This is a genomic window from Xanthobacter autotrophicus ATCC 700552, assembly GCF_043194565.1.
GTDB lineage: Bacteria > Pseudomonadota > Alphaproteobacteria > Rhizobiales > Xanthobacteraceae > Xanthobacter > Xanthobacter autotrophicus_F.
Genome location: NZ_JBAFVS010000012.1, coordinates 1 through 57,671, shown reverse-complemented (window position 1 = coordinate 57,671; position 57,671 = coordinate 1). Strand labels below are relative to the sequence as shown.

Genomic DNA, 57,671 nt, shown 5'->3' with positions numbered 1-57,671 from the left:
GGCGGCGCTGGCCCCGCTCGGCTACGGCATCGTCATGGAGGCAAACCCGCCCGGCGGGCATAGTTACATCGGTTTCGGCGCCGCCAAGCCGGAATTCTGGATCGGCGACGCGCCGACCGCCACCGGGCATCTGCACGTGGCGTTTTCCGCCACCAGCCGGGCGGCGGTGGACGCTTTCTATGCGGCGGCGCTTGCCGCCGGCGGGCGCGACAATGGCGCGCCGGACCTGCGGCCCCACTATCACCCGCACTATTACGGCGCCTTCGTCTTCGATCCCGACGGCCTAAATGTGGAAGCCGTCTGCCACCTTCCGGAATGACGCAACACCCCATGGACAACCTCGCCCGCCTGCTGCTGCGCTTCCTGCTGGTGCCGCTCGGCTACCTTGCCGCGGTGATGGCGGGGTCGGCCGTCATCCTCATCGGCGAATGGCGCATCGGCTCGCTGTTCGAGATTCCGGAGGGATCCGAGACGGCGGGCCTGGGCGCCCTGGTCGCCATCGTGGTGGCGGCAACCGTCGTGGCGCTTCTGGTGCTGCTCATGTGGCTGGTGGCGGCGGTGGGCATCCTGTTCTCGGAAGCCTTCGCGGTGCGCTCATGGATGTTCCACGCGGCGAACGGGGTCGTCTCCGCCCTCATCGGCGCGCAGCTGTTCGCCGGCGGTCCGGATGCGCCGCCGGTGACCGGCGATCCGTTCTACATCGTGGCGGCGGGCCTTGCCGCCGGCCTCACCTACTGGCTGGTGGCGGGCTCCACTGCGGGATTCTTCAAGCCGATTCTGCAGTCGCCGGCAGAGCGGGCCGCCCGGCTGCCGCCGCCCGCGTCCTCGCCCGCACCCGCGCCCTCGCCCGCGCCCTCACGGACCGATGATCCGCCGCCTGCTGCCCTGCCCCCGCCGCAATGACAAACGGTATTTTAAAACCATACACGGCCCAGATCCCATCGCCGGTGCCGGTGCGCGGGAACGGGCGCGTGCCAACAATCCTTTGATTCCCCGCGCCGTTCCGGCTAAGGCTCCCCCTCCCAGCCGCGCGAACGCCAAGATGCAAACCCAGACCCCGCTTTCGCTCGCCGACCTGCGCGCCGAGATCGACCGCATCGACGAGGCCATGCACCGCCTGCTCATGGAGCGCAGCGCGATCATCGACCGCCTGGTGCAGGTGAAGCGCGCCGCAGGCGCGGAGAGCGGCTCCGCCTTCCGCCCGGCCCGCGAGGCCGACATGATGCGCCGGCTGGTGGAACGCCACGACGGCCTGCTGCCCCTCGACACGGTGGAGAGCATCTGGCGCGTCATCATCGCCACCTTCACCTATGTGCAGGCGCCCTACTGCGTCCACGCCGACCTCGCCGTGGGCGAGCCGGCCATGCGCGACAGCGCGCGCTTCCATTTCGGCTTTACCGTGCCGTTCGTGCCTCACATGGGCGCGCGGGGCGTGATCGACGCGGTCAAGGGGTCCACGGGTGACCTCGGCCTCATCGCCGCTGCCGCCCCCAGCGCCGGTGATCCGTGGTGGACCGCGCTGGAGGCCGAGGGCGCCCCCAAGATCATCGCCCGCCTGCCGTTCGTGGAGCGGGCGGACCATCCCGCCGGGCTGCCGGTGTTCGTGGTCTCCCACCCCATCGACGATGCCGCCGTGCGCGAGGTCCGCGTCTATTCGCTGCGCGTCACGGGATGGAGCGCGGCGGCGGGGCGTGGCATACCCGCCTTCGCCGAGGTGGTGGTGGCCCCCGATGAAGCGCTCGATGGCGCGGCGCTCCTCACCTCCCTGCCCCCCGGCCATGGGGTGGACGAGGTGATCGCGGCCCTCACCGAGGCCGGCGCCGGCATCCGCGCCGTCGTCGAGGTGGGCAGCCATGCCGCCATCCACAAGGTAGGGGCAGAAGCGTAAAAAGAAGGGTCGCCGGCCGCGCGCGGCCCGATCCGTCAGGTTCTGGAGTATGTTGAGATGTCCGCCGTGCTGAAAGACCCGATCCCTGCCCCCGGCCGGCCGCAGCCGCGGCCCGGCGTGCTCGCCATCGAGGCCTATGTGCCTGGCAAGAGCCACGCCCCCGGAGTGGAGAAGGTCTTCAAGCTGTCCTCCAACGAGACCCCGCTCGGCCCGAGCGAGAAGGCGGTCGCCGCCTTCGCCGAAGCCGGCCGCAAGCTGGAGGACTATCCGGACGGTTCGGCGAGCGTGCTGCGGCAGGCCATCGCCACGGCTTACGGGCTCGATCCTGCGCGCATCATCTGCGGCGCCGGCTCCGACGAGATCCTGAACCTCGTGGCCCACACCTATGTGGGGCCGGGCGACGAGGTGATCTTCTCCGAGCACGGCTTCCTCGTCTACAAGATCGCGACGCTGGCCGCCGGCGGCACCCCGGTGGTGGCGAAGGAACGCGACCTGACGGCGGACGTGGACGCCATCCTGGCGCTGGTGACGCCGCGGACGCGGCTCGTCTTCCTCGCCAATCCCAACAATCCCACCGGCACCTACCTGCCGTTCGACGCGGTGCGCCGCCTGCATGCGGGCCTGCCCGCCAACGTGCTGCTGGTGCTGGACGCGGCCTATGCGGAATATGTCCGCCGCAACGACTACGAGACCGGGCTGGAACTGGCGCTCACCGCCGACAACGTGCTGATGAGCCGGACCTTTTCCAAGATCCACGGCCTTGCCGCCTTGCGCATCGGTTGGGCGGTGGGTCCGGCCCATGTGATCGACGCCATGAACCGGGTGCGCGGCCCGTTCAACATGAACACCCCGGCCCTGCTCGCCGGCGCCGCCGCCATCGCCGATGCCGCCCACGTGGAGAAGGCGGTGGCGCACAACGCGCGCTGGCTGCCGTGGCTGACGGAGCAGGTCGAGGCGCTGGGCCTGAAGGTCACGCCCTCCGTCGCCAACTTCCTGCTCATCCATTTCCCCGATATCCCCGGCCGCACGGCGAAGGAGGCGGATGCCTTCCTCATGAAGCGGGGCCTGGTGCTGCGGCAGGTGGCGTCCTACGGCCTGCCGGACGCCCTGCGCATGACGGTGGGGACCGAGGAGGCCAACCATCTGGTGGTGGCCGCCCTCGCCGACTTCATGTCGGGTCAGGAAACAGGGGGCAAGGACAAGTGATCCGCCCCCTCGTCCCCCGCCTCGCCATCATCGGGGCGGGTCTCATCGGCTCGTCCCTGGCCCGCGCGGCGCGGGAGAAGCATCTCGCCGGCACCATCGTGGTGGCCGATAGGGACGCGGCCGTCTGCGCCCGCGTGCGCGAGTTGGGCTTTGCCGACGATGTGACGCAGAGCGCCGCCGACGCCGCCAAGGACGCCGATATCGTGGTCGCCTGCGTGCCCGTGGGCGCCTCCGGCGCGGTGGCGGCCGAGGTGGGGCCGCATCTGAAGCCCGGCGCCATCCTCTCGGACGTGGGCTCGGTGAAGGCCTCGGTGGTGGAGGCCATGGCCCCCTTCGTGCCAGCCCATGCCCATCTGGTGCCGGCCCATCCGGTCGCGGGCACGGAATTTTCCGGACCGGACGCCGGCTTTGCCACCCTGTTCGAGAACCGCTGGTGCATCGTGACCCCTCCGGAGGGGGCCGATCCCGCCGCCGTGGAGCGCATCGTCGCTTTGTGGCGGGCGGCGGGAGCGAACGTGGAGACCATGAGCGCCCAGCACCACGACCTGGTGCTCGCCATCACCAGCCATGTGCCGCACCTCATCGCCTACAACATCGTGGGCACGGCGGCGGAGCTGGAGGAGACGCTGACCTCCGAGGTGATCAAGTTCTCGGCCGGCGGCTTCCGCGACTTCACCCGCATCGCCTCGTCCGACCCCACCATGTGGCGCGACGTGTTCCTCTCCAACCGCGAGGCGGTGCTGGAGATGCTCGGCCGCTTCACCGAGGATCTCACCGCCCTCCAGCGCGCCATCCGCTACGGCGACGGCGACGCCTTGTTCGAGCATTTCACCCGCACAAGGGCCATCCGCCGCTCCATCATCGAGCAGGGCCAGGAGACCGCCGCCCCCGATTTCGGCCGCCGCGCCGCGGAAAAGCCGAAGCACGAGCAGAGCTGACACAGCCGAGACCGGGCAAGGGGATAATTGCGCCGCAGCCGTAGCGGCAGGCTCCCCTGTCACGCCATCGGCAAGAAACTGTGCCACTGGGGCGTGCCACTCTTCCGCCGAAGTCCGGGACGAGGTGATAGCCGGGCCGGATTCGACGATGCGCCTGCAAAGGCGGCATCGACGGACCGGTGAACGAGGACGATTGCCGATGACGCCGCGCACCGTGACGGTCGCCCTGAGCCTTGTGACCGCCTTCCTGTTCGCCGCTCTGGCGCCGCGCCCGGCGCAGGCCCACCCCCATGTGTGGGTCACCATGAAGAGCGAACTGGTCTATGATTCCAGCGGCCAGCTCACCGGGGTCAAGCAGATCTGGACCTTCGACGATGCCTTCTCCGCCTTCGCCCTGCAGGGCATGGAGAAGCAGAAGGACGGCAGCTATGGCGACGACGTGCTCAAGCCCCTCGCCGAGGTGAATGTCACGTCGTTGAAGGAATATAATTATTTCGTCGTGGGCAAGACCGCGACCGCCAAGCTCGCCTTCAAGGACCCCACCGACTATTTCCTCACCTACGAGAACGAGTTGCTCACCCTCCACTTCACCCTGCCGCTGGAGAAGCCGGTGGCGGCGAAGGGGACCACCTCCCTCGAAGTCTACGATCCCACCGTCTTCGTCTCCTTCTCGTTCAACGAGAAGGAACCGGTGAAGCTGGTGTCGGCCCCGGCCGGCTGCACCCAGCAGGTGGTCTCCCCCGAGCCGCCGGCGAGCCAGACGCTGAACGAGTCCTTCTTCTCCAACCTCACCTCGGCCAGCACCTATGGCGCCCAGTTCGCCGACAAGATCACGGTGAAGTGCCCGTGAGCCAGATGGTCGTGAAAGAAGCGGCCGGGCGGCCCATGCGCCGGCTCGCCATGGCGCTGGTGGCGCTGTTCGCAGCCCTCGTCTTCGCCCTGCTGGCGGCGCTGGTGCTCTATCCGGATCTTGCCTTCGCGCAGGGCTTCGGCGGGGCGCCCAAGACATCGCCCTTCGGCCTCGGCGGCGCGGCCCAGCCCACCGGCATTGCCGGCTTCATCCTCGCCAAGCAGGCGGAATTCTACCGCGCCCTGGTGCAGGCGGTGCGCGCGAGCAAGCAGGACGGCAACGCCACCTTCCTCCTCGCCGGCCTGTCCTTCGCCTATGGCGTGTTCCATGCCGCCGGCCCCGGCCACGGCAAGGCGGTCATCTCCTCCTATCTGCTGGCCGATGGCGGCACGCTGAAGCGCGGCGCGGTGCTGGCGCTGGCCTCCGGCATGGTTCAGGCGATCGTCGCCGTCGCCTTCGTGGGCGTGCTGGCGCTGGCGCTGAACGCCACCGCCGTGTCCATGGCGCAGGCCATGAACTGGGTGGAGATCGTGGCCTATGGCGGCATCGGCGTGTTCGGCCTCTATCTCGCGATCGTGAAGGGCCGGGCGCTGCTTGCCGCGGCGCGGGGCGAGAGCGTCCATGCCCACGGCGCCGATTGCGACTGCGGCGATGTCCACGCCCCCGATCCCGCCCTGCTGGAAGGCAAGGGCGGGTGGAAGCGGGCGGCGGTGGCGGTGGTCTCCGCCGGCGCGCGGCCATGCTCGGGCGCCATCCTGGTGCTCACCTTCGCCCTCGCACAGGGGGTATTCATGAGCGGCGTCGCCTCCGCCTTCGCCATGGGCCTCGGCACGGCGCTGATGGTGACGCTCATCGCCGCCATCGCGGTCTATGGCAAGCGCCTCGCCGTGCGGCTCGCCGGACGCGGCGACCGGCGGGCGGTGCTGCTGGGCCTCGGCGTTGAATTGGGGGCCGCATTGCTGGTGATGGCCTTCGGCTTCGCCCTGCTCACCGGCTATCTGGAAAGCGAACGCCTGCTGCCGGGGTGATCTGCCGTTTCCGGCCTTCGCCATGCTGCATCGCCGTTCGGCATATGCCGCGTTGCGCCAAAATTCGCCACGCCCGTCTTTTGAGCAATTTCGTTGCGCTTTGACTTGGAACAACGAAATTGCCGGGTGCGACACTCCGTGCCAGCCTAAGGTCGAACGGCTGCGACGGTTTGACTCCGTCTGAGCCGCGCCCGCTCCGGAGGCGCCCATGGCCCTGACGCCCGTCTCGCTAGACGACAAATACGACCTCGCCCAGAACCGCGTCTTCGTCTCGGGGACGCAGGCGCTGGTGCGCCTCGCATTGATGCAGAAGGAGCGCGACCGCCGCGCCGGCCTCAATACCGCGGGCTATGTCACCGGCTACCGCGGCTCGCCGCTGGGCGGGCTCGACCAGCAGTTCCTGCGCGCCGAGAAGATTCTGAGAGCCAACGACATCAAGTTCCAGTCCGGCCTCAACGAGGATCTGGCCGCCACCGCCCTGTGGGGATCCCAGCAGGCCGAGCTGCGCGGCGAGGGCAAATATGATGGCGTGTTCGGCCTCTGGTACGGCAAGGGGCCGGGGGTAGACCGTTCCGGCGACGTGTTCCGCCATGCCAACAATGCGGGCACCTCCCGCCATGGCGGTGTGCTGGCCCTGATGGGCGACGACCACACCTGCGAAAGTTCCACCACCGCCCACCAGAGCGAGTTCCATTTCGTCGACGTGATGATCCCGGTGCTCAACCCGGCCGGGGTGCAGGAGATCATCGACTACGGCCTCTACGGCTGGGCCCTGTCGCGCTTCTCCGGCGCCTGGGTCGGCCTGAAGGCGGTGAAGGACACCATCGAATCCACCGGCATCGTGGATGGGCGGCTGGACCGGGTGCGCATCGAGCCGGCGCTGGGATTCCAGATGCCGCCCGGCGGGCTGAACATCCGCCTCGGCGACACCCCGCTGGCGCAGGAGGAGCGGCTTCAGGAATACAAGCGCGACGCGGTGCTCCACTTCCTGCGCGCCAATCACCTCAATCGGTTCATCACCTCCGGCGGATCGCGCCCGCGCATCGGTATCGCCACCGTGGGCAAGTCCTATCTGGACGTGCGCCTCGCGCTGGATGAGCTGGGCATCGACGAGGTGCGCGCCAACGATCTGGGCCTGCGCATCTGGAAGGTGGCCTGCCCCTGGCCGCTGGAGACGCAGGGCCTCAAGGAGTTCGCCCGCGGCCTCGACCTCATCATGGTGGTGGAGGAGAAGCGTTCCCTCATCGAGGTGCAAGTCCGCGAGGAGCTGTACGGCACCGCCAACCAGCCCGTCTGCATCGGCAAGAAGGACGAGGAAGGCCGCTGGCTCTTTCCCGTCAAAGGTGCACTCGACCCCAACGACATCGCCATCCAGCTCGGCCGGCGGCTGCTGGCCTATGGCCATATCCCCGACATCGCGGCCCGCGTCGCCGAGCTGGAGGAGGCCCAAAGGGTGCTCGCCGCCACTTCGGACGTGGCCACCCGCATCCCCTATTTCTGCTCCGGCTGCCCGCACAATTCCTCCACCAAGGTGCCGGAGGGCATGCGCGCCTATGCCGGCATCGGCTGCCACTACATGGTGCAGTGGATGGACCGGGAGACCACCGGCTTCACCCAGATGGGCGGCGAGGGCGCCAACTGGATCGGGGAATCCTCCTTCTCCAAACGACCCCACGTGTTCCAGAATTTGGGCGACGGCACCTACAACCATTCGGGCTATCTGGCCCTGCGCGCGTCCTGCGCCGCCAAGGTGAACGTCACCTACAAGATCCTGTTCAACGACGCGGTGGCCATGACCGGCGGCCAGAAGCACGACGGCGACCTCACCGTGCCGGTCATCGCCCGACAGGTGGCCGCGGAGGGCGTGGAACGGGTGGTGGTGGTCACCGACGAGCCGGGCAAGTATGCACCGGGCACCCACTGGCCCACCGGCCTCACCATCCACCACCGGGACGAGCTGGAGGCCGTGCAGCGGGAGCTGGCGGTTATCCCCGGCGTCACCGTGCTGATCTACGACCAGACCTGCGCCTCCGAGAAGCGGCGCCGCAGGAAGCGCGGCCAGTATCCGGACCCGGACAAGCGGGTGCTCATCAACGAGCGGGTCTGCGAGGGCTGCGGCGATTGCGGCGTGAAATCCAACTGCGTCTCGGTGCAGCCGCTGGAAACCGAATGGGGCCGCAAACGGGAGATCGACCAGTCCTCCTGCAACAAGGACTTCTCCTGCGTGAACGGCTTCTGCCCCTCCTTCGTCACCGTGAAGGGGGCCAAGCCCAAAAAGGCGGCGGGCGCGGCCGGCGTGGCGGCGGACTGGCCGGCGCTGCCGGAACCGGCGCACCCTGAGATCCATGGCACCTACGGCATCATCGCCACCGGCGTGGGCGGCACCGGCGTGGTCACCATCGGCGCCATCCTCGGCATGGCGGCGCATCTGGAAGGCAAGGCCTGCGGCATGATCGACATGGCCGGCCTCGCCCAGAAGGGCGGCGCGGTCTACAGCCACATCCGCCTTGCCAACGATCCCGCAGACATCACCGCCATCCGCGTGCCGGCGCGCGGGGCGGACGTGGTGCTGGGCGGCGACCTGGTGGTGGCGGGCACCAAGAAGGTGCTGGCGGCGGTGAAGCCCGGCAAGACCATCGTGGTGGTGAACACCCATGAGGTGCTGCCCGGCGATTTCACCCGCAACGCCGATTATTCGCTGCCCACCGAGCGCATCAAGCGCACCATCAGGGACCTCGCGGGCAGCGAGATGACCCACTTCATCGAGGCCAGCCGCCTGGCCCAGGCCCTGTTCGGCAACGCCCTGGCGCAGAACATCTTCATGGTGGGCTATGCCTACCAGTTCGGCGCCCTGCCCCTGTCGGCCGAGGCCATCGAAAAGGCCATCGAGCTGAATGGCGAGGCGGTGGCCATGAACAAGACCGCCTTCCTGTGGGGCCGCCGCGCCGCCCATGATCCGGCGGCCGTGGAGAAGCTGGCGACGCCCACGGGCGGGACCGCCAGCGACGCCCGCCACCTTTCGGCGAGCCTCGACGAGGTGATCGCGCGCCGCGTCGCGGAGCTGACCGCCTATCAGGACGCCGCCTATGGGCAGCGCTATGCCCGGCTGGTGGAACAGGTGCGGGCCGCCGAGGCGCAGAAGGCCCCGGGCCGGGGCGGGCTAGCCGAGGCGGTGGCGAAAAACCTGTTCAAGCTCATGGCCTACAAGGACGAATACGAGGTCGGACGGCTCTATGCAGACGGCGCCTTCCGCGCCCAGGCGGCGGCCGCCTTCGACGGCGACCTCACATTTGAGTTCCACCTTGCCCCGCCGCTGCTGGCCCGGCCCGATCCCATCACCGGCGAGCCCAGGAAGATCACCCTTGGCCCCTGGATGATGCGGGCTTTCGGACTTCTTTCCAAGCTGAAGGGGCTGCGCGGCACACCGTTCGATGTGTTCGGCTACAGCGCGGAGCGGCGCACCGAGCGGGCGCTCATCGGCGCCTATGAGAAGACGGTGGCGGAACTGGTGGCCGGCCTCGACGGCGCGAACCATGCGCTGGCCGTGGCCATCGCGGCGCTGCCGGAGAAGATCCGCGGCTTCGGCCACGTGAAGGCCCGGCATCTGGCGGCGGTTGAGGCGGAGGAAGCCGCGCTGCTCGCCCGCTTCCGTGCCCCGCCGGAGCGACCGGCCGTGGCGGCGGAATAGGCGGGCGGCAGGCAGAGGACGTATCCCGGCCGACTGCAACGAAGCGTCAGCGCAGTGGAAGGAGCGCCGGGATCCAGCGCAAGGGTTCCTGCGGAGCAGTCAGAATCCAGGGCGGGGCCAAAATCGCGGGCGGGGCCATGAGCCAGCACGCCGCATGGCCAGCACACCGGCATTGGCGGCTTCAGGGGCCGGACGCCGCCGGCCCCTGAAACGCTACGGTCAACGCAACGCGGCTCAGTTGCCGGCGAGCATCGCATTCAGCTCGGCGCGGAACTCGCCCTCGATGTCCGGGCGGGACAGGGCATAGGCCACGTTGGCCATGAGGAAGCCGATCTTCGAGCCGCAATCATAGATGGCGCCGTCGAACCGCACCGCGAAGAAGGGGTCGGTCTCCTTCAGCTTCAGCATGGAATCGGTGAGCTGGATCTCGTTGCCGGCACCGCGCTCCTGCTTGGCCAAAAGGTCGAAGATGGCCGGCTGCAGGATGTAGCGGCCGGAAATGGCCAGGTTGCTCGGCGCGGTGCCGGCCTTGGGCTTCTCCACCATCTGGGTGATGGCCTTGGCGCCCCTGGCCTTCTCCTCGCCCACGCCGACGATGCCGTACTGGTGGGTCTGGTCGTCCGGCACTTCGTAGACCGCGACGAGGTTGCCGCCGGTCTCGTTATAGGCTTCCACCATGGAGGCAAGGCACCCCTGGCCGTTCTTCGGCATGTGCAGCATGTCCGGCAGAAGCAGCGCGAACGGCTCGTCGCCGATAATCTCGCGCGCGCACCACACCGCATGGCCAAGGCCGAGCGGCAGCTGCTGGCGGGTGAAGGAGGTGGTGCCGGGCTTCGGCGTGTCCAGGTCGAGCTGAGCCAGTTCCTTGGTCTTGCCGCGCTCCTCAAGGGTGCGCTCCAGCTCGAACTGGCGGTCGAAATGATCCTCGATCACCGCCTTGTTACGGCCCGTGACGAACACGATGTGCTCGATGCCGGCGGCGCGCGCCTCGTCCACCACGTGCTGGACCACCGGGCGGTCCACGACGGTGAGCATTTCCTTCGGCACCGCCTTGGTGGCGGGCAGGAAGCGGGTGCCGAGACCCGCGACAGGAAGGATCGCCTTGCGAATGGGTTGACGCATCAATTCTGCCCCTTCTTTACCAAACCGTCGGGTCGTGCAGAGCCGGCTCCGATCAGATGAGCCCCACCAACCGGATCGGAGCCGCCCTCTTCCCGGGAAAGAGAACGCGGATGAGCCGGCTTGCGATGCAGGCCGGCCGGCGATTGCTCTAGCACACCGGCACAGAGTGCGCTGCATCGCAACTCATTTGCGCTGCAGCGCACCAAATATAATCGGGCATGGTAACCTGTTAGCAACAATGCCAGCTCCGGTAGCCCCATCCCGACCGGGGCATCCACGGGAAACTTGCCATCCATTAACCGCGACGCAACCATATTGCCGCCCAGTAGAGGCCTATCGGTGAGGTGAGGCGGCGGCAGAAGGACGCGCGCCGGGGAGGAAGGCTTGGCAATGGCTCAAACGACCTGCATGCGTGCCCTCAAGGATGCCCTGAAGGGTGCCGTCAAGGGCGCCTGCGTCGCCGGGCTCGCGCTCGCGGCGGGCGCGCTGATCACGCCGGCACGGGCGCAGGCCCAGACCACGGGCTCCATCTTCGGCTTTCCGCCGCTGGGCCAGTCCCAGGCCGCCTCGGCGAACGGCGGCCATCCGCTGATGACGCCCCAGGCGCTGGCGGAGGCCCAGGCCAACTTCCCCGCCTGCATCGCCAACCTGTGGCCGCTGGCCCAGTCGAAGGGCGTCTCGCGGCAGACTTTCGAGCGCTACACGGCGAACCTCGAACCCCAGATGAAAATCATGGAGTTCATGGACAGCCAGCCGGAATTCTCCAAGCCCATCGGCGCCTATGTGAACATGCTGGTGACCGAGACGCGGGTGAAGAAGGGCCGGGAGATCCTGGAGCGCTACAAGCCCATCTTCGACAGGATGGAAAAGGCCTATGGCGTGGACCGCTATGCGGTGACGGCCATCTGGGGCATCGAATCCACCTATGGCGATCCGGACGGCATCGGCCGGCGCAACGTGCTGGAATCCACCGCCACGCTCGCGTGCATCGGCCGGCGGCAGGATTATTTCCGCGCCGAATTCATCGCCACCCTCCAGATCTTGGACAAGGGCGACGTGCCCTATGACCACATGAAGGGCTCGTGGGCCGGCGCCTTCGGGCCCACCCAGTTCATGCCCACCTCGTTCCAGCGCTTCGCCGTGGACTTCGACGGCGACGGCAAGCGCAACGTGGTGGATTCCATCCCCGACATCATCGCCTCCACCGCCAACAACCTGAAGCTCGACGGCTGGGAGTTCCGCAAGGCCTGGGGTTACGAGGTGGTGGTGCCGCAGGGCTTCGACTATCGCAACGCCAACCGCTCCATCAAGCGCACCTTTGCCGAATGGAACACCATGGGCCTGCGCCGGCCCGGCGCTCTCGCCTTCCCCCGCGCCGGCGAGAGCGCCTACCTGCTGCTGCCGGCGGGCGCCAACGGCCCGGCGTTCCTGATGACGAAGAATTTCGACGCCATCCTGAAATACAACCCCGCGGACGCCTACGCCCTCGCCATCGGGCACCTGGCCGACCGGCTGCGGGGCGGCGGCGCCTTCGCCCAGTCCTGGCCGAAGGAGGAGCGCGGCCTGTCCAAGGTGGAACGGCAGGAGATCCAGTCCCGCCTCGCCCAGATGGGCTACGACATCGGCAATGTGGATGGCATCCTGGGCCAGAAGACCCGCGTCGCCATCCAGGACTATCAGGTTCGCTCGGGGGCGCTGCCCGACGGCTATCCCGACCTGCAACTGCTCCAGCAGATGCGGCGCTGAGGGTCCCTCCCACCCGAAACGAAAAACCCGCCGGGGCATCCCGGCGGGCTTTTCTTTGGCGGTGCCCGCAGGCCGCGCCTCACCCGAGCCCGATGCGATAGCTCTGCGGGAACGGGGTGCCGGCCATGTCCACCGGCGCCAGCGGCCGGGCGGCGGGGCGCCTCAGCACCCGCTTCACGATCTCCGGGATCATCACGGAGCCCACATAGCGGCCGAGGCATTCGTGGTGGCCGTAGCCGAAATGCAGGTAGGTGTGGAGCGGCCGGTCGGGCTTGAACGCCTCCGGGTCCGGCACGAAGTCGGGATCGAACATGGCGGACAGGCTCAGCGGCAGCACCACCGTGCCCTTGCCGATCACCTTCTCCCGGTCGGTGCCTTGGGCGATGGTGATGGTGGAGGCCGCCTCCCGGAACATGAAGGCGACGATGGGCGAAAAGCGCAGCGCCTCCCACACATAGCCGTCGAAGGCGGCATCGTCCCCCGCTTCCGCCGCCGCCCGCGCGCCAGCCAGCGCCTCCGGCCGGGCGAACAGCTCGGCGAGGGCGTTGATGACCGCTTCCGCCGTGGTCTCGATGGCGCCGATGAGCAGGCCGCCCACATTGATCACCACCCGGTCCATGCCGAAATGGTCGGCCGCCGGCAGGTTGAGGCTCAGGATGCGGGTCAGGCTGTCGTCGGGGGCGGTGCCGGCCTTGATTTCGGCGATGCGCGCCGGGATCAGCTGGGCGAACAGGGTGCGCAGCTTCACCCGCGAGTCTTCCGCCGCCTGGTGGACGGCGTCGGCGTCGGGGCGGTCGTCGTAGGGCAGGTTGTTGAACTGGTCCATCTGGTTGGCATAGGACCAGTCGAGCAGGTCCTGGTCCGGCCCGTGGATGCCGAAGCAGCGCTGCACGATGCGCATGGGCACATGGCGGGCGAGCTGCTGCACCGCCTCGATCTCGCAGCCGGCGGCATCCAGCGCCGTGTCCGCCACCTCGGCCACGATGGCGCGGATCTTCGGCAGGTCGTCCAAGGCGAGAATGGCGCGCATCACCGACTTGTCGCGGTAATTCACGATGGTCTCGTCCATGGCCAGCATGAAGTCGCCCATCTTGGGCTTGTAGAGATCCACCGTGAACACCTTGGGGAGCGAGAGCACCTCGATCACGTCGGCGCGCCGGGCGATCAGCGTGACCTCGCTGGTCTCGTAGATGGGGGCGTGGGCGCGCAGCTCGGCGAAGAAGGCGCGCGCCTCGTGGGCGATGAGGTCGCGGGCGAGCGGCCAGCGCTCGGCCGGCCGCAGGGCCGCGAGGCGGTCGAGCAGGGGCGTCGGCGCCGCCGTCCCGTTACAGCCCTTGGCTGGGCTTTCAGTGGCGGCGGACATCCGGCCCCTCCAGGATCTTGAGATATTCGATGATGGCGAGGCGGTCGTCCGGCGAGAGCTTCGTCACCGCGGGGTCGGGGAAGCTATGGCCCCGGTTGGAATTGCCCGCGAGGTTGGTGTCGAACAGGAACAGCCCCTCGCGCTCCTTCTCGGGCAGGGAATCCGGGGAGGAGACGAAGCCGAGCCTCTGGGTATCGAGCTGCCGTGAGCCCACGTAGAAGCGGGCGGGCCGCTCGTCCTCGGGCGAGAGCAGGTCGTAGACGGTGGGCACCGAGCCATTGTGCAGGAACGGCCCCGTCGCCCACACCCCGGCCAGCGGGCCGGCCTTGTAGCTCGCCGGTGTCAGCCAGCCCGATTGGGGCGTGTTGCTGCCCGGGGCGAAACGCCAACCGTACCATTGCTTGCGTGCATCGCCGGTGATGCCCTGCGCGCGCAGGCTGTTCTCGGTGATGACGGTGACCGCCGCCAGCAGCACGGCGCCGGCGGGCACCTGCCCATCGGAAAGATGCGGCGCGTTGGCCACCAGCGGACCCAGCACACCCGGCTTGGCGAAGCGGCTCGTGAAGTTGGTGAGCATCTTGGGGTCGGTCTTCACCTTGGCGATATCCACCATGGAGACCGCCAGCCACTGCCGCCCGCCCTCGGTGTCCGCGGCGGGGGTAAAGCGATACTCGGGACCGCCGTGGCAGCCGGCGCAATTGGCCTTGAACAGTTCGGCGCCGCGCTTCGCCTTGGCCGTATCCACCTTGCCCAGCACCGATTCCGGCCACGGCGGCGGCTTCAGGTCCGCCACCCACGCCTCCAGCGCCACCAGATTGTCGGCAAGCGCGGTGGAGGCGAAGGCGGCGGGGTTGCCGTTGGCGAAGCTGGTGTGGCCGAATACGCCGAGCACCTCGCCCAGATTGCGCCCGAGCGGGTTGCCAGCCACCCCGTTCCACTGCACGTAGCGCTGGGCCGGGGTGGTCCACAGGAAGGGATAGCTCACCGGCGCATCGGGCATGCGGAAATTGGCCGGCTCGCCCAGCGCGTCGGCGACCACGGCATTGAGGATGTGGCCAAAGGCGTCGAGCCGGCCGCGCCCGTAGGGCACCGGGGTCCAGGACGCGGCCTCCAGCCGGCGGATCTCGGCCGCGGTGGCCTCCAGCGCCGGGCGGATCTGCCTGGGATCGGCGGCGACGAGGCGCGCGGCGAAGCGCTGGAACTTGGCAGGGTCCGCCAAAGTGTTGTCGAGGGCGCGGCTCAGGCGCTTCATGAACAGCTGGTAGTCGGCAAGGGCGGCGCCGCCATCGATGCGGATGCGCACGCCATTGGCCTCGACGTCCGAGGTGTGGCAGGCGGCGCAGGTCATGCCCGCCATGGGGCCAAGGGCCCCGCCCGGCCGCGGGTCCTTCACAAAGCCGATGGGAAGCCCGTCCGGATTGAGCTTCGAGGGCCCGTCCGCCGGCAGGAAGCCCATCTCGGTCATGTGCGCCGCATCAAGAAAAAGCGTGTCGGAGAGCGGCTGCTCCAGCGCCCGCAGGAAGACGTAGGGCAGCAGTTGCGAGCCCTGCGAGGTATAATAGAACTGCTCGCGCAGACTATTCGACCAGCCCTGGTCGAGCACCTTCGGCGGCCCGGCCTTCGGCTCGGCCTGCCGCCCGGACATGATCGCGTCGGTGGCCGCCGCAAGGCCCAGAAAGCCCGCGATGCCCGCGATCACGAAGAGACTTTTTCGCCCCAGCATTTTCTCCCCCAAAATCTGATGCGGGTCGCCGCGCGCCCGCACATGCGCCGGTCCGGAACGGGTGCTTCACCCCCCGTGAAGCTTCGGTTCGGCCGGCGCAGAATGTCCGCAATCGCGACCGGCGTCAGCAGCCGATCGCCCTCTCACTTCAAGAAACGGGAACGCGTGCTCCGATCAGCTTGCGGCGCAAGCTGATCGGAGCGTTCCCCAAGGTTCTCCCGCGCGCATGTCAGGCGAGCGACAGTTCGTGTCGTGACTTGGTCTGAAACGGAGCACCATCGCCGCCCCCTCTCCCGCTTGCGGGGGAGGGTTGGGGTGGGGGCAGGCCGGTGCGAAAACACCGGTGGTGCCAGTGAAAACCACCCTTGCCCCCTCCCTGCCCTCCCCCGCAAGCGGGAGAGGGTTCTACGGTGTGCCCCGCTCACACCAGCGACAGGTCGAGGCTTTCGCGCAGGCGGGCCACCAGCTCGCCCTGGCGGTTGGTGTCGGTCTTCTCGTACAGCGCCTTGAGCTGGCTGCGCACCGTGGACATGGCCACGCTGCGCTGCTGGGCGAAGTCGGCCAGCGAGGCCCCCACCGCCAGTGCCGCGCCCAGCGCGGCCTCCGACGGGGTGAGGCGGAAGGTGGTCTGCAGGCGGCGCGCCACGTCGGTGCCGCTGCGGCCCGGCGCCCGCACCACCACCGCGATCTGCGATCGGGTGGCGAGCTTCACGGCGCCCTCGCCCAGCGGCAGGGGATGCAGCGACACGCGATAGGGGCCGCTGTCCGAACTGGGACGCGCCACCTCCATGTGCTCGGCATGGGGCAGGCTCGCCTCGCCCCGGGCGGCAGCCAGCGCCAGCGCCACCGCCGCCGCCACCTGCCGCGAGGCCCGGTCGTCGCGGAAGCCGAGCTTGCCGCCGCGCACGGCAATGTCGCCCTCCTTCACCATGGCCTCGCCGGCCACGTTGAGGTGGGCGACGCGCATGTCGCCATCCACCAGGAAGATGCCGGCATCGACGATATCGAGGGCGGCGGCGATATCGCCCACCTTGGCCTTCGCCTCGTCGAGCAGCGCGTACAGCTCGAAGGCTCGGCGCAGATGCGGCACCACGAGGGAGAGCTTCTGCTTCTCGGGGGCGCCGAACGCCCCCTGCCCGCGGCCGCGCATGGCGCACACGGTGGCCATCACGTCCGCCTCCTGGGCGAAGTAGGAGACCAGCGAGTGCTCGATATCCATGGGCTCCACCACCTCGCGGAACAGGGCGGAGGCGCGGAACTGGTCCGGGTCCACCCCGTCCTCGCCGCAGATGATGCGGCCGGGGTTGGAGAGAATGTACGACAGGCGCGGGTCTTCCGTCGCGTGGCGGTAGAGGAAGGTCTTGTAGGCCTGAGGATCGTGGCCCCACACGCGCCAGGTCGGCCGACGCTGCTGCTTGAGGCTGAATACCGCCAGCTGGCCGACGCGGCCGTCCACGAAGCGTGTCACCCCCTCCAGCAGGATGCCCCATTGCTGGGGGTCGCCGCTGAGCTCGTACACGTCGCCGATGAGGCGGGAATATTGATCGAGATCGCCCATGTTCGTCCCATTTCCGCGCATCGCCGCGTCCGGCCGGGCCGGACGGGCGAAACGCTCAGATCCGATGGACCGCCGTGGCTCATCCCCGCGAGAGCCGTGGCGCGCTGGCACCCTCGCTCCTGCAAACCGGCAAGGAGGAGGACGAACGGTGGCGCGCAAGACGCCACCTGATGCCGCCGTCGCCGGAGCGGTCACGCTCCTTGGATCGCAGCATTGCACAACCGCCTCAAGCTGCAAGACGGCCGATGGGTGGGTCATCCCCCATTCGCGGGATGCTACCCCATGGGGCTCCATGCTGCCCTAAGCGGGAAGGGTAGGGGCAACAAGAACAGCGTGAAGAACCGAATGATATTTGGAAGGTCCATGGAAATGTGTGCGGGGGGAGAGGATCCGCGCCCGTCGCGCCACGAGGCGATCGGGGAGCGCGTGCGCGCCCTGGCGCTGGAATCGGGCGCCCGCCCCGCCGATCACGGCTTCGGCTTCATGTTTCCCGCGCTGTGCGGGCCGGCCCATCGCCTGGCGCCGGAGCCGCGCACCCTGAAGGACCTGGCTCGCCTGGCGGCAGTCATGGCGGAGCCCGGGGACAGCCCGCCGCCGCCACGGGTCCGGTCGGATGGCGATGGCGACCTGCCCGCCGCCTACACCTATCTCGTGGAGTTCCTGCGCAACGATCTGGTCTGGGAGCGGCGCGCGCCGGACGAGGCGCGCCTCGGCCCGGACGCCTTCGCGCCGCTGCCCTCGCTCAGCGGTCTTCTGAACCGGCGCTCGGGCGGGCTCGACCTCGACAGCGTCTATGATTCCCCGCGCGACCCCCAGGCGGTGCGGCGCATGCTGGTCGGCACCGTTTCGCCGAAGCAGAAGGACTGCCCCCATGGGCGCCCGCCGCGCGCGGGGCTCGGCAACGACCTGCCCCGCCATCCCCGCAGTTCCGAGCCCGCCCGCGACCGCGCCGCGCGCATGAGCGATGCCCGCAACGACGAGCACCTGATCCTCGGCCAGTTGCACGTGGCTTTTCTGAAGGCGCACAACGCCCTCATCGGCTCCGGCCTGTCGTTCGAGACCGCCCGGCGCGCGCTGCGCCGCCGCTTCCAGTGGATGGTGCTGTTCGACCTGCTGCCGAAGCTCTGCGCGCCGGATGTTCTCGAAAACGTGATGGCGGAGGGTCCGCGCCGGTGGCGCGTGGAGCGCCCCACCGCCCTGTTCATGCCGGTGGAGCTGTCGGCGGCCGCCCTGGTGCTGGCCCCGTCCATGCGCCGGCCGAGCTATGACTACAACGGCAATTTCCGCCACGTGGAGCGCAGCGCACTGGCGACGCGGAGCGTATTCGCCGCGGGACGGGACGGACCGGAGACCCTGCCGGAGCACCATGTGATCTCCTGGGACGGCTTCCTGCCGCTTGCCGCCGACGCCCCGCAGCGGGCGCGGCGGCTCGACACCCTCATCGCCGGCGCACCTGAAAGCGCCGAGGCCCTCGCCACCCACCACCTGCTGCGCGGCTTCCGCCTCGGCCTGCCGACGGGGCAGGCGCTGGCGCGGCATCTGGGCCTCAGGCCCCTGAAGGACGATACCCTTCTCGCCGCCCTGCCGGACCACCAGCGCGTCGCCGCCCTGCCGTTCTGCGAGGCGACGCCGTTGTGGTTCTACATTCTTGCGGAGGCCGGCGATCCCGAAGGTCCCGCCGGCCGGCATCTCGGGCCGGTGGGCAGCCGGATCGTGGCCGAGGCCCTGTGGACCCTCGCCCTCCATTCGGATGCTTCGATCCTGTCGCCCGGCACCGTGCCGGACGTTGCCCGCTTCTCCCTGAGCGACCTCATCCTGCTCGCCGCGGAAGAAGACGGGCGCAAGCTCTAAAGCGCGGGGATTCGGCCTGCCGGCACAGATGGCTTCCACCTGCCGCAGTCGAATCACGAGAGGCGATTCGCCGATCCGATGGCCTCGATCTGATCGGCCATCGGGCACCCACGCCAACAAAAGAACGCACCCGAGGCCGAGCCTCCGAGCCGTCCGCTTTCCCGTTCCAGATCCCGTTCCCGATCCCTATCCAGATCCCGTTCCGCGGGCACGAATCTGCCGGGGCACGGACCCCGCCCACTCCGAGTTGCAACGCATCATAGGGCAGCCCCGGCCGGGGCTGCGGCCCCTGCCTCGCCCGCAGGAGTTCTGAAAAACGCCAATCAAAGCTCGGTAATATAATGCCTCACATTGAATAAGCCGCAAGTGTCTACTTGCATTTTTCGCAAACTCAGAAGAAATGACGTGACAGCTCCGCGCCGGTACGCATAGGTTGCGTTGCGGCAATTCTGCGGAAGAGGGCGCTTCCCATGGATAGCTTAGATCTTCTGGACGGTCAGGTACGCGCGGCCGGAAACGGCCTTGGTCAAGAACCCGAACCTGTTGCCGTTATCGGTATCGGCTGTCGTTTTCCAGGTGGTATCACAAGCGCGGAAGGTTATTGGTCCTTCCTGCTGGGAAAGCGATGCGGTATTCGCGAAATACCGGCGGATCGCTGGAACGTTCACAACTACTACGATCCGGACCCCGAGAGCGCCGGGCGCTCCTATTCCAAGTGGGGCGGCTTCCTTTCCGGCGACGTTTTCAACTTCGATCCGGCGTTCTTCGACATGGCCCCGCGCGAGGTCATGCTGATGGACCCCCAGCAGCGCCTGCTGCTGCAGGTGGCCTATGAATCCATCGAGGATTCCGGCGTGCCGCTGCGCACCCTGCAACGCCAGCGCACCGGCGTGTTCGTGGGCATATCCACGTCCGATTTCAGCTACAGCCAGCGCTACCGGCGGGTCGCCACCGACATTTTCGCCGGCACCGGCTCGGCCTATTCCATCGCCGCGAACCGCATCTCCCACCGGCTCGACCTGAAGGGGCCGAGCATCGCGCTCGACACCGCCTGCTCGTCGGCCCTGGTGGCGGTGGACCAGGCCATGCGCCACCTCACCATGGGCACCTGCGACGTGGCCATGGCAGGCGGCGTCAACATGATGCTGGACCCCGGCCCGTTCATCGCTTTCTCCAGCGCCAACATGCTGTCGGCGACGGGCAAGATCTATACGTTCGATGCCCGCGCCGACGGCTTCGTGCGCGGCGAGGGCTGCGGCATCGTCGTGCTGAAGCCGCTGGCCCGCGCCGTGGCGGACGGCGACCGCATCTATGCGGTGATCCGCGGCTCCGCAGTGAACCAGGACGGCCGCACCGCCACCCTCACCGCCCCGAGCGACGTGGCCCAGACCGCCATGCTAGAAAGCCTCGTGGCGCGTGCCAACATCGACCCCGAGGACGTGGGCTACGTGGAAGCGCACGGCACCGGCACGCCGGTGGGCGACCCCATCGAGGCGAGCGCCATCGGCCGCGTGTTCGGCGCCGGCCGCGTGGACCGGCCGGTGCTGGTGGGATCTTTCAAGCCCAATCTCGGCCATCTGGAATCCGCCTCCGGCGTCGCCGGGCTGATCAAGATCGTTTTGTCCACCCACCACGGCATCGTGCCGCCCAACCTCAATTTCGAGACGCCCAACCCGACCATCCCGTTCGATGCGCTGGGCCTGTCCGTGCCGGTGGAGCCCACCCCCTATTCGAGCGAGCACGACGTGCGCCTCTCGGTGGTAAATTCCTTCGGCTTCGGCGGCACCAACGCCTCGGTGGCGGTGGAAAGCTTCCATGGCGGCAAGCGGCCGCGCGCCGACGTGCGCGCCCGGCCGGCACCCGCCGAAGGTCCGGTGTTCATCCCGCTCTCGGCCAACGGCAAGGCCGCCCTCGGCCTGTGGGCGGAAGAACTGGCCGACGCGGTGGACGAAGGCGGCACGCTTGGCACGGTCCCCTACGAGACCCTGGCCAGCGCCCTCAAGACCGGCCGCGACCACCTGACCGAGCGGGCGGCGATCCTGGCCGACCCCCAGGCCCAGGATCTGCCGCTCAAGCTGCGCACCCTCGCCCTGGGCGCCGACGCGCCGGCCAACGAGGCCATCGCCCCCTACATCATCACCGGCCGCTCCAAGCCGCGGCGCCTCGCCTTCACCTTCTCGGGCCAGGGCGGCCAGTGGTGGGCCATGGCCCGCAAGCTGCTGACCGAGGACAAGACCTACCGCGCCTCCGTCGAGACCTTCGACGAGGTGCTGAAGCCCCACACCGGCTGGTCCGTGATCGAGGAGATCACCCGCGACGAGGCCACCACCCGCATCAACGACGCGGACGTGACCCAGGCCGCCATCTTCTCCAACCAGGTGGGCCTCTACCGCATGTGGCGGGAGCGCGGGCTCACGCCGGAACTGCTGGTGGGACACAGCTTCGGCGAGGTGGCGGCAACCCATATCGCCGGCTGCATCGACCTCGATACCTGCGCCCGGATCATCTACCACCGCGGCCTCATCCCCCACGGCAGCACCCGGCGCGGCGCCATGGCGACGCTCGGCGTCACCTATGATCAGCTCGCGCCCCTGCTGCCGGCCGACCAGAGCGTGGTGATCGCCGCCTATAACGGCCCCACGGCCCAGACCATTTCCGGCATGGAAGCGCCGGTGGTGGCGCTGCTGGAAGAGGTCAAGCGGCTTTATCCGGACGTCACCGCCCGCCGCCTCACCATGGATTTCGGCTGGCACTCGCCCCACCTGGACGATTGCGAGGCCAGGTTCCGCGAGGGCCTTGGCGAGATTTCCTGGAAGCCGCCATCCTTCCCCATCGTCTCCACGGTCACCGGCATGCTGGAGACCTGCTTTGATACCGAATACTGGTGGCAGAACCTGCGCCAGCCCGTGAGCTACAAGAAGGCCATCGACTTCTGCCTGGACCTGGGCATCGACGCCTTCCTGGAGCTTGGGCCGCACCGTACCGTCACCCCGCTGATCCACGGCATCGGCCAGGAGCGCAACGCCCCCGTGGTGGCCGTGTCCTCGCTGGAACGGCAGGGCGACGACCGCCTCGTGATGGCCCGCTCCATGGCGAACCTCTACGTGAACGGCGTTGCCTTCGACTGGAGCGAGAACGACGCCGTAGCCGAGGAACATCTGCCCCTGCCGCGCCGGCCCTGGGTCAACGAGCGCTTGGTGCAGTTGCCGCTGGAAGCGCGCCAGTTCCTGTTCGACGGCGACCGCCACCCGCTGCTGGGCTGGCGCGAGATCGGGCCGGAGCCGGCCTGGACCAACGAAATCACCCTCAAGAGCGCCAAATATCTCGCCGACCACCGGCCCGGCGGGGACTGCCTGTTCCCCACCGTCGGCTATGTGGAGATGATGACCGGCGCCCTGCGCGAGCTGTTCGGCAACGCGCCGGTGGAGCTGCGCGACTTCCGTATCCACGAGGCCCTGTCCATCGGCGGCGATGACGTGGTGCTGCTGCGCACCTCGTACGATCCCGCCACCAGCCGGCTGCGCATCTCCTCCATGAAGCGCGACACCGAGGAAGACTGGCGGCTGCGTGTGGAGGCCTATGGCTGGCAGCATGCCTTCGCCGTGCCGGCCGCCAGCTTCGACCCGGCCATCCTTGAGACCCGGCCGGCCATCGAGCGCGAGGACTTCTATCGCCTCACCTCCCGCCACGGGCTCGATTACGGCCCGACGTTCCAGGCGGTGGAGGCCCTGTGGCTCGCCGGGCCGCGCCACGCGGTGGCGCGCCTCTCCAGCGCCGATGCGGCCAAACGCGCCGGCTTCATCGCCTTCCCCGGCCTGTTCGACAGCGTGCTCCAGTCCGGCCTCGTCCTGGAGGACGTGGGCCTTGGGCTCTGGATCCCGGGCGAACCGCTCCCCGACGAGGAGAGCGTCGCCGGCAAGTACAAGCTCATGCTGCCGGTGGGTATCCGCAAGGTGATGGTGGCCGGCCCCCTGCCGCCCGAGGTCATCTGCGAATTCTTCACCGATCCCGCCGACGACACGGGCATCTATCGCGTCTACGCACTGGACGGCACGCCGCTGCTCTCGGTGGAGAACCTCAAGGTCAAGACCCTCGGCGCCCTGAAGGCGAACGCCAACGACGGCGGCACCGTGGTGATCGAGGAAACCTTCGAGACGGTGGCGCCGAAGGCCGACACCCCGGCGCGGCTCGGCCGCTGGCTGCTGCTGTCGGGCGATCCGGCGGCAACCGAGCCGCTCGCCTCCGCTCTGGTCGCATCGGGCGCCGCGGTGGAAACCCTGGCGCCGGACATCTTCACCGCCATGAAGGCGGAGGATGCCACCCGATTGATCGAACAGCGGCTCGCCGCGCCTGAAGGCCTCACCGGCATCGTCTATGCGGCGACGGCCGGGGTCGAACTCGGGCCGGAAGCGGAGCTGTCCACCGAACGCCTGGTGGCGGCCGTGGAAGCGGCCTCCTTCGGCCTCGTCACGGTGGGCCAGGTGCTGGACCGCCTGCGTACCGCACCGAGCCGGCCGGCCCTCGTGGTGGTCGCCCGCGCCAGCCGCCTGATCCCCGGCGACGGGCCGATGGCGACGGAAGGCCTCGCCGATTCAGCCCTGCTCGGCCTGTCGCGGACGCTCGCCAACGAGTGCCCGGAATTTGCCGTCCGCCATGTGGACGCGGACGCCGCCGCCTTCGGCGAAGGCATGGCCCTCGCCCAGGCGGTGCTGGAGGAGAGCGACGAAGCGGAAATCATCCTGCGCGGCACCGAACGCACCGTGCCGCGCCTGCGGCAGGGTCCGCTCAACGGCCTCGCGCCGCGCCGGCGCACCATCACCAAGGCCAGCGACGCCGCCAACTTCACCGTGACGATGACCAGCCCCGGCCTCATCGACAATGTGGTGGTGCGCGAGTGCCCCTACCCCACGCCCAAGGCGGGCGAGGTGGTGGTGGAAGTGACCGCCGTCGGCCTCAACTTCCGCGACATCATGGCCGCCACCTCCATCCTGCCCGACGAGGCGGAGGGCGAGGGCGCCTGGTGGCGCAATCTCGGCCTCGAATTCGCCGGCACCGTGCGCTCCACAGGCGAGGCCATCACCGGCTTCAAGCCGGGCGACCGGGTGATGGGCATGGGCAAGGGCTTCCTGCGCCGGTTCGCCGCCGCGGACGCCCGCTTCCTCATGCATGTGCCCGACGACGTGGCGCTGGAAGACGCCGCGACCCTGCCGGCCGCCTTCATGACCGCCCATTATTCGCTGGTGGACATCGGCCGCCTCGAACCCGACGAGAAGGTGCTGGTGCATCTGGCCACCGGCGGCGTGGGCCTTGCCGCCATCCAGGTGGCGCGGGACATCGGCTCGGAAATCCTCGCCTCCGCCGGCTCCGACACCAAGCGCGCCTTCCTGCGCGACCTCGGCATCACCCATGTGATGAACTCGCGCAGCCTCGAATTCTCCGAGGGCGTGCGGGCCGCCACCGGCGGGCGGGGCGTGGACGTGGTGCTGAATGCCCTGTCGGGCGCCGGCATCGACAAGGGCCTCGAATGCCTCGCGCCCTTCGGCCGCTTCGTCGAGATCGGCAAGCGCGACCTCGCCCAGGACAAGCCCATCGGGCTGAAGTCCCTGTATTACAACAACTCCTATTCGGTCATCGACCTCTCTACCATCGCCGACGAGCGCCCCGCGCGCCTGTCGTCCCTGCTGCGGGCGGTGGAGGGCAAGGTGGCGCAGGGCCTCTACCGGCCGCTCGTCGCCACCCGCTTCCCGGTCTCCCGGGTGGCCGAGGCCATGCGCATCTTCTCCAAGGCGCAGCACCTCGGCAAGGTGGTGCTCACCTTCGACGAACCCGCCATCGAGGTGGAAGTCGACCTCAACCAGCCCATGCGCTTCTCAGGCGAGGCGAGCTATCTCGTCACCGGCGGCCTGCGCGGCTTCGGCGTGGCGGTGGCGGACTTCCTCAGCCGGCAGGGCGCCGGGCGGCTGCTGCTGTGCGGCCGCAACGGCACCCCCGACGCGGACTCCGAGCCGGTGCTCGCCGCCATCGCGGCGCGGGGCACGGAAGTGGTTGCCGTCACCCTCGACGTGACGGACGCTGACGCCGTGGACGCGCTGATCGCCGCCCACGCCAAGTCCGACAAGCCGCTCAAGGGCATCGTCCATGGCGCGGCGGTGATCCAGGACGGCTTCGTGAGCCAGCTCGACGAAGGCCAGATTTCCCGCGTCATCCGCCCCAAGGCGGGCGGCGCCTGGAGCCTGCATCGCGCAGTGACCCGGCACGGGGCGGATCTCGACTTCTTCGTCAGCTTCTCGTCGCTGGCGCAGGTCATCGGCAGCCCCGGCCAGGCCAATTACACGGCGGCCAATTCGGTGCTCAACGGCATGGGCTCGTTCCGCAAGAGCCGGGGCCTTGCCGGCTCGGCGGCGGCCTGGGGCTCCATCGCCGGCTCGGGCTTCGTCGCCCGCTCCGAGGCGCTCGGCAATTATCTTGAAAGCATCGGCATGAAGCCGGTGCCGGACACGGAGGCCGCGGCCTCCCTCGGCACGCTGCTGCGCGCCGAGGACGAGAACCTCGGCTTCGCCCGCGCCGACTGGGCGGCCATTTCCCGAGCCCTGGCGCGGACCGCCGGAACCGCCCGCGTCAAGCCGCTCCTGGCCCAGCGCACCGGCGGGCGCTCGCGCATCCAGGCCGAGCTGCTGGCCGCTCCGCGCGAGGCGTGGGACGGTATGCTGGCCGACCTCATCCGCGGCGAGGTGGCGAAGGTGCTGAAGGTGTCGCCCAACGACATCCCGGCCGACCGCCGCCTCTCGGAACTCGGCCTCGACTCCCTGTCCTCGTTCGAGCTGAAGAACCGCATCGAGGCCCATGTGGATGTGAACATCCCGGTGGCCAAATTCCTCCAGACGCCCACCGTTACCGGCCTGTCCGGCGTGGTGGCCGTCACCTTCGAGGCGACGCAGAAGGCCCGGGCGGCCAGCGCCGCGGCCCTTGCCGACGGCGGCAGCGGTGCCGGTGGGGCCGGCGACGGCCCGGTGTTCCGTCCGCTGGTGCGGCAGGAGGCGGTCATCGCCCTCGGCGGCCGGCCCATGACCTCCCCGGTGACCCGGGCGGCGCTGGAGGTCTCGGCCTCCCGTGCCGTCGATGCGGCACTGGATTTCGAGGCGCTTGCCCAGGCGCTCGCCGCCCTCGCTTCGGCCGAGGATGCCCTCAAGCTCACCGGCACCGCCGCGGGCGAGATCGCGCCCGGCGAAGCCCCCGACCTTGAATGGATCACCGACGCCTCCGGCCTTGCCCCGGTGACCCAGCCGGGGCCGCTCTGGCGGTTCGGCATCTCCAAGGCCGCGGACGGCGCCCTCACGCTCCATGCGCGGGCCCACCGCGCGGCGGCGGATGCGCTGTCGCCCCATCTCGCGCTGGCCGCCCTTGCAGCCGCAGCGGGAACGGCGCCCGCGCCCGGCACGCCCTTTGCCGCCTTCGCCGCCCTGGTGCGGCCGGCGGACGGCTCCATGGCCCTGGCCGGGCACATGGCCTTCTGGAAAGAGATGCTGCGGACGCCGCCGGCGGCCCTGCCGAACTTCGGCCGCACCCTGGCTTCAGCGCCCACGGGCTTCGGCCTCAATCGTGGACCGGTGGGCCATTTCGACGCCTCCTTGACCCTCCCGGGGTTCGACGCCCTCGCCGTGCCGGACCAGGAAGCCCTCCTTGTCGCCGCACTGGGCCGCGCTCTGGCCGCGGGTTCCGGCATCGATCGGGCGCTGGTGGAATGCCATGACCCGGCCCGGCGCGAGGGACCTGTCGGCCTGATCGGGCCGGTGGGCACCAGCATCCCGCTGCTGCTGGACCGCCTCGACGCCCCGGCCGACTGGCTGATCCGGCGGGCGCGCCAGCGCCTCGTCGCAGCACGCAGCCACCAGGCGCTGGACACCGCGGCCGTGGAAGCCCTGTTGGCGGACCGCCTCAACGCCGCCGGCGCCGCGCTCCGGCAGGTGGGCTTCTCCTATCTCGACGCGGATGGGGCGGCCCGGGTCAAGGCTCTCGGCATCGCCGAGCCCCTGGCGGCGCTCACCGATCCGTTCAACGAGCTTCGGCTCGATGTGGTGGCGGACGGCACCGTCCTGACGCTGAGGCTCGCCCTCGACACTGCCGCCGTCCCGGCGGAGACCGGGCGTGCCCTCCTTGAAGCCTTCGCCGCCGCCATGTCCGAACTCACCGGAACCCCGGTGACGATCGGCACCACCACCTGGCACGCCGCCACCGGAACGGTGCGCCGCGCGGCGGCCGCGCCACCGCCCCCGGCAGCCGGCATCGCGGCACCTGCGGTGACCGGCCTGGCGCCCTCGGGCGAGCGGCCGGTTCCGCTCTCCGTCAAGCAGAACAACGTGCTGCGCTCGCTGATGAAGCCGGGGACCAACCACGCCTACCGCGTGTTCTGGTCCATCGGCCGCGCCTTCCGCATCGCGCCCCGCGCCGACATCGATCGCCTGCGCCGGGCCCTGCGACTGGTGGAGGAGCGGCAGGAATCCCTGCGCACCCGCTTCGTCGTGGACAACGACGGGCAGCCCCGCGCCCTCATCCTGCCGTGCGGCGAGCCGCCCCTGGTGGTGGAGGACATGCCCGGGGCCGATGCCGCGGCGGTGCAGGCGCGGCTGTCGGCGCTGCTCGATTCCCCGCTCGATCCCTTCACGGAGGCGCCCTACCGCGTCACCGTGCTGCGCGGCGGTGAAGACGGCGACGTGGTGGTGGCACAGGGCCATCACCTCATCTTCGACGGCTGGGCCCTGGGCGTGTTCGTGGAGGAAGTGTTCCAGGCCTTCCTGGGCATCCCGCTGGCGCCTCCCGAGATGACCGTCGAGCAGTATGTGAACGAGTTCGACCGGGCGACGGACCCCGTCTTCATGGCCGAGCGCGAAGCCTATGTGCGCGAGCTGTACGGCGCCAACCCGCCGCCCCTGCCTAATTTCGGCCGCAAGGCGAAGGGCCTCGCGACCAATTTCGACCGCACCCAGGCGGGTCCCGGCGGCGAGATCTTCGCCTTCCTGAACGCCACCGGACAGGAGCGGGTGCAGACCCGCGCCCGTCGGATCGGCATCACCGAGACCTCGCTCCTCAACGCCGCCGTGGCCCAGTCCATCGCCGTGCGTGGCGGGGTGGACGACGTGATCATCAACATCCCGGCGGCCATGCGGACCGACCGCCGGCTCAACAACTTCGTCGGCTGGGTGCACGGCTCGACGCTGCTGCGTGCCTCCGGCGCGGCCATGGCCGACCTCGACGCGCTGGGCACGACGCTGTCGGACCAGCTCAACCGCGCCCTGGTCTACACCCCGTTCGAGTTCTGCTTCCTCGAAGGGGATCTGCACGACGACCTGGTGGCCCGGGGCTCGTACCTCGCGCTCTATGTCAGCGGCATGCAGACGCCGGACCGCTTCGCCCGGGGGGCCACCACCTCATCGCTCCAGCGGCAGGGCAAGACGGAGGAGCTCGACCTCGGCGTCATCAAGGTGGCGCCGCTCTCGGCCAAGCTCATGCGCTACGCCATCAACGAGATCGACCTCAGGTCCTTCCAGAGCGCCGACGGCCTCGCCTATCGCCTCGGCTACGACACCACGGCGCTGACGGCGGCGGAAGGACAGGACCTCATCGCGGACGTGCTAGACCGCCTGGGCGTCGGTCCCGATGGGGTGGTCTCCATCGTGGATACCGACGCGGAGGAGGAGATCGCGTGAGCCCGGCAGCCATCGCCCCCAGGGGTGGACGCCTTCCGTCAGGGGAGGGGATGCGGTGAAGCCGCAGCCCCTCCCCCCCGCCCTGACGGAAACGGACTATTCCGCCGGCTGGCGCCGCCTCGCCATCGCGCTTGCCCTCGCCGTGGTGGCCGGTCTCCTGATCGGCTACTGGTATGTGGTGCCGCGCAGTGCCGCCTGGCACCGGATTGAAGCGCGCCCCATGAGCCTGGAAATCAACGGGCCGGGCCTGCTCGACGCCATCAACCGCGTGGTGGTGACAAGCCGTATCCAGGGCTTCCTGAAGTCCATCGAGGTGGACCGCAACGACTCAGTGACCCGCGGCCAGGTGCTGGCGCGGCTGGAATCCATCGATCTTCAGAACCAGCTCGCTGCCGCCCAGGCACAGGCAAGCGCCGCCGCCCTCGGCATCACCGGGAGCGAGAGCGAACGCGCCCGCGCCAAGGCCGGCTTCGACCGCGCCAAGATCGAGTTCGAGCGGCGCACCACGCTTGCCCGCACCAATGTCATCTCTCCCGCCGAGCTGACCACCGCCGAATCCAACTTCCTCCAGGCGCAGGCGGACATGGCCCGCGCCGAGGCCGCCATCGAGCGCTCGAAGGCGGAGCTGCTCGCCCAACAGGCCAACGTGAAGGTGCTGGAAGCCCGCCTTGCCGATGCCACCATCACCGCCCCCCTCGACGGCGTGGTCATCTCCCGCGAGCGCAATCCCGGCGACCTGCTGTTGCCGGGCGCCAACCTGATGCAGGTGGTGGAACTGTCCACCATCATCATCTCCGCCCGCTTCGACGAATCCGCGCGCTCCGCCATCAAGCCGGGCCATCCGGCGCGCATCCGCTTCGCCTCCGATCCCACGCGGGTGTTGACCGGGCGGGTGCTGCGCCTGTCCCGGCAGGTGGACCAGGAAACCCGCGAATTCACCATCGATATCACCCTCGACGCCCTGCCTGAGAGCTGGGCCATCGGGCAAAGGGCCAATGTGGCGGTGGAGGCGCAGTCCCCCGCGGTGGCCATCGGCGTGCCGGAGACCTTCGTGACCCGCCTCGACGGCCGGGCCGGCGTCTGGCTGGCGCGGTCCGGCCGGGCGACCTGGACCCCGGTGGCGCTTGGCTATACCAGCGGCACCGACATCGAGGTCTTGCGCGGCCTCAAGGCCGGCGACGTGGTGCTGTCGCCGGTGGGACGCTACTCTTTCGAGCCGATCGACCTCGGGGAAGAGGTGCCCTGACGCAGGCGGACGTGGCGGCGGCGGACGTGGCGGCAGAGGCGGAGGCGGAGGCGGAGGCGGAGGCCCATGAACATCGCCCTCAAGGACATGCGGTTTTCGATGCTGCGCTTCGCCCTCACGGCGGTGGGCATCGGCCTCCTTCTGGGGGCGACCATGGGCATGATCGGACTCTATCGCGGCATCGTCCACGAGGCGCTGCTGATCATCAACGACGTGGGCGCCGATCTTTGGGTGGTGGAGGGCGGGCGCTCCGGTCCGTTTGCCGAAACCTCGGCCGTGCCCTCCAGCCTCGACCGCCGGGTGGAAGGCGTGCCAGGGGTGGCCGCCACCCGCCGCTTCATCCAGTACAACCAGCAATATAATATCAACGGCAAGAGCGTGCGCCTTGCCGTCACCGGCGTCGACTACCCCAAGGATACCGGCAGCTGGATCCCGCTCATCGAGGGCCGGCTGTTCCGTTCCACCCGCTACGAGGCCATCGCCGACCAGTCCACCGGCCTGCTGGTGGGCGACGTGATCCGCCTCGGCCATGATGACTACACCGTGGTGGGCCTCACCACGGGACAGGTGGACATGGGCGGCGACGGCATGTTCTTCGTCACCATTCCGGACTCGCAGGCCATCAACCGGGTGCTGCCGTCCGAGGCCATCCTGCTGAACCGCGTCGCCAAGGGCCGCTCGCGCATGGGCCTCGGCGACGGCGGCGCGCTGGCGGCGGTGATGGTGGAGCTGAAGCCCAACGCCGACCCGCAGATGGTGAAGGCCCAGATCAAGGCCTGGGGCGATGTGGAAGTGCTGACCAAGGAAGAAGAGCGGTCCATGCTGCTCGACGGGCGGCTGTGGCGGCTCCGGGTGCAGATCCTCGCCTTCACCGCCATGACACTGCTGGTGGCGGGCTCCATCATCGCGCTCACGATCTACATGCTGACGCTGGAGAAGATCAACCAGATCGCCCTCCTCAAGCTGATCGGCGCGCGCGACCGGGTCATCATCGGCCTGATCGTGCAGCAGGCCCTGTGGATCGCCGTGCTCGGCTTCTCGGTGGCCCTGTTCATCTCCTTCACGCTGTATCCTCATTTTCCGCGCACCGTTCTGCTGGTGCCGGGGGACCTCGCGGGCATCGCAGGGGCGCTGCTCCTGATCAGCCTCGGCGCCAGCTGGTTCGCGATCCGGCGGGCGATGCAGGTCCGGGCGCAGGAGGTGTTGGCGTGACCGCTCAATTCTGGCCCAGCCATGTGGTGATGGAGGTGCGCAACGCCTCGAAGACGTACCTCTCCGGTGCCAACGAGGTGCGCGCCCTCACCGACATGACGCTGGCGCTGAAATCCGGCGAACTGACTGGCATCGTCGGCCCGTCCGGCTCGGGCAAGACCACCTTCCTGATGATTGCCGGCCTGCTGGAGCCGCCCACCACCGGCACCGTCCACTTCCGCGACCAGCCCATCGCCAACGCCGCGACGCGCCTCAACAACCTGCGCGACTTCCGCCGCACCCATGTGGGCTTCATCTTCCAGAAGGCGAACCTGATCCCCTTCCTCACCGCGGTGGAGAATGTGCAGATCGCCCTTGAGATCAACGACGTGCGGCCGAAGCAGGCGAAGGCGCGGGCGCGGGAGCTCCTGGCCCAGTTCGGCCTCGACCACCGGGAAGACAATTATCCCTCCCAATTGTCCGGCGGCGAGCAGCAGCGCGTGTCCATCGCGCGGGCCCTGGCCAACGACCCGGTCATGCTGCTGGCGGACGAGCCCACCGCCGCGCTGGACGGCTCGCGCGGGCGGCAGGTGATGGAGGTGTTCCGCACGCTGGCCGACGTGCACCGGGTGGCGGTGTGCGTGGTCACCCACGATCCGCGCTGGTCCGACATCTTCGACCGCATCGTGGAGATGAGCGACGGCCGCGTGGTGGAGGTCCGCCCCGGCGGCGCCATGAAGGCGCGGCTGCAGATCTGAGGCGGCCTGCGGGCGCCGGTTTTCGGCCGCGCCCGCCTCCCTTACACCGCCGGCGGCAGGTGGTCGGCGACATCGTCCAGCGTGCCGGTGGGCGCGAGATACTCGATCAGCCGCAAGGTGCGCTCCCCGGTGCCGGCGAGCTTGGCGATGACGGCGCGCAACGCCTTGAAGTCGGCCGCCGAGAGCGGTTCGAACAGGGCGTCGTTGGCGGGCACCTGAACCCGCGTCAGATCGGCGAGGCGGCGCTCGGCCTCCGCGGTCACGGCCAGCACCACGCGGCGGCGATCGTCCGGGTTCGGCGCCTTGGTGACGAGGCCGGCCTGGACCAGCTTGTTGACCTCGATGGTCACGAACGCCCCTGACAGATGCAGATGCTCGGCCAGCGCGTTCACGCCCAGTTCCGGCGTGCCCCGGCTGAGCCGGGCGATGGAATTGAGGATGGTGTATTGGGTGCCCGACAGCCCGATGAGCGCGCCGAGCCGGTTGCGCACCTCCTGGATGGCGGCGGCAAACGCCAGCATATTGTGCACCATCTCGCGGAATTCGAGGTCCGATCCGTTCACCAGCAAGGCGGCGCGGGACGCGGTCAGGGGCAGTCGCCTGCGGGCTGTGGACGTGGCTTGAGGCATGCGGGCGCTCCCAGATCGGACCGGCGGCGGGTGCGCTGCTGGCGGGGGCCGGAGCCCGGACCCGCCTTTCCCCGACGCGACCCTTGTCGTGATCGCGCTTCATAGGCGCGGAAGGGCCTTGACGTCTATCACCTGCTCATAATAGCTTTGTTACAAAGCTATCTAAAGCGGACATTGCCCATGTCGGCCTCCACGGCAGAACCCTTCGACACGCGCGCCTTCCGGTCCACCCTCGGCACCTTCGCCACCGGCGTCGCCATCGTCGCCGCCGAAGGCGAGGATGGAGCCCTGGTCGGCATGACCATGAGTTCGTTCAACGCGGTCTCCCTCGACCCGCCCCTGGTGCTGTTCTCGGTGGCGCGCAGCGCCCTGTCCCTGTCCGCGCTCAGGACAGCCCGGGCCTATGGCATTTCCATTCTGGCCCGGCACCAGCAGGGCCTCTCCGGCCGTTTTTCCCGCGCGCAGGGCGAGAAATGGGCCGGCGTGGCGCACCTGCGCGGGGCCGGCGGCGCCCCGCTGATCGCGGAGGCGGCGGCGCATCTGGAATGCGCGCCCCACGCCATCCATGACGGCGGCGACCACGAGATCTTCATCGCCCGCGTCCTCGCCCACCGCTGCGAGCCCACGGCGGACCCCCTCGTCTTCCATGCCGGACGCTATCGCAGCCTCTCGGCCATCGCGTCCTGACCCCCGTTCCGGAGCACCAGCCATGATCAAGACCGGCGCCGCCCACATCGCCAGCCTCAGGGACGGCCGCGAGATCTTCCTCGACGGCCAGAAGATCACCGACGCCACCGCCCATCCCGCCTTTCGCCGCGCGGTGGCCTCGGTGGGGCGCATGTTCGACTTCCACAGCGCGCCGGACAATCGCGCGCTGATGACCTTCGAGACCGACACCGGCACGCTGGCCAACCGCATCTGGCAGCTACCGAAAAGCTATGAGGAGCTGAAGACCCGCCGCCGGGGGCTGGAGGCCTGGACCGAGCTGCACGCCGGCTTCCTCGGCCGCGCGCCGGACCATGTGGCGTCCTGCATCTCCGGCATGTACATGGGCCTCGACCAGTTCGAGCTTTACGATCCGGCCCGCGCCCGGGCACTGGCCGATTACTATCGCCACGCCCGCGACAACGATCTTTATCTCACCTACGTCATCATCAACCCGCAGGCCGACCGCTCGAAGAACGCGGCCGAGCAGGCCGACCCCTTCCTGTCCGCCGCCATCGTGGACGAGGACACCTCGGGCATCACCGTGCGCGGGGCGAAGATGCTGGCCACCGGCGGCATCATGGCCAATGAAGTCTTCGTCACCTGCATCCAGCCCCTGCAAAAGGGCGAGGAGGCCTATGCCCTGTCCTTCGCCATTCCCATGAATACCAGGGGCCTCAAGATCCTGTCGCGCAAGTCGTATGAGGCAGGCGCCCCGTCCGTGTTCGACAATCCCCTGTCGAGCCGCTTCGACGAGAATGACGCGGTGCTGTATTTCGACGACGTGAAGGTGCCGTGGGACCGGGTCTTCGTCGCCCGCGACATCGCCATGACCGGCCGGCAGTTCCATGCCACGCCCGCCCATGTCTACCAGAACTACCAGGCGCAGATCCGCCTGGCAGTGAAGCTGAAATTCCTGCTCGCCATCGCCCGGCGCACCGCCGAGGTGAACGGCACCACCGGCTTCCCGCAGGTGCGCGAGACGCTGGGCCAGCTTGCCGCCGAGGCCGCCATGGTGGACGCCTTCGTCACCGCCATGGAGGCCAAGGGCAGCTTCTACGGCCCCTATTTCGTGCCCGACCGCCACACCCTCTATGCGGCGCAGACCCTGACCCAGCAGCTCTACGGCAAGTTCATCACCGCGCTGCGGGAACTCGCCGGCGGCGGCATGATCATGCTGCCCTCCTCGGTGCATGACTATCAAAACCCCGAGCTTGCCGCCCTCATCGCCAAGACCCAGCAGTCGCCGGCCGCCAGCGCGGAAGAAAAGGTGAAGTTCTACAAGCTCGCCTGGGACGCGGTGGGCTCGGAATTCGCCTCCCGCCACGCCCAGTACGAGATGTTCTATGCGGGCGCCGGCTTCGTGGTGAAGAACCACTCCTTCCGCACCTATGACTGGGCCGGCGCCGAGCGCCTGCTCGACATGATGCTTTCCTCCTATTCCCTCGCCGACGAGGTGGCCCGGCCCGCCGCCCGCGCCGCCGAGTAATCACCCCTTTCACCGCAGGACTGCCCCCATGCCCATCCCCAAGATCCACGACGAGTTCCACACCCTCGACCTCGCCACCGGCTGGGAGGTGCCGCCGGGCTATCCGGAAGGCATCAAGCAGAAGATCCTCTCCGGCGCGCTGGACGAAGAGAACAAGAGCGGCTCCCGCACCCGGCTGCTGAAGTTCGATGCCGGCGTCTTCACCACCAAGCCCTTCGTGCATGAGTATTGGGAAGAAGTGTTCCTGGTCACCGGCGACCTCACCGTGGGCAATGACGACAAGGGTGAGGGCGGCGAGAGATTTTCGCCCTTCACCTATGCGGTGCGCCCGCCGGGCGCGTTCCACGGGCCGTTCAAATCGGATAAGGGCTGCATGCTGCTCGAAATCCACTATTTCGACCCCGCCTGATCCCGCCCGTCCCTTCCGCTGATCCGGACTTCGCCATGCCCCAGCCAACCCTCAAAGCCCTTGCCGAAGACCTCGCCTCAGGGCGCACCACGGCGCGGGCGCTGGCGGAAGCTTGCCTCGATCGCATCGCCGACCCGGCCGGCGAAGGCGTCCGCGCCTTCGTCAGCGTGAACCGGGAGGGTGCGCTGGCGGCGGCGCAGGCGCAGGATGCCCTGCGCAAGGCGGGGGCGGCGCCCTCGCCCTTCGCCGGCATCCCCATTTCGGTGAAGGACCTGTTCGACGTTCAGGGCGAGGTCACCGCGGCGGGCTCGAAAGTGCTGAAGGAGAATGCGCCGGCCAAGGCGGATGCGCCCACCGTGGCGCGCCTGCGCCGGGCGGGGTTCGTCCTCCTCGGCCGCAACACCATGACCGAGTTCGCCTATTCCGGCCTCGGCATGAACCCCCATTATGGCCACCCGCGCGCCCCGTTCGAGCGGCTGGCCGGCGGGCGCGTCTCCGGCGGCTCCAGCTCCGGCGGGGCCGTGGCGGTGGCCGACGGCATGGCCCACGCCGCGCTCGGCACCGACACCGGCGGCTCCTGCCGCATCCCAGCCGCCTTCTGCGGCATCACCGGCTACAAGCCCACCGCCAGCCGGGTGCCGCGCGAGGGCGCCTTCCCGCTCTCCACGACGCTGGATTCCATCGGCCCCCTCGCCCGTTCGGTGGCCTGCTGCGCGGCGCTGGACGCCATCCTCTCAGGCGCCGAGCCGGCGCCGCTCGTGCCGCGCCCGGTCAAGGGGCTGCGCCTGCTGGTGCCCACCACGGTGGCGCTGGATGGGCTGGACGGCGAGGTCGCCAAGGCCTTCGAGGCGGCGGTGGAGGCGCTGGCAAAGGCCGGCGCGCACATCGTCTCGGCGCCTTTCCCGGAGTTCGGGGAGGTGGCCACCATCAACGCCAAGGGCGGCTTCTCGGCGGCGGAGAGCTATGCGGTGCACCGCCGCCTGCTGGCGGAAAAGGCCGACGCCTACGACCCGCGCGTGGCCGGCCGCATCAAGCGCGGGGCGGAGCAGTCGGCCGCAGATTATGTGGAGCTGGTGGCCGCCCGCCGGGCACTGGTTGCGCGGGCGGCGGCGCGGCTTGCCGGCTTCGACGCGCTGGTGATGCCCACCGTGGCCATCCTGCCGCCGAAAATCGCGGATCTTGCCACCGATGATGACGCCTACGGCCGCGCCAACATCCTGGCCCTGCGCAACCCCACCCTCATCAACATGATCGACAGCTGCGCCATCTCCCTGCCCATCCCCGGCGGCGCGCCCGTGGGGCTGATGCTGGCCGGCGCCCCCGGCGCCGATCAGTCCCTCTTCGCCGTCGCGGCGGGGGTGGAGGCGGCGCTGGCGGGCTGATCGGCGCCCGCCTTCGGCAGCAGAACCCGCAGGCGGGCGCCGCCGCCGGGGCGGTCGGCGATGACCACCTCACCGCCGTGCCCCTCCACGATCTGCTGCACGATGGTGAGGCCGAGCCCCGCCCCGCCGCTCTCCCGGTTGCGCGAGGGCTCCACCCGGTAGAAGGGCTCGAACACGCTCGCCCGCTCGGCCGCCGGAATGCCGGGGCCGCGATCGTCCACGCGTAGCTCCACCTGGCCGCCGAGGTCGAGGAGCGTGATGTCGGCGCGCTGCCCATAGGCCAAGGCGTTGCCCACGAGATTGGCCAGCACCCGCGCCAGCGCCCCGCGCGCGCCATCCACCAGCAGCGGCGCGTCGGCACCCGCAAGGCTCACCGCGGCCCCCTCTGCAAGATGGGCTTCATATTCGGCGCGGGCGAGCGCGGAAAGATCCACCCGCTCGCCTGACGCCGGGGCAAAGGTGGCGCGGGCGAAGGCGAGGGCGTCATCCACCAGCGCCTGCATGCCGGTAAGGTCGGCCTGCGCCTTGTCCACCTGCGGGCCCGGCGGCAGCAGTTCCAGCCGCAGCCGCAGCCGGGTGAGATAGGTGCGCAAATCGTGGCTGATGGCGCCGAGCACCAGCGTGCGCATGCGCACCAGCTCGGCGATGCGCGCCTGCATGGCGTTCACCGCGCGGATGACGAGCCGCACGTCCGGCGCGCCGCGCTCGGGCACTTCCAGCGGCTCCAGCCGGGCGCCGAAGCGTTCCACCACGTCGGCGAGATCGGAGAGCGGGCGCGTCTCCCGCCGCACGGCGAACAGGGCGGCGAGCGCCACGAGGAAGCCGAGGATGCCGGCGACCAGCCCCACCGGCACGCCGAGGAGCCGGACGGTCAGGTCGCCGCCCGCCAGCACGTCGAGATAGCCCCCGCCATCCAGCCCCACAACCAGCCGGAGTCGCGCGCCACGCAAATCCCGCAGGCGCTCCACCTTGCCGAGCCCCACCGCCTCGCTGCCGATGAGGGCCAACGCCACGAAACGGTCCGGCGCGCCGCCCATGAGCTGGCGGACCCGTGTCGCGGCGAAGCCGAGATAGGCCGGCGTCTTCACCTGCGGGTGTTCGAGCACATAGGCCGGTACGAATCCGGACGCAGTGGTGGCGCGCAGGGCGAGCTCGCGCTGGCTGGGGCTCACCTCGCCGAGGAGCTGGGCCAGCGCCGCCACCCGCTGCAGCATGGGCACGAAGGGGCCGAGGGGGGCGGAGCTGCGGCGCTCGGTGATATAGGCCACCAGCATCAGCACCTGCACCGCCAGCAGCGCGCCGACCACGATCACCGCGATGCGCGCGGCAATGCCGAAGCGGGGCCAGGACCGGTCTGCGCCGCGCTCCCTGGTGCTATCCCTGCCGCGGTGCTCCGGCCGGGTGCCGGGGGCGGGTTCAGAGGGTGCGGACATCGGCCGAGAAGAGATAGCCGCCATTGCGGACGGTCTTGATGAGAAGGGCCGCATCCGGCGCGGCGGCGACGAGCTTGCGCCGCAGCCGGCTCACCGAGACATCGATGGTGCGGTCGAAGGGATCGGCGCTGCGCCCGCGGGTCCAGTCCAGCAGTTGGTCGCGGGAGAGTACCCGCTTGGGCCGTTCCAGGAAGCAGGCGAGCAGCTCGAATTCGGCGGAGGTGAGGTCCAGCGCCTCGCCCTCGGCGCGTCCCACGCTGCGCGCGTCCAGATCGGCCACGAAACCGGAGAAGGCGACGCGTCGCGACTGGAACGAGGGTTGGGGCATGGCCCCGTCTGCCCGCCGCAGCACGGCGCGGATGCGGGCGAGCAGCTCGCGCGGGTTGAAGGGCTTCGCCAGATAGTCGTCCGCCCCCATTTCGAGGCCGACGATGCGGTCCACGTCGTCGCCCTTGGCCGTGAGCATGAGGATAGGCAGGCCGCCCCGCGCCCGCAGCCGCCGGCAGATGGAGAGCCCGTCCTCTCCCGGCAGCATCAGGTCCAGCACCACCAGGTCCGGCCGCGTGGTGGCGAGCAGGCGGTCCATGGCGGCGCCGTCCTCGGCCGCCAGCACGCCATAGCCCTCCCGCCCGAGGAAATCGGCGAGGAGGGAACGGATTTCACGGTCGTCCTCGACGAGGAGAAGGGTGCGCTGGGCCATGGGGGAGTGTCGCCAAGCCGGGAGCCGCCGGCAATACGCGCAGCGGCGGCGGTTACAAAACGTTACAGCGCCTCACCCCGGTGCAAACCGGGCGCAACGGCCGGGGCCGAAGGTGGCGTCATCGCAACGGGCCGAGCGGCCCATCCCTCGGAGCCAGACATGAACCGCACGGTGCTCGCCCTCTCCCTCACCGCGTTCGTCTCCATCGCCGCCGTTACCGAGGCCGCCGCCTGGACGCGCAGCGGCTCCACCACCACGCCGCGCGGCACCTACAGCAGCTCCGCTTCGGGTGGCTGCTCCGGCGGCACCTGCAGCCGCAGCGCCACCGCCTCCGGCCCCTATGGCGGCACTGCCTCGCGCTCCGGCAGCGTGAGCCAGACCGCGCCCGGCGCCTACGGTTATTCGCGCACCACCACCGGACCCAACGGCAACGGCGTGACCCGCTCCGGCACCGTGTCGCGCTACTGAGCCACCCCTTCCAGGCTTCACCGCCTGGGAGTGCCGGGCCGCGGCGACCCGCCCCAAAGCCGCGGCCCGGCCATCGACCTTCTGCGTCCCGGCGACACTTCGCCGGGACGCAGAAGCGGACCGAAACGCGGGGCGCGGGGGCGTTCGCGACATTCCAGAGGTAAAGTCATGGCCGGTTTCTTTACCAGCGGCGCCATTACGACCCAGTCGGGGGGCTTCGCGCTGATCGCTTTGACCCTGATGGCGGCGGAATACCTGTTCCACACACTGAACCATGTGGAAAGCCACGACGCGGGGGAAAGTGCCGCCTCCCTTGCCATTGCGGTCGGCAACAAGGTCATCGGCGCGCTCACCGCCTCGCTCGCCGCCGTGCCGGTGTTCTTCGTCGCCCAGCACCGCCTGTTCGATATTCCCATGCAGGGGGTCGCGGTCTGGGTCGCGCTCTTCCTCGCGGTGGAGTTCTGCTACTTCCTCCACCACCTCGCCATGCACAAGGTGCGCTGGCTGTGGGCGACCCATGCGGTGCACCACTCGGCAACCCGGCTCAACCTGTCCGCCGCGGTGCGGATCGGCTGGGGCGGGCATCTCACCGGCGGGCTCGTGTTCTACCTGCCGCTGGTGGCGCTGGGCTTTCCGCCGCTCGCGGTGTTCGGCATGCTCGGGGCGGGGCTCGTGTACCAGTTTTTCCTGCACCTGGCCCGGCCGCCCCATCTGGGTCCGCTGGAATGGGTGCTGAACACCCCGCGCCACCACACGGTGCACCATGCCTCCAACGCCAGCATCGTCGACCGGAATTTCGGCGGCGTGCTCATCGTGTTCGATCGCCTGTTCGGCACGTTTGCCGAGGCCCCCCGTGGCGAGACCCTGAGCTTCGGCGTCGCCGGCACTCCGACCAGCCGCAATCCGCTCGCCATCGTGTTCCGCGAGTGGTTCGCCATGCTCCGCGACGCAAGACTCACCCCGGGCCTCGGGAACAAGCTGCGCGTGCTGTTCGGCCCGCCGGGGTAAAATTGGTATTCAGGTAATTCTGCCATGAATGGAATGCATTTCTGTACTGCGGAAAATGTGGATTGTGCATCGCAGCAATCACGATATGTTCAACGGCAGATAAGCGCACCGAAACCTAGGCCGACGGCCGCACGCGTGCGCAGAGGCTGACATGAATAACATCCTCAAGATTGCCGGCGCGGCCGGCCTCCTTGCCACGGCCGCTGTGACCGTGGCCGCCACCACCTTCGCCGGCGAGACCCTTCCCGCGGAACGCCAGGCCATCGTGACCCACCTCGGCGGCAAGGCCTCTGCCGTGACCTATTGGGTCAAGGATGCCAAGGGCTACGAAGTGATCACCACTCTGGACGCCGCCGCCGAGCCGGGTACCAGCCCCGCCGTGGTCCGCGTGTCCACCCTGCTCCAGCCCGGCCAGCAGCAGGTCATATCCATGCCCGGCCCGCTGGGCCGCGAAGGCGCGACGCTGAAGATCAGCCGCATCGCCGACCGTATCGAAGTGCAGAAGGTGACCGCCCTCTCCTTCTGAGGCCCACCCTTCGCACTGCAAACAAGAGGCGTCCGCTCCGGCGGGCGCCTTTTTGTTTCTGCGGGGCGCCGGCGGAGCTCCTGCGGGTTGGCGCCGAGGCGGCACGCGGCGGCGAAGGCCGGCAGCGCCCCCTGGCGGACGACGGATCAGGGTAGGGGGGCTTTCGCCTTTGCCGTCAGAGGCATGGCGCGGCCGGTGTATCTGGCCCTATGATGCCTCCTAACGATGCGGGAGGATCAACCGGCGCCATGTGGCTTGACGATCTGCGCCCCCTTCAATTCGGTGCGCCCGCCGAAAGCGAGCGGCTGAACGAAGCGGCCTACCAGGCCTTCGGCATCGCCGGGAGCGGCGCGAGCGTGGCAGACGTGGTGGGTGCCCGCCTGCCGTTCGGCCAGTTGCGGATCTTCTCGCGCAGCCCGCAGCCGCGCCGCCGGGTGCTGGTGGTGGCGCCCATGGCCGGGGCCTATCCCTTCCTCATGCGCGACCTGGTGGCGGCGCTGCTTGGCGTCGCCGACGCGGTGGCGGTCACCGAATGGCCCAATGCCCGTTACGTGCCGGTGGCGGCCGGACGGTTCGGCTTCGCCGAGAATTGCATGGAGACCGCGCAGATGGCGCGCGCGCTGGCAGGAGACGCGCTGGCCGCAGACGAGGCCGCCATCCACATCATCGGCGTCTGCCAGGGGGCGCTGCCGGCCTTCGCCGCCGCCTCCCTCCTCGCCGAGGCGGGCGCCGCGCCGGCAAGCCTCAGCCTGATCGGCGGCCCCATCGATCCCTCGCGCAACCCCACCCGCCTGTGGCGCGTGCTGCAGGAGCGCTCGCTGGAGGCGCTGGAGCGGCAGGTGATCGAGACCGTCTCCTGCGCCTTTCCCGGCGCGGGACGGCGCGTCTTCCCCGCCTGGCGGCAGATCGACGCCTTCGCCCTCTATCTGTGGCGCCAGAGCCTTTCTGGCGGCGACCTGCCGTTCCGCCTCGCCTTCGACGACGGCGATGACCCCATGCGCTTTCCCCTCGCGCGCCTGTGCTGGAACATGATGGACGTGGCGGGCGAGTTCTTCATGGAGAACGTCGCCACCGTATTCCGCGAGAATGCGCTGGCGCGGGACCGTCTCGCCGTCGCCGGGCACGACGTGCGGGCCGAAGCCCTGTCCACCACCGCCCTTCTCACGGTGGAGGGGGAGGTGGACGACATCTCGGCGCGGACCCAGACCGAGGCCGCCCACGATCTGTGCGTCAACATTCCCGCCGGTCTGAAGCGGCGGATCGTTGTGCCCCATGCGGGCCATTTCGCGCTGTTCTACGGCCGCCGCATGCGCGACACCGTGCTTCCCGCCCTTGCCGAGGTGATGCAGGCCGCCGAGGGCGTCGCCCGGCCGGCGGCCTGATCGGGCGGATGGGCTCAATGCCCGGTGCGGGACCCGCGGCCGGCGAGATGGCGGTGCAGCGTGCTGCGATGGATGCCGAGCCGGCGGGCCGCCTGCGAGACATTCCCCCCGCTGGCGGCGAGCGCGTCCTCCATGGCCGCCCGCGTCACCGCTCCCAGGTCCCTTGAAGCCGCATCACCGGCTCCGGCGGGCATGATCTCCGCCGGCCGTCCGGCGCCACGCCATTCGAGCGGGGCGCTGCGCATGTCCGCCGGCAAAGCGTCGACCCCCAGGATCTCGCCCGGCTCCGCCAGCGCCTGGAGCACCCGCAGGACGCCCACCAGCTGGCGGAAATTGCCCGGCCAGCCGTGGCCCGCCAGCGCGGAACGGCATTCGGCCGACAGGGACGGCGCATGGGGGCAGGCGCCCGCCAGTTCCGCCCAGAGGCGATCCACCAGCGCCTCGCGATCGGAGAGCGTCCGCAGCGCCGGGAGCGTCACCGTATATTGGGCGATGCGGAAATAAAGGTCGGCCCGGAAGGCGCCCTCCTCCACCCGCTGCTTCAGGTCGCGGTGGGAGGCGCAGACGAGGGCGAAATCCACCGCCACCGGGCGTCCACCGCCGAGCGGCGTCACCTCCCGCTCCTGCAGCACGCGCAGCAGGCGGCTTTGCAGGGACAGCGGCATGTCGCCGATCTCGTCGAGGAACAGCACTCCGCCGTCCGCCTCGCGGAACAGGCCTTTGAAGCCGGCACGGCGGGCGCCGGTGAAGGCGCCTTCCTCGTAGCCGAACAGCTCGGATTCGATGAGGCCTTCCGGCAGGGCCGCGCAATTGACCGCGGCAAACGGCTTGGCACCCCGGCTGCCGCGCCGGTGGATCTGGCGGGCGAAGACTTCCTTGCCGACGCCGGTCTCGCCCTGGATCAGCACCGGCACGCCGGCCTCCATGAGGCGCACGGCGCGGCCCAGATCGCGCTCGGTGGCGGTGTCGAAGCGGGGACCCGGCGGGAGCACGACTGACGCCACCGGCGGCGCGGGCTGCCGCTCCACCGGCGGGACCACCCGCGACGGGATGCTCCGCCCCGGCACGCCCTGCCGTTCGAGGCGCATGACCACGTCGCCCCGGCGCGTGCGCGCCCGCCGTTCCTCCCCGGCCTTGCCGAGGCTGCCCTCGAACAGGTCGCCGAACCGCTTGGCCTCCAGCGCATCCCAGCCGAGCCCGAGCAGGGCGAGGCCCGGGCGGTTGGCGGCGATGAGGCGATAATCCTCGAACACGAGGATGCCCTCGCGCGCCGTGCCGAGGAAGCTCGGGTCGGCGTGGAATCGCACCAGGCTGTGGTCGGGGAAGGCGCCCTCGAACATGCGGTGCTCCACCTGGCCGGCGGCGAGTTCCACCAGCGCCAGCGCGTGCAGATGCGGCACCGAGGCCGGCCCCGACAGATCGAGCAATCCCACCAGTTCGCCGAACGGGTCGTGGATGGGCGCTGCCGCACAGCTCAGGATACCGTTGGCCTCGGCATAATGCTCCGCCCCGCGCACCTCCACCGGGCGGCGCTCCACCAGCGCGGTGCCGATGGCGTTGGTGCCGGTCTCGGCCTCGCTCCAGCTCACGCCCGGGCGCAGCGCCACCTTGGCGGCCCGGTCGGCGAAGTCGGCGCTGCCCACGGTGTCGAGCACCAGGCCCGACGGATCGGTGAGGATGACGATGCTGTTCGCGGCGCGGGCGGCGGCGTGGAGCGCCTCCAGCTCCGGACGGCAGCGCCGGCGCAGGGCCTCGTGGCGCTCCCGCCGGGCGGCGAACTCGCCATCCGTCAGCGGCTCCATCCGCGACCGCGACTGCGGCCCAAGGCCCCGCGCGGCACAGCGCGTCCAGGACCGCAGGATGGGCTGCGCCAACGCGTCCTCGGCCACCGGCGCGCCGGAGAAGAAGCGGCGCCGGGCGGCAAGAACGGCTTCGGTCGCGGCGCAGGAAGACAATGCAGAGGTCGACAATGCAGGGGTCGACAGTGCAGAGGTCGACACGGCAGGCGTCGGCACAGCAGGCATCTTGGTCCCTCGCTTGGCGTTTCTCCCTGAAACACCTGTCGCAATTTGCAACAGGTGTCGCAGCTCTTGTTCTTATGTGCGTCAGTCTGGCACGACTATTCGGGGCCCGTCCAGCGGACGTTCGGGCAAGGCCTGGCGAGCGCTGGCAAAATCAAGACAGGCCAGCATCTTCCCGCAGTGCAAATAAAGCCATCGGCCGACCCCACGAGATCTGGCACGGGCGCTGCAAACCCTCTGCGCACCAACTCTCGGGAGGGAATAATGAACATACCCGCATTCCTCGCCAGCCAGCACGCCTCGCCCTTCAAGCCGCGCTACGGCAACTTTATCGGTGGCGCCTTCGTGGAGCCGGTGCACGGCCACTATTTCGAGAACACGTCGCCCATCACCGGCAAGGTGATCTGCGAAATTCCGCGCTCGGATGAAGCCGACATCGAGCGGGCGCTGGACGCCGCCCACGCCGCCAAGCGCGCCTGGGGCCGAACCTCCGCCGCCGACCGCGCCCTGGCGCTGCTCAAGATCGCCGACCGCATGGAGGCGAACCTCGACCTGCTCGCCCGCGCCGAGACCTGGGACAACGGCAAGCCCATCCGCGAGACGACGGCGGCCGACATCCCGCTCGCCATCGACCATTTCCGCTATTTTGCGGCCTGCGTGCGGGCGCAGGAAGGCGCGCTCTCGGAGATCGACCACGACACCGTCGCCTATCACTATCACGAGCCCCTCGGCGTGGTCGGCCAGATCATTCCGTGGAACTTCCCCATCCTGATGGCGGTGTGGAAGCTCGCCCCGGCGCTCGCCGCCGGCAATTGCGTGGTGCTGAAGCCCGCCGAGCAGACCCCCGCCAGCATCCTGGTGCTCGCCGAGCTGATCGGCGACCTGCTGCCCCCCGGCGTGCTCAATATCGTCAACGGCTTCGGCCTTGAAGCCGGCAAGCCGCTGGCCTCCTCCACCCGCATCTCCAAGATCGCCTTCACCGGCGAGACCGGCACCGGCCGCCTCATCATGGGCTATGCCAGCCAGAACCTCATCCCGGTGACGCTGGAGCTGGGCGGCAAGTCGCCCAACATCTTCTTCGAGGACGTGGCGGCACAGGACGACGACTTCCTCGACAAGGCGGTGGAAGGCTTCGTCATGTTCGCCCTCAACCAGGGCGAGGTCTGCACCTGCCCCAGCCGCGCGCTGGTTCAGGAAAGCATCTTCGAACGCTTCATGGAGAAGGCGCTCGCCCGCGTCGCCGCCATCAAGCAGGGCTCCCCGCTCGACCCGGCGACCATGCTCGGCGCGCAGGCCTCCAGCGAGCAGATGCACAAGATCCTGAGCTACATCGACATCGGCCGGGCCGAGGGCGCCAAGGTGCTGGCCGGCGGCGAGCGCAACGTGCTCGAAGGCGACCTCGCGGACGGCTTCTACGTGAAGCCCACCGTGTTCTTCGGCACCAACAACATGCGCATCTTCCAGGAGGAGATCTTCGGCCCCGTGGTGTCGGTCGCCACCTTCAAGGACGAGGAAGAAGCCCTCTCCATCGCCAACGACACGCTGTTCGGCCTCGGTGCCGGCGTGTGGACCCGCGACGGCTCGCGCGCCTATCGCATGGGCCGCGAGATCCAGGCCGGCCGGGTGTGGACCAATTGCTACCACGCCTATCCCGCCCATGCGGCGTTCGGCGGCTACAAGCAGTCCGGCATCGGTCGCGAGACCCACAAGATGATGCTCGACCACTATCAGCAGACCAAGAACCTGCTGGTGAGCTACAGCCCCAAGAAGCTCGGCTTCTTCTGAGCCTTGCTTCTTCCAAGGCCCGTTCCGGGTTCGGCGCTGTCCGGACCCGGGATGTTCCAAGTTTGCCCCCCTCCCGGGGCATCTTGCCGGGGGTGGCCCGGAGCCGGACCCGTTCAGGTGAAGCAGCCGGAGCGGTGAATTCGGCTCCAAACCCTGCAAGGGAGAACCTGCTGAAGGCGCTCCCGGTCTCGCGTTCGGCGTCCACCTGCGCGCGTCCTCGGCGCGGGGGCCGGTTGCGGCCACCCCCGGCTCTTTCTTCTCGCACCACCTTCGAACGGAGGGTCGACAGCCATGCGACTGGACCGGAGACCCGATTCCCCCGGGTCTCCGGCGTCGGCGCGCAGCCGCTACCCGATCACGCAATCGCCAGCATCGAAACGGGAACGCAAGGCCGGCACGCGCGTTGATTCCAGGCAGCGGAGACGGTGTTTCCGCATGCTGGAGGATGTTGCCGTGAACAGCAGGCCATCTGTGTCTCCGGACCAATCCGCCCAGACCGAAGCCCGGCTGGACGAGGCGCTGGAGGAGAGCTTCCCGGCCAGCGATCCCCCGGCCGTTTCGCGTCCCGACCCCGCGCCGAAGCAGCATCCCGCCCCCTCAGGGCCGGACGAAGCCGCGCGTGCCGCAGGATGCGAGCACAAGGCTCACGATTCCAGGACCCTCGACGAGGCCCTCGACGAGACCTTTCCGGCCAGCGATCCCCCGGCCATCGTCCAGCCGCACGGCTCGGACGAAAACGATGAGGCGGCGCAGAACTGCCCCCTCCCGTGATCTTGGGCCGTGATCTTGGGCCGTAATCTTGGCCGTGAACTTGGGACCATAACGCGGCCCCGGCCCCCTTCGCTCGCAGCGGCTTTACGGGCGGGGGGCCTGCGGCCGCGGACGGCCGGCGCCATCCTCGGGGGCAGGGATGAACTCGTCGTGGTCCATGGGGATGAGGTCGAACCGGCCCGCCCGCCACGCCGCCTTGGCGGCGTCGAGCCGCTCCAGATCCGAAGAGACGAAATTCCACCAGATGTAGCGCGGGCCTTCCAGCGGCTCGCCGCCCATGAGCATGAGCCGCGCCGGCGTGATCGCCCGTGCGCTGGTGGCAAGGCCCCGGCGGATGACCAGCATGCGCCCCGGCTCGAAGGTCACGCCGTCCACCTCCACCTCGCCCTCCAGCGTGAACACCGCCCGGTCCTCAAAGGTGTGGTCGATGGGCAGGCACGCGCCGGGCGCCAGCGTGACTTCGGCATAGGTGGCGGGCGAGGCCAGCGCCACCGGAGACACTGCGCCATAGGCGCTACCGAGGATGATCCGGGCGGTCACGCGGCCATCGGACACCACGGGCAGGTCCTCGGCGCTGGTGTGCAGGAAATCCGGGGCGTCCTCCTCCCGCGCCTTGGGCAAAGCGATCCAGCTCTGGATGCCGAACAGCGGGCCGCCGCGGTCCTTCACAATCGCCTCGTGCCGCTCGGAATGGACGATGCCGCGGCCGGCAGTCATCAGGTTCACCGCACCCGGCGCGATCACCCGCTCGTTGCCCAGGCTGTCGCGGTGGACCATGCTGCCGTCGAACAGATAGGTGACGGTGGCGAGCCCGATATGGGGATGCGGGCGCACATCCTGCGCCTGATGGGCGGTGAAGCGCACCGGTCCCATGCGATCGAAGAAGATGAACGGCCCGATCATCTGCCCCTGGGGCGAGGGCAGCACGCGGGCCACCTCCATGCCGCCGATGTCGTGCGCCCGCGGGATGATCACCGTCTCCACCGCGTCGCAGCTGCGCCCGTCTCCGGGGATGGGATCGGGGCAAGGGGCAAAGCTCATCGCGGCCACTCCTTGGCGGGGACTCTTCGTCGAAGCTTGCCCCGATCGCGCGGCTCGGTCAAAGGGCGCCCTCGGCGGTTGCGCGAGACAGGGGAGCATTAACCCTCAGATCAGCCAGAGGCCCCAGAGGGGCATTTGCGGGCGCGTTCTTTACTTCCCCGCAAGGGGGCACCCCTAGCGTCGGCTCCACCGCGGCGCATCTGCCGCGCGGCATCGGATTTCAAGCCATGAAGCTATTGTTTTGGCGCTTCATCAGGGAGGAAGAGGGCTCCACCGCCCTCGAATACGGGCTCATCGCCGCGGGCCTCTCCATCGCCATTGTCACCGTCCTGGTGCAGATCGCCGCCACCTTCGCCCGGCTCCAGGCGTCTTCGGCCGCGGCCGGAAACTGACGGAGCGGACAGGCGAACCCATGCAGGCGGCCCAATTCCTCCTTCTCGGGCTCTATCCCGCCGCCCTGTGCACCTGCATCGGAACGGACATCGCCCGCCGCATTATTCCCAATGCGGTCATTGCCGCCCTGCTCCTCGGCTTCCTGGCCCTCGCAAGTCTCACCCCGCTGCCCGACCTGTCCCTGCGCCTGCTGCTGGCGGCGGCAATCACGGCGCTCGGCTTCTCCCTGTTCGCGGAAAATGTGGTCGGGGCGGGCGACGCCAAGCTCGCCGGGGTCCTGATACTGTGGACGGACCCGGCGCAGCTGCCGTTGTTCGTGCTTGCCTGCGGCCTCATCGGCGGCGGCCTCACCCTCGCCGCCTGCGCGTTGCGCCCTCCGGCGGCACAGCCGGACAGGACCGTCGCTGCCCCGGCCCGGACCATTCCCTATGGCGTCGCCCTGGCCGGCGCCGGGCTGCTGCTGCATCCCTACTCCAGCCTGCTCGGCACCGGCTGACCCCGCCGCGCCGCCGATGGCGGTGACGCGTCACGGGCGATTTACCGCTGGCGGGGCCACGAAACCGTTGCCATGCCAGCGGATCGCGCTTTAGGCATTGGTCACAGGTCCTTTCGCGTGCCGCGCCGCCGCGTCCCATGCCACGCGGACGGCGCGCAGGAGTTCATTCATGCTCGATTGCATTGCCCCCGCCTCGTCCCTGAGCCTTCCCGTCTGGTGCGTCACCAAGGAGACCTTCGCGTCCGCCGCCGTGCCGGAGCCGGCCCGGGCCTTTGCCGAGGCTGCGGGCTTCGGCGGTGAAGCCGGGAAGCTGCTGCTGGTGCCCGCTGCCGAGGGGGGACTTGCCGGCGCCCTGTTCGGCGTCGCGGCAGGCCCCCGCGCGGATGCCTTTGCCGCCGGCGCCCTGCCCGGCCTTCTGCCCGCGGGCGCGTGGCGGCTGGAAGGCGAGGTCGCGAGCCCGCGCCTCGCCGCGCTGGCGTTCGCCCTGGGCACCTACCGCTTCACCCGCTACAAGGCCGCCGCCGGCCGGGACGTGCGCCTCGTGCTCCCCGAAGGCGTGGACGCCGACGCCCTGGTGCGCACCGTCGAGGCGGTGACCCTCACCCGCGATCTCGTGAACACCCCCGCCAACGACCTCGGCCCGCCCGAGCTGGAGGACGCCGCCCGCGCGCTGGCGGCGCGGCACGGCGCCGCCTTCCGCTCGGTCACCGGCGAGCGGCTGCTGGCGGAGAATTTCCCCATGATCCATGCGGTGGGCCGCGCCGCCGACCGTGCGCCGCGCCTCATCGAGATCCGCGCCGGCGATCCCGCCCACCCCAAGGTGACGCTGGTGGGCAAGGGCGTGGCCTTCGACACCGGCGGGCTCGACCTGAAGCCCTCCTCCGCCATGCTGCTGATGAAGAAGGACATGGGCGGCGCGGCCAACGCGCTCGGCCTCGCCCATCTCCTGCTCTCCCGCGGCGCGAAGGTGAACCTGCGGGTGCTGATTCCCGCCGTGGAGAATTCCGTCTCGGCCTCCGCCTTCCGGCCCGGCGACATCCTGAAAAGCCGCAAGGGCCTTTCCGTGGAAATCGGCAATACAGACGCCGAAGGCCGCCTGGTGCTCGCCGACGCCCTCGCCCTCGCCGGCGAGGAGGCGCCCGAGCTGGTGATCGATTTCGCCACCCTCACCGGTGCGGCGCGGGTGGCGCTGGGGCCGCAGCTGCCAGCCGCCTTCACCCCGGACGAGGACCTCGCCGCCGATCTCGCCCGCCACGCCATGGTGGAGGCCGACCCGCTGTGGCGCCTGCCGCTATGGGCGCCCTACCAGGGCATGCTCGACTCCAAGATCGCGGACACCAACAACGTGTCGTCGGGCGGCTTGGCCGGCGCCATCACCGCCGCCCTGTTCCTGGAGAAGTTCGTGGGCGCCGCCCGCGCCTGGCTGCATCTCGACCTGTTCGCCTGGAACGCCAGCGCCCGGCCCGGCCGGCCCGAAGGCGGCGAGGCCCAGACCATCCGCGCCCTGGATGCGCTGCTGGCCGAGCGCTACGGCTAGAGCGTTTTCCGTTCGCATTGGCTCACGGGAAACGCTCTAGACTCTCTGGTTGACGCGTTTTCTTCACGCGAACCGGTGCCCACTTCGCTCGAAAACGCTCTAAGGCCCGCCATGTTGTCCGATCCCCGTCTCACCCCGGCCCGCCCGGATCTCGCCTCCGCTGCCCTGAAGGGGCAGGTGGAGGCCGCCCGCTACGTGGACGGCGACATCCGCCGCGTGGCGGTGCCGGTGGCCCCGCTGCGCCGCCGTCCCGCCGGCGATGCCCCGCTCGAAACCCAGGGCCTGTTCGGCGAGACCGTCCGCGTGTTCGAGGATGATCCCGAGGGCTGGTCGTGGGTCCAACTCGAGGCCGACCACTATGTGGGCTACATGCCCACGGAAGCGCTCGCCGCTCCGGGCGCCGAACCCACCCACCGCGTGAGCGCACTGCGCACCTTCCTGTTCCCCGGCCCCGACATCAAGCTGCCCCCGCGCGAGGCGCTGGTGCTCGGCAGCGCGGTGGCGGTGACGCAGATGCGCGGCGGCTTCGCGGTCACGCCCGACGGCTTCCTGCCCGCCGTGCATCTTGCCGAGCGCGCGGAGCGGGAGGGCGATTTCGTCGCCGTGGCAGCACGCTTCCTCGGCGTGCCCTACCTCTGGGGCGGTCGCTCCAGCCTCGGCCTCGACTGCTCCGGCCTGGTGCAGACGGCGCTCGCCGCCACCGGCGTTGCCGCCCCGCGCGACAGCGACATGCAGGAAGCCGCCCTCGGCGTGGCGTTGCCGCTGGACGCGGAACTCCGGCGCGGCGACTTGCTGTTCTGGCCGGGCCATGTGGGCATCGTGGAGGCGGCGGACACCCTGCTGCACGCCAATGCCTTCCACATGGCGGTGGCCCGCGAGCCCGTGGGCGAGGCGCTGACGCGCATCGCGGCGGCGGGACTGGCCTTGCGCAGCATCCGCCGGCTCGCCTGAGGCGGAGGGCAACCGGCGCGTGCTCTAGCGCATTTCCCCGTTTCACCGCATCGGTGAAACACTCTAGGTTATTGAGTTGACGCGTTTTCTTTACGCGAACCGGTATCCACTTCGCTCGAAAGCGCCCTCTAAACTTAAAGAAAGAGAACGCGTTATCCGATCAGATTGCGATGCAATCTGATCGGCGCGTGCTCTAGTTGAAGGTGCCGTTCGCCCCGCCAGCGAGCCGGTCGGCCTGGGTGACCACCTTGTCCCGCCCCGACCGCTTGGCCTCGTAGAGCGCGGCATCGGCGGCGGCCACCAGCGTGTCGGGGCTGCCCTCCAGCGTGGGAGTGGTGCTGGCCACGCCGAAGCTGGCCGTCAGGCGGCGGCGGGGCGAGGCCGGATGGGGAATGGCCACCTCGCTCAAAAGCCGGCGGACATCCTCGGCGAACGCCAGGCCCGCCGCCAGATCCGCTCCGGACATCAGAACGATGAATTCCTCGCCGCCGTAGCGGGCGACGAGATGGCTCGTCCCCGTCGCCGCCGCCGACAGCATGCGCGCCACGGCGCGCAGGGCCTCGTCTCCGGACAGGTGCCCGCGCGCATCGTTGAACGCCTTGAAGTGGTCCACATCCAGCATCACCAGGGTCAAGGGGGCGCCGTCGCCGCGGGCGCGCACCCAATCCTGGGAGAATTGCACGTCGAAGGTGCGGCGGTTGGCAAGGCCGGTGAGCCCATCGGTGCGGGCGAGGGAGGCGAGGCGCCCGTTCATGCTGCGCAGCTCGCTGTTGCGCTGGGACAGGCGGCGGGCCATCTCGTTGAACGCCCGCACCAGCGGAGCGAACTCGGCCACGTCGTTGTCCTTCACATGGTCGGCTTCGCCGCGGCCCACGGCGGCAACCGAGCGCGTCAGCCGCGCGATGGGTGTGATGACGATGCGCTCGGCGGCAAACCACGACACCAGCAGGAAACAGGCCAGCGCCGCGAAATGCGCCAGCGCCGTGGTCTGGATCTTGCGGTCGATGGGGGTGAGGACCTTGGCGGTGTCGATGCCCACCACCACGCGCAGGTCCAGCCCCTCGAAGCGGTTGAAGGCGAAGATCCGTTCCTTTCCGTCATAGCCGATGGTGGTGACGACGCCCTCGTCGACGGCCACGATCTTGCGCGTCAGCGGATGGTCCGGGAAACGGTGCTCCACGATGTCGGCCAGGGTCGGATAGCGCACCAGCACGGCCCCGCCTTCGCCCACCACATCCACGACCGCACCCGCCTCGACGGCACTTCCGGCGGCGATGCGCGAAAGCCACTGCAGGTCGAGGATGATGCCGGAGACGGCAAGCGGCTTCCCGCCCGGTGCGCGCTCGGTGCGCATCAGGAACACGGAGTTCTGGCCGCTGAAGCGCGAAAAGAACAGCTCGGTCAAGACCATGTCCTCGGCGGCGAGCGCTTCCTGAAAAAACGGCTGGTCGGCAATATTGACGCCCATGGCGAACGGCGCATGGGCGCACTTCACATCGCCGTCGGGGGTGGCGACGAAAACGCCCTGGATCCCGGCCACCTCGTTGGCGAGCCGGGTCACGAAGGGGATGCAGGTGTCCGCATCCTCCAGCAGGTCTTCCGATTGCCGCGACACCACGTCGAGCACGGTGCGGGCCCGCGTCAGTCCTTCGAGCTGGGCGAGCGTGGCGCGGCGGACCAGATCGCGCACATCGTCCTCAAGCGACCGGATCTGATCCTGACGATCCGCGAAGAGAGCGATGATGCGCTCAACGGAGAGCGGCACGGCAACGAGGCAGATGAGGAAAAGAATGCGCAGGCGCAGGCTGGAAAGCCGTCTCGAAGCGACTGGCGCCTCTTCGCCTCTACGCTCGACCATGCTCGGCCATGCCTCCTGAGGACGGAAACGCGAAACGGCCGCCCAGTGTCTTGTAAACGCTTCTTGATCGGATGGGGAGATCGGTCCATCTGCTGGCGGATGGACAGGTCCCACGGGGGGCGGCCAGACCCCGAGTTCAGTGTTTATCGCATTTTTCGTCAAGCGCAGCGGTATCCCCGCATCCAGAATAGTCCGGTCAAGGGGTCGAGGTATCATGAACAGGCAAGCCGAGGCGCAGGACGCCGCGCCGGGTCTTCAGGCGGTGCGCACGCAGATCCTGTCCGCCTGCCACGACAGCGGGCGTGATCCGGCCGCCGTGACGTTGGTGGCCGTCTCCAAGACCTTCCCGGCACCGGAGATCGTGCCGGTGATTGCCGCTGGCCAGCGGGTGTTCGGCGAGAACCGGGTGCAGGAGGCGCAAGGCAAGTGGCCCGCATTGTGCGCGGCGCATCCGGGCATCGAACTGCATCTCATCGGGCCGCTCCAGTCCAACAAGGCGCGCGAGGCGGTGGCGCTGTTCGATGTGATCCATACGGTGGACCGGCCGAAGATTGCCGTCGCGCTGGCCGAGGAGATGGCGCGCCAGGGCCGGCGCCCGCGCCTGTTCGTGCAGGTGAACACCGGAGCCGAGCCGCAGAAGGCCGGCGTATTACCCGAAGCGGCGGATGCCTTCATCGCCGAGTGCCGCGAGCGGCACGCCCTGGAGATTTTCGGCCTGATGTGCATTCCGCCGGCGACGGATGTGGCCGACCCGCATTTTGCGCTGCTGTCCAAGATCGCGGCGCGCAACGGTGTTTTGGGGCTTTCCATGGGCATGAGCGCCGACTTTCCGGCCGCCATCCGCCAGGGCGCGACGCACGTGCGTGTGGGCAGCGCCATCTTTGGCCACAGATCCTTGCCCACGGAGGCTTGAAGTCCCCGCCGAACGCCGCTATAGAGCACCCCTCCCGCGAGATGCTCCCATCGTCTAGCGGTCTAGGACGTCGCCCTCTCACGGCGAAAACAGGGGTTCGATTCCCCTTGGGAGCGCCACTTGCGTACAAAGCCGCGAACCCCCGGATGGGTGGCTTGATCGGCGCGTACGGCCCGTTCCAGCACTGTCTTTGAACCGTGGATGCGGATGACGTGGTCATCGACCTCCACGGCGTCGATCAGAGATCGCAGATAGGCCTTGCGGAACGGCACCGTACCTTCGGTGATGTTGGTGCGCATGAGCTGGCCGAACCGGGCAATCCGGTCCGGGTCCAGCCGCCCGGCTACGCCCCGGTTCGTGATCCGCTCCAAGGCGGACTTGGCGCGGTCGCGGTCGGACTTGAGCGCTGTAATGCGCTCCTTCAGCATATCGTCGAGGTCGGTGAGACCATCCTCCACCAGTTCGTAGAGCCGCCGGAGCTTGTCTTCCGTGGCTCCGGCTTCGCGGCGCAAATCCTCGATCCGGCCTTGGACCTCGGCATCGGCCTTCATCCGCCGGTCGGCAACGGACTGGAGCAAAGCCTCCAATCGTTCGGGGAGAAGAATGCGCTCGGCGACATGCTCGGTCACGAGCCGGTCGAGCTTGTCCATCGGGACCGAGCGGCCCTTGCAGGCCGCCTCGCCCACGCGAGCGGAGGACGAACAACTATAATAGCGGTAGACCCTGCCGGTCTTCGACGTGCCGGTGCGCAGGGTCATGGCGCAGCCGCAGGACGCGCAATAGGCAAGGCCGGTCAGAAGGATCGGTCCGGTGATGGCCCGCGGCGGGCTGTTCTGCGGGCTCTTGGCCTTCAGCGTCTTCTGCACCTTGTCGAAGATGGTGCGGTCGATCATGGCCGGAACGGAGATGGGGATGACCTCGGTCTGGGGCTTCACCTGCCCGGTCTTGGCGTTGCGCTTGTTGAAGCTCCACGCCCCCACATAGACGGTGTTGGTCAGGATGCCGTGTACCGTGCCGACACCGAACCTCGCGCCGAGCCGCGTGCGATAGCCCTTGGCGTTGAGGTGCTTGGTGATCTCCTTGATGCCCATGGGGCCGGAGGTGCCGTCACCCTGCAGATAAAGGTCGAACATGAGCCGGACGAGTTCGGCCTCGACGGGATCGACGATGATCCGCTTCTTGGTGCGGTGGCCACGCTTCTCCACCTCTTCGAGGGTGAAGCCGAGGGGCAGGCGCGCCCCGTTGTAGAAGCCCTGCCGTGCGTTCTCTTTCATCGCGCGGAGGACATGCTTGGCATTCTCGCGGGACTGGTATTCGTCGAACAGGGCGATGACCTGTCGCATCATCACCTGGGCCGGATCGTCCCCGAGTTCCTGGGTGATGGAAACGAGCCGCACGCCGTGCTTGGCGAGACGGCGGATGTACATCTCCAGCCCGAAGGCGTCACGGAAGAAACGGCTGAAGCTGTGGACGACGACGACATCGAACGGATGGTCGTCGTCGCACGCCCGCTCGATCATCCGCTGGAACTCGTGCCGATTGTCGTCCATGGCGGAGGCGCCGGGCTCGACATATTCGGCGAGGACCGGCCACCCCTGCCGCTGGCAATAGGAGGCGGTCTGAAGGCGCTGGTCTGGGATGGAGAGATCGACCTCGGCCTGCCGGGTGGTCGAGACCCTGAGATAGAGCGCGGCGCGGCTCGCAACAGGCAGGGTCACATTCATGGCCGGACTTCCCCTCGCTTCGGTGCCGTCACTTCAGAAGCGCGTCGATCGCCTGCCGCAGGAAGGCTTCGATCACATCGACTTCATCGGCGGTGATCGGGACGGTCGAAGGCCAATCGTCGGTAACGTGCCAGACGCCCGAATCATGCGCATGAGAGTCTTGCGGCGCAAGGCGTTTCAGAGATTTTCCGCACCTTCCGATGCCGGGATTCGATCCTTTGGACGGTGATCCGACGGCAGGGCCAGAAGATGGGATCGCCTCTTCGCAGAACGCGACGGTTCTTGTCTTCCTTCGAGGACGGGGGCGTGACCGGAGCATGTCCACAGGATCACGCCATCGGACAAGTTCAAGAATAGCCTAATTTTACGTCGGGCTACGATCTCGTAGAGCAGCGCGAAAATACTTATCCGATACGGAAAGAGAGAAGCGTAGCGGGGAAGCTATAACGCAAGGACTGCTCACGCCGGTTCTATGACCGCCGCTTCGCTCCGGAAGATGCGGCCAATCCGAGGAAGACCACGATGGCCCGGTTGAGGCGCAGGACATCCTCATCATCCAGGCGCCCGACGCGCATCCCGACCTTGGATTTCGGGACGGTCGTGATCTTGTCCACCATCAGGCGGCACGTGGTCCTGAGCCCGTTGCGCGCGTTGGGCGCCACGGGAAGGCGGAACAGGGGTGCGTCGGACTCGTCGGTGGTGAAGGCGCAAATGGTGATCGAATCCGTGGCGTCAAAGGTATCATCCTGGACGATGACAACGGGACGTGGCTTGCCCGCATAGTCCTTGCCGCCGGCGACGGTCCAGATGTCACCGCGCCTCATTCATCACCCCAATCCGATGCCGCGTCGATGAAGGCCTGATCCTCACCGGCATGGGGGCTCGTCGCGACGGCCAGCGACTGGCGATGTGCCTCCGACCGGAAGGACGGTGCGCGCACGTCGGGCACCCAGATCTGGATGGGCCGCAAGCCCTGGGACCGCAGACGCGCGCGATAATCCCGGACCTTCACGCGGGAGGACTTGGGCGTCGATGCCGTGGGCACGTGATAGGACCTCGTCATGGTTACATGTAACCTAGCAGGAAGACCCGCCTGCAACCAGTGCTTTCGATGCGGAGTGTTTCGAACTGCATCATCGACGAGAACGCAAATGGCCGCCCGCCGCCCTGCCGTTTTAGGCGCCTTTGCATTGACCTTCCCGCGCGTGCATAGCTAGTTTGCGAGGAACATAGCTCGCCGATACAGGGGTGCGCGAGAGCGTGGCGTTTGTCACATTGATGGGTCCTGCTCTGCTGAAATCGATCGGGGTCTAATGCGAGACCCTGGGCGTGGTGGGTCGCAGAGCTGCGTGAGCTTTCTGGGGCTGGAGGATAAATGGCTGGTCGGACCATAACGCGGGTGGATCTGTGTGAGGCGGTTTATCAGCAGGTGGGGCTGTCTCGCATCGAGTCCGCCCAGTTCGTCGAGATGGTCCTCAAGGAGATTGCCGACTGCCTCGCGCGCGGCGAGACAGTGAAATTGGCGTCCTTCGGCTCCTTCGTCGTCCGCGAGAAGGGTCAGCGCATCGGCCGCAATCCCAAGACCGGGCAGGAAGTGCCCATCGCGCCGCGCCGAGTGATGGTCTTCAAGCCGTCGAGCATCCTCAAGAGCCGCATCAACGGCATACCTTCGGATGGGGCCGCCGACGGGGATTGATGCGAATTCCTTCAGGCACGGCGGTGCGGCCGGAAGAAACTGCAGCTTTCATTTCCTTGGGTGGCGGAACAGCTTTTGTTCAAAACCTACTGCGAAGAGGCGCCTTTTCAGAAGACACACCAGGCTCTCGATCCAAGCCTATGCCTCCCCGCACGTCGTTCGATCCTTTGCAATCGCTCTTGGAGCGCCCACGCTCCCAATCCGCCTTATCTGCTTGCCGAGCCCTTGCCGGGCCGGGGGCAGCCGGTCAAGGCCGTGAGCCGCGCAGCGGGGGCGCGCCAGCGCCAGCCTTGAGGGGCTGGCTCAGGTCCGGCCCAATGCTTCGCAGCAGACAAGGCCTGCCCGCAGTGTTGCCGTTCGTCGGGGAACTTCTCATAGCCCCAGCCCGCGTTTGCGTCCGAAGCCCCATTCGATACCGCCGTCATCGCGCATGGTACCGGTGATGTGCTGATTGATGCGTTTTTCGAGGACCGGCTGCCACGGCACGAGCTGGA

The 57,671-nt window shown here is 69.0% G+C and carries 43 protein-coding genes, 1 tRNA gene and 1 pseudogene (1 of these 45 running past the window's edge); 31 read left to right on the top strand and 14 right to left on the bottom strand.

Features of this window, described 5'->3' with window-relative positions; all coding sequences use genetic code 11:
• The 8 genes from V5F48_RS14135 to V5F48_RS14100 all read left to right on the top strand — a co-directional run.
• Positions 1-319 carry the 3' portion of a VOC family protein gene (locus V5F48_RS14135; RefSeq protein WP_394259230.1) on the top strand. Its footprint begins 59 nt before the window's first position, so the window shows 319 of its 378 coding nt (coding positions 60-378); its start codon lies off the left edge, out of view; it ends in the stop codon at positions 317-319.
• Positions 320-330: 11 nt separating this feature from the next.
• Entirely contained in the window at positions 331-903 is a 573-nt protein-coding gene (locus tag V5F48_RS14130; protein WP_394259229.1) for a hypothetical protein, read from the top strand.
• 139 nt (positions 904-1,042) lie between these two features.
• Positions 1,043-1,888 (top strand): chorismate mutase, encoded by an 846-nt coding sequence (locus V5F48_RS14125; protein ID WP_394110069.1) that lies wholly within the window; start codon positions 1,043-1,045, stop codon positions 1,886-1,888.
• A 57-nt stretch (positions 1,889-1,945) separates the two neighbouring features.
• Entirely contained in the window at positions 1,946-3,094 is a 1,149-nt protein-coding gene (gene hisC, locus V5F48_RS14120) for a histidinol-phosphate transaminase (RefSeq protein ID WP_394259228.1), read from the top strand.
• Positions 3,091-4,032: a prephenate/arogenate dehydrogenase family protein gene (locus V5F48_RS14115; protein WP_394259227.1), complete on the top strand. Its 942-nt coding sequence runs from the start codon at positions 3,091-3,093 to the stop codon at positions 4,030-4,032. Before hisC ends, V5F48_RS14115 begins: the two co-directional genes overlap by 4 nt.
• 199 nt (positions 4,033-4,231) lie before the next feature.
• The gene (locus V5F48_RS14110; RefSeq protein ID WP_394259226.1) at positions 4,232-4,882 is read left to right on the top strand and encodes a DUF1007 family protein; all 651 of its coding nucleotides are present in this window, start codon (positions 4,232-4,234) and stop codon (positions 4,880-4,882) included.
• Between the two features lie 5 nt (positions 4,883-4,887).
• Positions 4,888-5,910, top strand: a complete 1,023-nt coding sequence (locus V5F48_RS14105; protein WP_394259301.1) for a nickel/cobalt transporter — start codon at positions 4,888-4,890, stop codon at positions 5,908-5,910.
• A 208-nt stretch (positions 5,911-6,118) separates the two neighbouring features.
• The gene (locus V5F48_RS14100; protein WP_394259225.1) at positions 6,119-9,598 is read left to right on the top strand and encodes an indolepyruvate ferredoxin oxidoreductase family protein; all 3,480 of its coding nucleotides are present in this window, start codon (positions 6,119-6,121) and stop codon (positions 9,596-9,598) included.
• Positions 9,599-9,832: 234 nt separating this feature from the next.
• Here the strand turns inward: V5F48_RS14100 and galU are convergent, their stop codons facing one another.
• Positions 9,833-10,720: a UTP--glucose-1-phosphate uridylyltransferase GalU gene (gene galU, locus V5F48_RS14095; protein WP_394110065.1), complete on the bottom strand. Its 888-nt coding sequence runs from the start codon at positions 10,718-10,720 to the stop codon at positions 9,833-9,835.
• Between the two features lie 390 nt (positions 10,721-11,110).
• Here galU and V5F48_RS14090 point away from each other — a divergent pair, with 390 nt between their 5' ends.
• Positions 11,111-12,466, top strand: a complete 1,356-nt coding sequence (locus tag V5F48_RS14090) for a lytic murein transglycosylase (protein WP_394259224.1) — start codon at positions 11,111-11,113, stop codon at positions 12,464-12,466.
• A gap of 79 nt (positions 12,467-12,545) precedes the next feature.
• On the opposite strand, the gene V5F48_RS14085 is transcribed toward V5F48_RS14090, so the two are convergent.
• The 3 genes from V5F48_RS14085 to V5F48_RS14075 all read right to left on the bottom strand — a co-directional run bounded on the left by V5F48_RS14085 (position 12,546) and on the right by V5F48_RS14075 (position 17,110).
• Positions 12,546-13,829, bottom strand: coding sequence for a cytochrome P450 (locus V5F48_RS14085; protein ID WP_394259223.1), 1,284 nt, complete (start codon positions 13,827-13,829; stop codon positions 12,546-12,548).
• Positions 13,813-15,528, bottom strand: coding sequence for a di-heme-cytochrome C peroxidase (locus tag V5F48_RS14080; protein WP_394259222.1), 1,716 nt, complete (start codon positions 15,526-15,528; stop codon positions 13,813-13,815). Before V5F48_RS14080 ends, V5F48_RS14085 begins: the two co-directional genes overlap by 17 nt.
• Before the next feature lie 445 nt (positions 15,529-15,973).
• Positions 15,974-17,110, bottom strand: a complete 1,137-nt coding sequence (locus V5F48_RS14075; protein WP_394110061.1) for a helix-turn-helix transcriptional regulator — start codon at positions 17,108-17,110, stop codon at positions 15,974-15,976.
• A 363-nt stretch (positions 17,111-17,473) separates the two neighbouring features.
• Here V5F48_RS14075 and V5F48_RS14070 point away from each other — a divergent pair, with 363 nt between their 5' ends.
• The 5 genes from V5F48_RS14070 to V5F48_RS14050 all read left to right on the top strand — a co-directional run bounded on the left by V5F48_RS14070 (position 17,474) and on the right by V5F48_RS14050 (position 31,860).
• Positions 17,474-18,961 carry a peroxidase family protein gene (locus V5F48_RS14070; protein WP_394259221.1) on the top strand — a complete coding sequence of 496 codons (1,488 nt, stop codon included), beginning with the start codon at positions 17,474-17,476 and terminating at the stop codon, positions 18,959-18,961.
• Between the two features lie 470 nt (positions 18,962-19,431).
• Positions 19,432-28,665: an SDR family NAD(P)-dependent oxidoreductase gene (locus tag V5F48_RS14065; protein ID WP_394259220.1), complete on the top strand. Its 9,234-nt coding sequence runs from the start codon at positions 19,432-19,434 to the stop codon at positions 28,663-28,665.
• 55 nt (positions 28,666-28,720) lie between these two features.
• Positions 28,721-29,911 carry an efflux RND transporter periplasmic adaptor subunit gene (locus V5F48_RS14060; RefSeq protein WP_394259219.1) on the top strand — a complete coding sequence of 397 codons (1,191 nt, stop codon included), beginning with the start codon at positions 28,721-28,723 and terminating at the stop codon, positions 29,909-29,911.
• Between the two features lie 66 nt (positions 29,912-29,977).
• A complete protein-coding gene (locus V5F48_RS14055) occupies positions 29,978-31,123 on the top strand; it encodes an ABC transporter permease (protein WP_394259218.1) in 1,146 nt (381 codons plus the stop codon).
• Positions 31,120-31,860 (top strand): ABC transporter ATP-binding protein, encoded by a 741-nt coding sequence (locus V5F48_RS14050; protein WP_394110056.1) that lies wholly within the window; start codon positions 31,120-31,122, stop codon positions 31,858-31,860. The genes V5F48_RS14055 and V5F48_RS14050 overlap by 4 nt, the downstream gene beginning before the upstream one ends.
• Before the next feature lie 41 nt (positions 31,861-31,901).
• Here V5F48_RS14050 and V5F48_RS14045 read toward each other — a convergent pair whose 3' ends face one another.
• Complete coding sequence (locus V5F48_RS14045; RefSeq protein ID WP_394259217.1) at positions 31,902-32,489, bottom strand: MarR family winged helix-turn-helix transcriptional regulator; 588 nt, start codon at positions 32,487-32,489, stop codon at positions 31,902-31,904.
• Between the two features lie 180 nt (positions 32,490-32,669).
• On the opposite strand from V5F48_RS14045, the gene V5F48_RS14040 reads away from it, so the two are divergent.
• From V5F48_RS14040 to V5F48_RS14025, 4 genes are read left to right on the top strand one after another with little or no spacing between them, the layout of a single operon-like run.
• On the top strand, positions 32,670-33,176 hold the full coding sequence (locus tag V5F48_RS14040; protein WP_394259216.1) for a flavin reductase family protein: 507 nt from the start codon (positions 32,670-32,672) through the stop codon (positions 33,174-33,176).
• Between the two features lie 22 nt (positions 33,177-33,198).
• Positions 33,199-34,683, top strand: a complete 1,485-nt coding sequence (locus tag V5F48_RS14035) for a 4-hydroxyphenylacetate 3-hydroxylase family protein (RefSeq protein ID WP_394259215.1) — start codon at positions 33,199-33,201, stop codon at positions 34,681-34,683.
• Between the two features lie 28 nt (positions 34,684-34,711).
• Positions 34,712-35,092 carry a cupin domain-containing protein gene (locus tag V5F48_RS14030; protein ID WP_394259214.1) on the top strand — a complete coding sequence of 127 codons (381 nt, stop codon included), beginning with the start codon at positions 34,712-34,714 and terminating at the stop codon, positions 35,090-35,092.
• A gap of 35 nt (positions 35,093-35,127) precedes the next feature.
• Complete coding sequence (locus V5F48_RS14025) at positions 35,128-36,474, top strand: amidase (RefSeq protein WP_394259213.1); 1,347 nt, start codon at positions 35,128-35,130, stop codon at positions 36,472-36,474.
• On the opposite strand, the gene V5F48_RS14020 is transcribed toward V5F48_RS14025, so the two are convergent.
• The gene (locus V5F48_RS14020; protein ID WP_394259212.1) at positions 36,423-37,907 is read right to left on the bottom strand and encodes a sensor histidine kinase; all 1,485 of its coding nucleotides are present in this window, start codon (positions 37,905-37,907) and stop codon (positions 36,423-36,425) included. The genes V5F48_RS14025 and V5F48_RS14020 overlap by 52 nt on opposite strands.
• Positions 37,891-38,607 (bottom strand): response regulator, encoded by a 717-nt coding sequence (locus V5F48_RS14015; RefSeq protein ID WP_394110049.1) that lies wholly within the window; start codon positions 38,605-38,607, stop codon positions 37,891-37,893. Before V5F48_RS14015 ends, V5F48_RS14020 begins: the two co-directional genes overlap by 17 nt.
• Before the next feature lie 159 nt (positions 38,608-38,766).
• On the opposite strand from V5F48_RS14015, the gene V5F48_RS14010 reads away from it, so the two are divergent.
• The 4 genes from V5F48_RS14010 (at position 38,767) to V5F48_RS13995 (ending at position 41,991) form a co-directional block, all read left to right on the top strand.
• The gene (locus V5F48_RS14010) at positions 38,767-39,075 is read left to right on the top strand and encodes a hypothetical protein (protein WP_394259211.1); all 309 of its coding nucleotides are present in this window, start codon (positions 38,767-38,769) and stop codon (positions 39,073-39,075) included.
• A gap of 168 nt (positions 39,076-39,243) precedes the next feature.
• The gene (locus tag V5F48_RS14005) at positions 39,244-40,083 is read left to right on the top strand and encodes a sterol desaturase family protein (protein WP_394259210.1); all 840 of its coding nucleotides are present in this window, start codon (positions 39,244-39,246) and stop codon (positions 40,081-40,083) included.
• A 151-nt stretch (positions 40,084-40,234) separates the two neighbouring features.
• Complete coding sequence (locus tag V5F48_RS14000; protein ID WP_394259209.1) at positions 40,235-40,609, top strand: hypothetical protein; 375 nt, start codon at positions 40,235-40,237, stop codon at positions 40,607-40,609.
• Positions 40,610-40,857: 248 nt separating this feature from the next.
• The gene (locus V5F48_RS13995; RefSeq protein ID WP_394259208.1) at positions 40,858-41,991 is read left to right on the top strand and encodes a hypothetical protein; all 1,134 of its coding nucleotides are present in this window, start codon (positions 40,858-40,860) and stop codon (positions 41,989-41,991) included.
• A 14-nt stretch (positions 41,992-42,005) separates the two neighbouring features.
• Here the strand turns inward: V5F48_RS13995 and V5F48_RS13990 are convergent, their stop codons facing one another.
• Positions 42,006-44,015, bottom strand: a complete 2,010-nt coding sequence (locus V5F48_RS13990) for a sigma-54-dependent Fis family transcriptional regulator (RefSeq protein WP_394259207.1) — start codon at positions 44,013-44,015, stop codon at positions 42,006-42,008.
• A gap of 261 nt (positions 44,016-44,276) precedes the next feature.
• Here V5F48_RS13990 and adh point away from each other — a divergent pair, with 261 nt between their 5' ends.
• Positions 44,277-45,797 (top strand): aldehyde dehydrogenase, encoded by a 1,521-nt coding sequence (adh, locus tag V5F48_RS13985; protein WP_394110043.1) that lies wholly within the window; start codon positions 44,277-44,279, stop codon positions 45,795-45,797.
• Positions 45,798-46,250: 453 nt separating this feature from the next.
• Positions 46,251-46,568 (top strand): hypothetical protein, encoded by a 318-nt coding sequence (locus V5F48_RS13980; RefSeq protein ID WP_394259206.1) that lies wholly within the window; start codon positions 46,251-46,253, stop codon positions 46,566-46,568.
• 84 nt (positions 46,569-46,652) lie between these two features.
• On the opposite strand, the gene V5F48_RS13975 is transcribed toward V5F48_RS13980, so the two are convergent.
• On the bottom strand, positions 46,653-47,609 hold the full coding sequence (locus V5F48_RS13975) for a pirin family protein (RefSeq protein WP_394259205.1): 957 nt from the start codon (positions 47,607-47,609) through the stop codon (positions 46,653-46,655).
• Positions 47,610-47,836: 227 nt separating this feature from the next.
• Between V5F48_RS13975 and V5F48_RS13970 the strand changes: the two genes are divergently transcribed.
• The 4 genes from V5F48_RS13970 (at position 47,837) to V5F48_RS13955 (ending at position 50,986) form a co-directional block, all read left to right on the top strand.
• On the top strand, positions 47,837-48,001 hold the full coding sequence (locus V5F48_RS13970) for a Flp family type IVb pilin (RefSeq protein ID WP_011995941.1): 165 nt from the start codon (positions 47,837-47,839) through the stop codon (positions 47,999-48,001).
• Between the two features lie 20 nt (positions 48,002-48,021).
• Positions 48,022-48,498 (top strand): A24 family peptidase, encoded by a 477-nt coding sequence (locus V5F48_RS13965; RefSeq protein WP_394259204.1) that lies wholly within the window; start codon positions 48,022-48,024, stop codon positions 48,496-48,498.
• Positions 48,499-48,667: 169 nt separating this feature from the next.
• Complete coding sequence (locus V5F48_RS13960; protein WP_394259203.1) at positions 48,668-50,035, top strand: leucyl aminopeptidase family protein; 1,368 nt, start codon at positions 48,668-48,670, stop codon at positions 50,033-50,035.
• A gap of 111 nt (positions 50,036-50,146) precedes the next feature.
• A complete protein-coding gene (locus V5F48_RS13955) occupies positions 50,147-50,986 on the top strand; it encodes a C40 family peptidase (RefSeq protein ID WP_394259202.1) in 840 nt (279 codons plus the stop codon).
• A 193-nt stretch (positions 50,987-51,179) separates the two neighbouring features.
• Here the strand turns inward: V5F48_RS13955 and V5F48_RS13950 are convergent, their stop codons facing one another.
• Positions 51,180-52,844: a sensor domain-containing diguanylate cyclase gene (locus V5F48_RS13950; RefSeq protein ID WP_394259201.1), complete on the bottom strand. Its 1,665-nt coding sequence runs from the start codon at positions 52,842-52,844 to the stop codon at positions 51,180-51,182.
• Positions 52,845-53,058: 214 nt separating this feature from the next.
• Here V5F48_RS13950 and V5F48_RS13945 point away from each other — a divergent pair, with 214 nt between their 5' ends.
• Both V5F48_RS13945 and V5F48_RS13940 read left to right on the top strand, forming a co-directional pair.
• Complete coding sequence (locus V5F48_RS13945; RefSeq protein ID WP_394259200.1) at positions 53,059-53,757, top strand: YggS family pyridoxal phosphate-dependent enzyme; 699 nt, start codon at positions 53,059-53,061, stop codon at positions 53,755-53,757.
• A gap of 43 nt (positions 53,758-53,800) precedes the next feature.
• Positions 53,801-53,876 (top strand) — tRNA-Glu (locus V5F48_RS13940).
• Positions 53,877-54,431: 555 nt separating this feature from the next.
• Here V5F48_RS13940 and V5F48_RS13935 read toward each other — a convergent pair.
• The 3 genes and pseudogenes from V5F48_RS13935 to V5F48_RS13925 all read right to left on the bottom strand — a co-directional run.
• Positions 54,432-55,481 (bottom strand): annotated as a pseudogene (locus tag V5F48_RS13935) (recombinase family protein); the annotation flags it as partial.
• A gap of 470 nt (positions 55,482-55,951) precedes the next feature.
• On the bottom strand, positions 55,952-56,305 hold the full coding sequence (locus V5F48_RS13930; protein WP_394030560.1) for a type II toxin-antitoxin system PemK/MazF family toxin: 354 nt from the start codon (positions 56,303-56,305) through the stop codon (positions 55,952-55,954).
• Positions 56,302-56,544 carry an antitoxin MazE family protein gene (locus V5F48_RS13925; RefSeq protein ID WP_394259199.1) on the bottom strand — a complete coding sequence of 81 codons (243 nt, stop codon included), beginning with the start codon at positions 56,542-56,544 and terminating at the stop codon, positions 56,302-56,304. The genes V5F48_RS13930 and V5F48_RS13925 overlap by 4 nt, the downstream gene beginning before the upstream one ends.
• Before the next feature lie 312 nt (positions 56,545-56,856).
• On the opposite strand from V5F48_RS13925, the gene V5F48_RS13920 reads away from it, so the two are divergent.
• A complete protein-coding gene (locus V5F48_RS13920; RefSeq protein ID WP_393990913.1) occupies positions 56,857-57,177 on the top strand; it encodes an integration host factor subunit alpha in 321 nt (106 codons plus the stop codon).
• A gap of 372 nt (positions 57,178-57,549) precedes the next feature.
• Here the strand turns inward: V5F48_RS13920 and V5F48_RS13915 are convergent.
• Positions 57,550-57,671, bottom strand: a 122-nt coding sequence (locus V5F48_RS13915; protein ID WP_394030844.1) for a DUF3363 domain-containing protein, incomplete at its 5' end; no start/stop codon positions are given.

What these genes read in the sequence shown, in the direction of transcription:
- V5F48_RS13970 (WP_011995941.1), top strand. Translation starts at nt 47,837, where the DNA reads ATGAAGCTATTGTTTTGGCGCTTCATCAGGGAGGAAGAGGGCTCCACC.
- adh (WP_394110043.1), top strand. Translation starts at nt 44,277, where the DNA reads ATGAACATACCCGCATTCCTCGCCAGCCAGCACGCCTCGCCCTTCAAG.
- V5F48_RS14055 (WP_394259218.1), top strand. Translation starts at nt 29,978, where the DNA reads ATGAACATCGCCCTCAAGGACATGCGGTTTTCGATGCTGCGCTTCGCC.
- V5F48_RS14025 (WP_394259213.1), top strand. Translation starts at nt 35,128, where the DNA reads ATGCCCCAGCCAACCCTCAAAGCCCTTGCCGAAGACCTCGCCTCAGGG.
- V5F48_RS14005 (WP_394259210.1), top strand. Translation starts at nt 39,244, where the DNA reads ATGGCCGGTTTCTTTACCAGCGGCGCCATTACGACCCAGTCGGGGGGC.
- V5F48_RS14105 (WP_394259301.1), top strand. Translation starts at nt 4,888, where the DNA reads ATGGTCGTGAAAGAAGCGGCCGGGCGGCCCATGCGCCGGCTCGCCATG.
- V5F48_RS14075 (WP_394110061.1), bottom strand. Translation starts at nt 17,110, where the DNA reads ATGGGCGATCTCGATCAATATTCCCGCCTCATCGGCGACGTGTACGAG.
- V5F48_RS13920 (WP_393990913.1), top strand. Translation starts at nt 56,857, where the DNA reads ATGGCTGGTCGGACCATAACGCGGGTGGATCTGTGTGAGGCGGTTTAT.
- V5F48_RS14110 (WP_394259226.1), top strand. Translation starts at nt 4,232, where the DNA reads ATGACGCCGCGCACCGTGACGGTCGCCCTGAGCCTTGTGACCGCCTTC.
- V5F48_RS14045 (WP_394259217.1), bottom strand. Translation starts at nt 32,489, where the DNA reads ATGCCTCAAGCCACGTCCACAGCCCGCAGGCGACTGCCCCTGACCGCG.
- V5F48_RS14020 (WP_394259212.1), bottom strand. Translation starts at nt 37,907, where the DNA reads ATGTCCGCACCCTCTGAACCCGCCCCCGGCACCCGGCCGGAGCACCGC.
- V5F48_RS13930 (WP_394030560.1), bottom strand. Translation starts at nt 56,305, where the DNA reads ATGAGGCGCGGTGACATCTGGACCGTCGCCGGCGGCAAGGACTATGCG.
- V5F48_RS14065 (WP_394259220.1), top strand. Translation starts at nt 19,432, where the DNA reads ATGGATAGCTTAGATCTTCTGGACGGTCAGGTACGCGCGGCCGGAAAC.
- V5F48_RS13975 (WP_394259205.1), bottom strand. Translation starts at nt 47,609, where the DNA reads ATGAGCTTTGCCCCTTGCCCCGATCCCATCCCCGGAGACGGGCGCAGC.
- V5F48_RS13955 (WP_394259202.1), top strand. Translation starts at nt 50,147, where the DNA reads ATGTTGTCCGATCCCCGTCTCACCCCGGCCCGCCCGGATCTCGCCTCC.
- V5F48_RS14085 (WP_394259223.1), bottom strand. Translation starts at nt 13,829, where the DNA reads ATGTCCGCCGCCACTGAAAGCCCAGCCAAGGGCTGTAACGGGACGGCG.
- V5F48_RS14100 (WP_394259225.1), top strand. Translation starts at nt 6,119, where the DNA reads ATGGCCCTGACGCCCGTCTCGCTAGACGACAAATACGACCTCGCCCAG.
- V5F48_RS13960 (WP_394259203.1), top strand. Translation starts at nt 48,668, where the DNA reads ATGCTCGATTGCATTGCCCCCGCCTCGTCCCTGAGCCTTCCCGTCTGG.
- V5F48_RS14040 (WP_394259216.1), top strand. Translation starts at nt 32,670, where the DNA reads ATGTCGGCCTCCACGGCAGAACCCTTCGACACGCGCGCCTTCCGGTCC.
- V5F48_RS14030 (WP_394259214.1), top strand. Translation starts at nt 34,712, where the DNA reads ATGCCCATCCCCAAGATCCACGACGAGTTCCACACCCTCGACCTCGCC.
- V5F48_RS14000 (WP_394259209.1), top strand. Translation starts at nt 40,235, where the DNA reads ATGAATAACATCCTCAAGATTGCCGGCGCGGCCGGCCTCCTTGCCACG.
- V5F48_RS13950 (WP_394259201.1), bottom strand. Translation starts at nt 52,844, where the DNA reads ATGGTCGAGCGTAGAGGCGAAGAGGCGCCAGTCGCTTCGAGACGGCTT.
- V5F48_RS14070 (WP_394259221.1), top strand. Translation starts at nt 17,474, where the DNA reads ATGGAAATGTGTGCGGGGGGAGAGGATCCGCGCCCGTCGCGCCACGAG.
- V5F48_RS14010 (WP_394259211.1), top strand. Translation starts at nt 38,767, where the DNA reads ATGAACCGCACGGTGCTCGCCCTCTCCCTCACCGCGTTCGTCTCCATC.
- V5F48_RS14035 (WP_394259215.1), top strand. Translation starts at nt 33,199, where the DNA reads ATGATCAAGACCGGCGCCGCCCACATCGCCAGCCTCAGGGACGGCCGC.
- galU (WP_394110065.1), bottom strand. Translation starts at nt 10,720, where the DNA reads ATGCGTCAACCCATTCGCAAGGCGATCCTTCCTGTCGCGGGTCTCGGC.
- V5F48_RS13925 (WP_394259199.1), bottom strand. Translation starts at nt 56,544, where the DNA reads ATGACGAGGTCCTATCACGTGCCCACGGCATCGACGCCCAAGTCCTCC.
- V5F48_RS14130 (WP_394259229.1), top strand. Translation starts at nt 331, where the DNA reads ATGGACAACCTCGCCCGCCTGCTGCTGCGCTTCCTGCTGGTGCCGCTC.
- V5F48_RS13945 (WP_394259200.1), top strand. Translation starts at nt 53,059, where the DNA reads ATGAACAGGCAAGCCGAGGCGCAGGACGCCGCGCCGGGTCTTCAGGCG.
- V5F48_RS14090 (WP_394259224.1), top strand. Translation starts at nt 11,111, where the DNA reads ATGGCTCAAACGACCTGCATGCGTGCCCTCAAGGATGCCCTGAAGGGT.
- V5F48_RS14015 (WP_394110049.1), bottom strand. Translation starts at nt 38,607, where the DNA reads ATGGCCCAGCGCACCCTTCTCCTCGTCGAGGACGACCGTGAAATCCGT.
- V5F48_RS13995 (WP_394259208.1), top strand. Translation starts at nt 40,858, where the DNA reads ATGTGGCTTGACGATCTGCGCCCCCTTCAATTCGGTGCGCCCGCCGAA.
- V5F48_RS13965 (WP_394259204.1), top strand. Translation starts at nt 48,022, where the DNA reads ATGCAGGCGGCCCAATTCCTCCTTCTCGGGCTCTATCCCGCCGCCCTG.
- hisC (WP_394259228.1), top strand. Translation starts at nt 1,946, where the DNA reads ATGTCCGCCGTGCTGAAAGACCCGATCCCTGCCCCCGGCCGGCCGCAG.
- V5F48_RS13990 (WP_394259207.1), bottom strand. Translation starts at nt 44,015, where the DNA reads ATGCCTGCTGTGCCGACGCCTGCCGTGTCGACCTCTGCACTGTCGACC.
- V5F48_RS14125 (WP_394110069.1), top strand. Translation starts at nt 1,043, where the DNA reads ATGCAAACCCAGACCCCGCTTTCGCTCGCCGACCTGCGCGCCGAGATC.